Genomic DNA, 57,671 nt, shown 5'->3' with positions numbered 1-57,671 from the left:
GTGCAGATCACCCGCTTGCGTCGGAAGCTGGAGCAGGATCCGAAACAGCCTCGGTATCTGCAGACTGTGCGCGGTGCGGGCTATATGCTGGCACCGGACTGATGAGCCGCTGCACGGCGTTTTTAGGCCTTCGGCGAGGATATTTTTAGCCAGATGAAGATAGGATCCTGATGAAAACCGCTTTGCTGACCCACGCAGATTGTCTGAACCATGTGACGCCGGAGGGGCATCCAGAGCGGGTGGCGCGGTTGGAACATATCCTTCATGCGCTTGAGGATTTGGATTTGCAGCGTGTGACAGCGCCGTTGGCGGCGGATGATGATTTGCTACGAGTTCATCCGCAGAGCCATATCAGTGACATTCTTGACCATAAGCCCTCGGATGGGTTCAAGCAGATTGATGGGGATACATTCATGTCTCCAGGATCTGTTGATGCGGCCTATCGCGCGGCAGGTGCGGTGGTGCGAGCCGTCGATTTGGTACTGGGCGGTGAAGCACCGAATGCGTTTTGTGCGATACGACCGCCAGGCCACCATGCCGAGACGGAAACGGCCATGGGGTTCTGCCTGTTTGGCAATGCCGCGTTAGCTGCAAAGCATGCGCTGGATCATCACGGGTTGAACCGCGTGGCAGTGGTGGATTTTGATGTTCATCATGGCAATGGCACGCAATACCTGCTGTGGGACGAAAAGCGCGCGCTGGTGATTACCAGTCAGCAGATGCCGTTATGGCCCGGCTCTGGCCGTACTGACGAAACCGGTGCTTATGAGACCGTTTTGAACATACCGTTGGCCCCCGGCACCGGCGGGTCCGAGATGCGGGCTTCCTATGAAACACAGGCATTTCCGCGTCTACGGGCGTTCAAGCCGGAATTGATCATTATCTCCGCCGGGTTTGATGCCCATCAGGATGATCCGTTGGCAAATCTTAACTGGTCCACGGGTGATTTCGCCTGGATCACGGCGGAGCTGTGCAAGATTGCTGATGAAGTGTGTGATGGGCGTATCGTCTCGACTCTGGAAGGCGGGTATGATCTGAACGCATTGGCCGAGGCGACACGCGCCCATGTGGAAGAATTGATGAAGGCAGCACAATGACCGATACCCCAGTCGAACAGATGACCTTTGAACAGGCGATGAAAGAGCTTGAGGCCGTGGTGGGCCAGCTGGAACGCGGGGATGTGGCGCTGGATCAGTCGATCGCTTTGTATGAGCGGGGTGCGGCGTTGAAGAAACGCTGTGAGGATGAGCTGAAACGCGCCGAGGAAAAGGTGGCCGCGATCACTTTGGACGCAGATGGCCAGCCAACCGGGACGACGCCTGTCGAAGGTCAGTAAATGTTTCGTGAAAAGCTGGCACAGGATGCCGCGCTGATTCAAGACCATTTCGATCTGGTTCTGAGCGCGCTGGATGATCTGGATGTGACCCGCGCGATGACCTATGCCACGCAAGGCGGCAAGCGTCTGCGAGGGTTTCTGGTACTGGAAAGCGCGCGGTTACTTGGCGTCGATACAGCTCGGGCGATCTGGCCAGCGACGGGTATCGAAGCACTGCATGCCTACTCTCTGGTACATGACGACCTGCCCTGCATGGATGATGATGACCTGCGGCGAGGGCGCCCCACAGTCCATGTGAAATGGGATGACGGGACAGCCGTTCTGGCCGGGGATGCGCTGCAGACACTTGCGTTTGAGCTTTGCGTGCGGCCAGAGGTCGGAAATGCTGAAATACGCGCCAAACTGGCTCTAACACTGGCAAAAGCGAGCGGCGCGCAGGGTATGGTTCTGGGTCAGGCGCTGGATATTGCGGCGGAGACGGCAGCAGAGCCACTGACACTGGATGAGATTACGCAACTGCAAGCGGGCAAGACCGGCGCGTTGATCGAATGGTCCGCCTGTGCAGGCGCACGGCTGGCGCAGGCTGATCCCGCCCCCTTGCGCCAATATGCCCAAGCGCTTGGGCTTGCCTTTCAGATCGCGGATGACATCATGGATGTCGAAGGAGATGCCGAAAAGGCAGGAAAGCGCTTGCAGAAGGATGCAGAGGCGGGCAAGGCGACCTTTGTCTCACTTCTTGGTCTGGATGCGGCTAAATCCCGTGCCGCTGAGCTTGTGGATCAGGCTTGTGCTGCGTTAGATGAATATGGCCCCGCGGCAGAAACCTTGAAGCAGGCTGCCCGCTTCGTTATTGCCCGGGACAGCTAAGCCAGGAACGCCAAATGTCAGACCGTCCGAATACGCCTCTGCTGGATCTTGTGAACCGCCCTGCGGACCTCAAGCAATTCACGGATGCGCAGCTGCATCAAGTGGCGCATGAGTTGCGGTCAGAAACGGTCTCGGCTGTGTCTGTCACGGGCGGACATCTGGGGGCGGGTCTGGGCGTGGTCGAGCTGACCACAGCGCTGCACGCTGTGTTCGATACTCCGAGAGACAAGATCATTTGGGACGTCGGTCACCAGTGCTATCCGCACAAGATTCTGACCGAGCGCCGCGATCGGATTCGCACCCTGCGCATGAAAGATGGCCTGAGCGGATTTACCAAGCGCAGCGAAAGCCCATATGACCCGTTTGGCGCGGCGCATTCCAGCACATCGATCAGCGCGGCGCTGGGTTTTGCCGTTGCACGAGATCTGGGCGGCGTGACGCCCGAAGGCCTGGGCGATGCGATTGCTGTGATCGGCGATGGTTCGATGTCCGCCGGCATGGCGTTTGAGGCGATGAACAATGCAGGGCATCTGAAGAAACGCCTGATTGTGATCCTGAACGACAATGAGATGAGCATCGCGCCGCCCGTGGGCGCTCTGTCCAACTACCTGTCGCGGATCTATGCCGAAGAACCGTTCCACGATCTGAAAGCCGCTGCCAAGGGCGCGGTGTCTTTGCTGCCTGAACCTTTCCGAGAAGGGGCAAAGCGCGCCAAGGACATGCTGAAAGGTATGGCCATGGGCGGGACGCTGTTTGAAGAGCTGGGCTTTTCCTATCTCGGCCCCATCGACGGGCATGATCTGGACCAGTTGTTGCCGGTTTTGCGTGCGGTCAAGGCCAAAGTGACAGGTCCGATCCTGATCCACGTATTGACCAAAAAGGGCAAGGGTTATGCCCCTGCCGAACAGGCGCGCGACAAGGGTCATGCAACCGCGAAGTTCGACGTAGTGACGGGTGAGCAGAAGAAGGCCCCATCCAACGCGCCGTCCTACACCTCGGTCTTTGGCAAGACACTGGTCGAGGAAGCGGCGCGGGATGACAAGATCGTCGCGGTCACCGCCGCGATGCCGGACGGGACCGGGCTGAACCTGTTTGCTGAGCGCTACCCTTCGCGGTGTTTTGATGTAGCGATTGCCGAACAGCATGGTGTGACATTCTCGGCTGCGCTGGCCGCCGGCGGGATGAAGCCGTTCTGTGCAATGTATTCCACTTTCCTGCAGCGTGGTTACGATCAGGTAGTGCATGACGTGGCAATCCAGCGCCTGCCGGTGCGATTTGCCATCGACCGTGCGGGTCTGGTGGGGGCAGATGGTGCGACCCATGCGGGATCGTTTGATATTGCTTACTTGGCCAACCTTCCGGGCATGGTTGTCATGGCCGCCGCGGACGAGGCCGAGTTGATGCACATGGTTGCCACTGCCGTGGCTTATGATGATGGTCCGATCGCCTTCCGCTATCCTCGCGGCGAAGGGGTGGGCGTTGACTTGCCCGAGCGCGGTGAAGTGTTGGAGATCGGCAAAGGCCGCATGATCCAAAAAGGTGCGCGTGTAGCACTGCTGTCCTTCGGGACGCGGCTGGCCGAGGTGCAGAAGGCGGCCGAGGCGCTTTGCGCGCGCGGGATCGCCCCCACCATCGCCGATGCGCGCTTTGCCAAGCCTCTGGATCGGGATTTGATCCTTGATCTGGCCGCGAACCACGAGGCGCTGATCACGATCGAGGAAGGCGCAGTTGGCGGTTTCGGCAGTCATGTTGCGCAGCTTTTGGCCGATGAGGGCGTGTTCGACGAAGGGTTGAAGTATCGCTCGATGGTGTTGCCGGATATTTTCATCGATCAGGCAAACCCAGCGGATATGTACGCGGTCGCTGGTATGAATGCAGAGCAGATCGAGGCCAAAGTGCTGTCGATTCTGGGCGTCACGACGATTGGCGAAAAACGCGCCTGAATCGGCGAATTCATTTGGAGCAAACGCGTGGTCGTGATTTAAGTTTCATAGACACATCTGAAATTGTGCATTTTTTGCACATGTTTTTTGGCTCTGCGGGGAAATAACAGCTTTGAAAATGACATAGGTCAATATCCTGATGTTCGGGTTACACTAGAACCCGACTCGGGGTGAGGCTGCTCCTTGCCCTTTATGCATAAGGTCGCAAGCGAATGAACAAGCTAGCCAGCCGCCGTGCGTTTCTTAAGGGAAAAGTGCTGCGCAATGATCAAAACTCCATCCGCCCGCCTGGGGCAGATGCAGCCGAGTTTCTTGAGCTGTGCACGCAATGCGACGAATGCCGCGAGGCATGTCCCGAAGACATAATCAAGTTCGACACACAGGGCTTCCCCGTCGTCCAGCTGGATGCAGGCCCCTGCACATTCTGCGGTGATTGCGCCAATGCTTGCCCGACCGGAGCATTGAACCCCGAACATATCGCCGACTGGCCCTGGCGCGCCAGAGTTGCTGCCACGTGCCTGTCGATGAATGGTATCAGTTGTCGTGTCTGTCAGGATGTCTGCGACCACCGTGCAATCCGCTTTCAATTGCAGACCGGTGGCCGCGCCGAACCCGTACTCGACACCGATACCTGCACCGGCTGCGGCGCCTGCGCTAGCGCCTGCCCCGCCGGTTCCGTCAGCTTTGAACGCCACACCCCGCCCACGCAGGAGGTCGCCTAATGAACATCTGTGGATGCCTCGTCCATGTAACCCCCGAAACCACGCAGAGTGCACAGGCCACGATTGCGGGTACAAACGGGGCAGAGGTTCACGCGGCATCTGAGGATGGCCGCATTGTTGTTGTGGTCGAGGATACGCCTGAAAAATTGGCATCCGAGACGATCATGGATCTGCATCAGATCCCGGGTGTGATCTCTCTGACCTTGACTTATCACCATTTTGAAGACCTTGCGGAGACCCGTCCGCACCTTAACGCTTCTCGCCAGATATAAAGCCGGAGACCCATGTCATGACCATCTCTGAATCCCGCCGGACCTTTCTAAAATCAACCGCCGCCGCTGCGACAGCATCAGCCGCAGGTTTGCCGCTTGCTACCGGGCAGGCCAGCGCTCAAGTCGGCAACCCCGACATCCGTTGGGACAAAGCCGCCTGCCGGTTCTGCGGCACCGGATGCTCGGTTCTTGTCGGCACCAAAGACGGACGCGTGGTTGCCACGCAGGGCGACCCGGACGCGCCGGTGAACCGCGGCCTGAACTGCATCAAGGGCTATTTCCTGTCCAAGATCATGTACGGCAAAGACCGACTGACCACGCCGATGCTGCGTAAAACCAACGGCGAATACGACAAGAACGGTGAATTCGAGCCCGTCAGCTGGGACGAAGCCTTCGACGTCATGGCCGCCAAGTGGAAAGAGGCCCTTGCCAAGAAAGGGCCAACCAGCGTGGGCATGTTCGGCTCGGGCCAGTGGACCGTTTGGGAAGGTTATGCCGCTGCCAAGATGATGAAAGCTGGTTTCCGGTCCAACAACATCGACCCGAACGCGCGCCACTGCATGGCCTCAGCGGTTGTCGGCTTTATGCGGACATTTGGCATTGATGAGCCGATGGGCTGCTATGACGATTTTGAACATGCCGATACGTTCGTGCTCTGGGGCTCGAACATGGCCGAGATGCACCCGATCCTGTGGTCACGCCTGACCGACACGCGTCTGACCAAACCGGGATCCGAAGTGCATGTGCTGTCGACTTATGAACACCGCTCGTTCGAGCTGGCCGATAACGGCATGGTCTTCGCGCCGCAGACCGATCTGGCGATCCTAAACTACATCGCCAATTACATCATTCAGAACGGCGCGGTGAATGAAGAGTTCGTCAAGAACCACGTCAACATCACCAAGACCGCCACAGACATCGGTTATGGCCTGCGTGACAACAACCCGCTGCAGCAAGAGGCTGAAAACCCGAACTCGGGAAAATTGGAACCGATCAGCTTCGAAGAATATGCCGAGGCGGTTTCGGAATACACGCTGGAATACACATCGGAACTTTCCGGCGTTCCTGCATCTCAGCTCGAGCGTCTGGCCCAGCAATATGCAGATCCAAACCGCAAGGTGATGAGCCTGTGGACCATGGGCTTCAACCAGCACACCCGCGGATCGTGGGTGAACTCACTGATGTACAACGTGCACCTGCTGGTCGGTAAGATTTCAGAGCCCGGCAATTCGCCCTTCTCGCTGACCGGTCAGCCCTCGGCCTGTGGTACGGCACGTGAGGTTGGGACCTTCGCGCACCGTCTGCCCGCCGATATGGTTGTGGCAAACGACAAGCACCGCGAGATCTGCGAGACTGCGTGGAAAATCCCTGTGGGCACCATCCCGCCCAAACCCGGGTTCCACGCCGTACTGCAGCACCGCAAACTGAAAGACGGTGATCTGAACGCCTATTGGGTGCAGTGCACTAACAACATGCAGGCCGCGCCCAATATCAACGAAGAAGGCTATCCCGGTTATCGCAACCCGGAAAACTTCATTGCCGTATCAGACCCTTATCCGACCGTAACGGCTCTGTCCGCTGACCTGATCTTGCCCACTGCCATGTGGGTCGAGAAGGAAGGTGCCTATGGCAACGCCGAGCGTCGCACGCAATTCTGGCGACAACAGGTCAAGGCTCCGGGAGAGGCGAAATCGGACCTCTGGCAGCTGATGGAGTTCTCCAAACGCTTCACCGTTGAAGAAGTTTGGGGCGAGGAACTACTGGCCACCATGCCCGAACATCGCGGCAAAACCATGTATGACGTGCTGTTTGCCAATGGCACGATCGACCAGTTCCCGCTGTCTGAAACCGCGGAAGGGTTCGACAACGACGAATCTGAGCACTTTGGCTTCTACGTGCAGAAGGGCCTGTTCGAGGAATATGCCAATTTCGGTCGCGGCCATGCGCACGATCTGGCACCGTTCGAAACTTACCATCAGGCCCGCGGCTTGCGCTGGCCGGTCGTGGACGGCAAAGAGACGCTTTATCGCTTCCGTGAAGGCTATGATCCTTACGTGCCCGAAGGTGCGGATGTGAAGTTCTATGGCCATAAGGATGGCAAGGCCAAGATCATCTTTGCACCATACGAGCCCGCCCCCGAGGTACCTGATGAAGAGTTCAACCTGTGGCTCTGCACAGGCCGTGTGCTGGAACACTGGCATTCGGGTTCTATGACCCGCCGCGTGCCCGAACTGCACCGCGCCTATCCCGCCGCTGTTGTCTACATGCATCCGGACGATGCGCGCGATCGTGGTCTGCGGCGCGGGCAGGAGATCGTTCTGTCTACCCGCCGCGGCGAGGTCAACAGCCGGGTCGAAACCCGCGGCCGTAACAAAGTTCCGCGCGGTCTGGTCTTCATGCCTTGGTTCGACGAGGGTCAGCTGACCAACAAGCTGACCTTGGACGCGACTTGCCCACTGTCGAAAGAAACCGACTTCAAGAAATGCGCCTGTAAGATCGAGCGCGCGTAAAGGGCAGGCAAGGCAAAGGTAAGACCCATGTCTCGTGTTGGCTCTCCTCTCTCGCCGCAGCGGCGCCGGTTCCTGCAGGACTCGGCGCGCGTAGCGGGCGGCTGCGTGGCAGCCGGGTCCCTGTTGGCCTGGCTGGCGCGAGACGCACGGGCGTTGCCAGCCGAAGCATTGCGACCTCCCGGTGCCTTGCCGGAAAAAGACTTTCTATCAGCCTGTATCCGCTGCGGTTTGTGCGTGCGGGAATGTCCCTATGACACGCTGAAACTGGCCGAACTGGGTGTTGATGCGGTGGCCACCGGCACGCCGTATTTCACTGCCCGTGATGTGCCTTGTGAGATGTGTGACGACATCCCCTGTGTCGCGGCCTGCCCCACCGGGGCGCTGGACCCGGGATTGGACAACATAGACGACGCCAAGATGGGCGTGGCCGTTCTGGTCGATCAGGAGAACTGCCTGAACTTTCTCGGCCTGCGTTGCGACGTCTGTTACCGCGTCTGCCCCATCATCGACGACGCCATCACTCTGGAAACCGAACACAACGCCCGTTCAGGCAGCCATGCGATCTTCATTCCAACCGTTCATGCCGATCATTGCACCGGATGTGGCGTTTGCGAGAAAAGCTGCGTTCTGCCCGAAGCTGCGATCAAAGTTCTTCCCACCCGATTGGCCCGGGGCAGCAGCGCAGATCACTATCGCAAGGGCTGGGAAGAGAAAGAAGCCAAAGGCGCGCCCGTCGTCGAAGGCATTATCGACCTGCCAGACCGCTTGCCGGGACCGGGCACCGATAACCTTGTCGCACCGGGCGGGTTTGAGCCCAGCTTCAAGTTGCCGGAGGTCACCCCATGACCGCCCGCACAAATATGCCACTGGGGCAAGAGGCCATCGCTAGCAAAGGTTGGTTGAGTGCCCATAAATACCTGCTGCTGCGCCGCGCCAGTCAGCTGTTCTTTCTGGTGCTGTTTCTGCTGGGCCCATGGTTCGGAATCTGGATCGTGCAGGGCACTCTGGCCGGGTCGCTGACGCTGGGCGTGCTGCCCCTGACCGATCCGTTTGTTTTTCTGCAAAGCCTGATCGCCGGGCACTGGCCCGAGCTGACCGCCGCCATCGGTGCCGCCATCGTCCTGGTTGCTTACGCGTTGATCGGAGGTCGCCTCTATTGCTCGTGGGTCTGCCCGATCAATCCGGTCACCGACGGCGCGCATTGGCTGCACCGCAAGCTGGGCCTGCAAAAAGGCTGGCAACCCAAACGTGGCACTCGGCTGTGGATTATGGCCACTGTGCTTATCGTCTCAGGCCTGACCGGAGCCATCGCGTGGGAACTGGTCAACCCGATCACCATGCTGCATCGCGGGTTGGTCTTTGGCATGGGATTTGTCTGGGCGATGGTCACCGCGATCTTCCTGTTCGACTTGTTTGTCTCGCGCCACGGATGGTGCGGCCATGTCTGCCCGGTGGGCGCGTTCTATGGATTGATCGGCACCAAAGCAATGCTGCGGGTCAGCGCCTTCAACCGCTCCGCTTGCGACGACTGCATGGATTGCTACGCGGTCTGCCCGGAAAACCACGTGATCTCTCCGGCGCTGAAAGGCAAAGATACCCCGCTGATCCTGTCGCCCGACTGCACCAATTGCGGGCGCTGCATCGATATCTGTGCCGAAGACGTTTTCAAATTCACCCATCGGTTCGACGCCCTGACCGTCGCGCCACCGGAACCAACCGCCGCGCCCCAGCCGCGCGCCTCAAGACCTTTTTGAAGGAGTGAGAAGATGAAAAAGCCGATCCTAGTGGGCCTTGCCCTGATCCCGCCGCTGCTCCTCGGTGGCCTGGCCCTTGCGCAATCTGCAGGGGTCAACAGCCTGCGCGGTGCCGAGGTAGATGAACCTGCCGTTCTTGATCAGGTGCATCGCACGGTCGAAGGCCGCATGCAGCGCAACTATCGCCAGCAGCCGCCGCTGATCCCGCACTCGATCGAACAGTACCAGATCGACCTGCGCACCAACCAGTGCCTGTCGTGCCACGACTGGACCAAGGCCGGTGAGCGCAATGCGCCAACGCTGTCGATGACGCACTATCTGGACCGCGAAGGCCGCGAATTGGATCAGATCGCGGGCACACGGTATTTCTGCAACCAGTGCCACGTGCCGCAGGCCGATGCGCTGCCGCTGGTCGACAACACTTTTGAACCTTCCTCCGGAAACTAAACTCAGGTCGAAAAGGAGAGCGCGATATGTCCGACTCCCAAGAAAAACAAGGGCTCATCCGGCGCCTCTGGACCTGGTTCTGGAGCCCGATCGCCGTCCTCAGCGTTGGCTTCACCCTGCTTGCTGGATTTCTGGCAGGCATCCTGTTCTGGGGTGGGTTCCACTGGACGCTGGAACTGACGAATACAGAAGAGTTCTGCACCTCGTGTCACACGATGGAGGTCAATCTAGGCGAATACCGTGAGACGATCCACTACAACAACCATTCGGGCGTGCGGGCGATCTGTTCGGATTGCCACGTCCCGGACGAGTGGAACCATAAGATCAAAGCCAAGATCATGGCCGTGAAGGATGTCTACCACGAACTGGCAGGCACGATCAGCACGCCCGAGAAGTATGAGGATCATCGTCTCGCTATGGCGACGGCCGTTTGGAAGAAGATGAAAGCATCCGACAGCCGGGAATGCCGTAACTGTCACAACTTCGACTATATGGACTTCACGATTCAGGAAACCCGGGCCGCCAATGAACACCAGCGCGCGATCGATAACGGCATGACCTGTATCGACTGCCATCAGGGTATCGCGCACAGCCTCCCACCCAACTATCTGGAAACGTATGAAAAGATTGCGAAAGAGATAGACGGCGAGGTTCTGCAGGAACACGCAGCCGCTTCAGGAGACGACATCCGCGCGTTCCTGAACAAAAGCTCGGATTAAGGTGGGACAGAGATGTTAGAGATACTTGGAACCATCGGTGGCAACGTATTGGGTCTGCCCGGCATCCTGGGTCTGGCACTGGGCATGATGACCCGCCAATATTGGTTGGGAGCCCTATTGGGCGGCCTGGTAGGCCTGATCGCACCACTGCTTTTTGCCGGGTGGCAATTTTCCCATGTCGGAGCCATGGCGTTAATCATCGCGATCATCGTTGGCGTCTGTGCCGGTACCCTTGGCACCGCCATTCGCCGCAAGGGCGCGACAGTCTGAACAGGTCAACCCGGCAGCAATGCCGGGTTACCGACCCCAGTTTTCCGCCGGATCACTTTCGGCATAATCCCGCAGCAATGCTATATCCGATATCACAGCGTGGTTGCGGTTGATCTTTACCCCCACCGCCTTAAGCCTTGAAAACGCCCGGCTCAGGCTTTCGGGTTTCATACCCAGACGACCCGCGATCAGCATCTTGTCATAAGGCAGCGATACTTCGCACTCACCCGCATCAGTGTCACAGAGGTTCAGCAAAAACTCGGCCACGCGCTGTGCGCCGGTCTGCGCCTTGAGCTGTTCCAGCTGCGCCACTAGCGAGTGCAGATGGGTGAAGGTCGCGGCCAGGATCGAGATCCCGATCTCGGGGTCTTCCTTCATCAGCGAAATCAGGATTGGGCTGGGAATGTGCATGACATCACAGGCCGAAACGGCCTCGGCCGAGACCGGATAGGGCACGTTGCGCAACGCCACGGCTTCACCAAAACTGTCGCCACGGGTAAAGACGCTGACTACCGCTTCGGCACCGGTTGGGGTCATGCGGAACAGCTTGACCCAACCCTCCAATACGACGTGTATGGCCTGCGCCGTTTCCTCCTGCAGGAATATCGTCTCACCACGGTCATACTGACGCCAGATCGCGTGGCTCAACAATGTTTCCACATGCTGTTCCGGTAAACTGCGCAGCAGCAGCGACTGACGTGCGATCGCTTTTTGTGCTTCGTGAGACAAGAGAATACCCCTGTTACTTCCTGCCGGCGCGCGCGCCCGGTTGGTCCATCCTTGCCCCACGCTATGCCAGAGCCGGCAGTTGTGCACCATAGTTTTATGTTGTGTAAACTTGACTATTGTCATGTTGCGGGTTGGTTCGCTGCCCTATTCTCGGCCCAAAGCCAGTATTCCGGGGAGCACGTAACATGGACTACGAGCGTTATTTCAGTCAAAGCCTCAATGACCTTCGGGATGAAGGTAATTATCGTGTTTTCATAGACCTGCAGCGTCGTTGCGGTTCTTTTCCGAACGCACGCCAAACGGATGGCTCGGTCCAGCGGAATGTGCGGATCTGGTGCTCGAACGACTACCTTGGCATGGGCCAGCACCCTTCGGTGATCGGTGCGATGCATGACGCATTGGACCGATGCGGCGCAGGGGCTGGCGGTACGCGGAACATATCGGGCACCACGCATGATCACGTGCTGCTTGAGGCCGAACTGGCTGATCTGCACGGAAAGGAATCCGCGCTTCTGTTTACTTCCGGGTATGTTTCGAATTGGGCAGCTCTTGGCACCCTCGCCGCGAAGATTCCGGGCCTGATCGTATTCTCTGACGCGCTGAACCACGCCTCGATGATCGAAGGCATCCGCCACTCGCGGGCGCAGAAGGTGATCTGGAAACACAACGATCTGGAAGACCTTGAGGCAAAACTGGCTGCCGCTGATCCAGATGCGCCCAAGATGATCGCGTTCGAGTCGGTCTATTCGATGGACGGAGACATCGCCCCCATCAAAGAGATCTGCGATCTGGCCGATAAATACGGAGCGATGACCTATCTGGATGAGGTTCATGCAGTTGGTCTTTACGGCCCGCGCGGCGGCGGCATTGCTGAACGCGAAGGACTGATGGGTCGCCTGACGGTGATCGAAGGTACGCTGGGCAAAGCGTTCGGTGTGGTGGGCGGGTACATCGCTGCCTCAGCTGCGCTGTGCGATTTCGTGCGCAGCTTCGCCAGCGGCTTCATTTTTACCACCGCCCTGCCGCCTTCTATCGCAGCTGGAGCTGCAGCCTCGATCCGGCATCTGAAACAATCGAATGCTGAACGCGACTTGCAGAAAGCCCGCGTGGCACAGGTTCGGGCCCGTTTGGATGCGGAAGGTATCCCCCACATCCCCAACCCCAGCCATATCATCCCAGTGATGGTCGGCGATCCGGTGAAGTGCAAGTTCATCTCGGACACGCTGCTGGAAGAGTTCGGCATCTATATCCAGCCGATCAACTATCCCACCGTGCCGAAAGGGACCGAGCGGCTGCGGATCACGCCGTCGCCCGTCCATACCGATGAGGATATCGACCAACTTGTCGGCGCGCTGTCTGCCCTCTGGCAACGCTGTCAGATCGCGCGGATGCCGATGGCCGCCCAGTGATTAAGAAGCGCCCCCTTGCGTGACACTTCGCCGTCTCCTCGGAGGCGGCGTTTTTTTGGTCAGATCAGGTAGAGGACGAAGATGATGATGGCAAATCCTGTAGTCACCATGGTAAACCCCCGCAGCCAGGCCGGGCTGTTTGCGAGATCAAGATAACGAGCCAGGATGACGCGGCATTTCGCCAGTGCGAGGATCAGAATGCCGCCGGCCAGCGCGGCAGGCGGGATGGGCAGCACAGTCAGCAGTGCAGATGCGACGCTGAGCATCAGAAGGGTTAGCCATGCGCGTGTGAGCGCATTCGGGAGTCTCCGGCGGGCGTATTTAGGAAAAGATGAAGCTGCGGGCATCCGTATTATCCCAGCAGGTAAATCACGGGGAAAAGCAGGATCCAGACCAGATCGACCATGTGCCAGAACTGCGCACCTGCCTCGATATTGCGGGGATCATCGCGCCAAGCGACCAGCAGCAAGATGCCGACGCCTGCCAGCACATGAGCGGCGTGAAAGCCGGTCAGCAGGTAATAGAACAGGAAGAACGGGTGGGTCTCGTAGGTGATCCCTTGTGCGGCTTTGCCTGCGTATTCCGCGCCCTTGATGATCAGGAACACGACGCCCAGTGCGGCGGCGACGATCAGTGCCAGACGGGCTGCGAGCCGACGCGCGATCTGCCGCCAGTGCAGTGCTTGCGCCGCCAGATAGCCAGAGGTGACCAGCACCGCCGTATTGAGCGCCGCTCCGGTACGATAGAGATGCGATTGTGCTTCGGCGAACCCGGCCGGATCGGTCAACCGAACGCCCATGAAGGCGATCATCCCGGCGCCGAACACCAGCAGTTCCGAGATGATCAGAACCCACATCAACAACTCGCCCGGAAGCTCGTCGATCAAAGAGGTATCACTCATGCGCCGACCAGTTGGCGGTAGATTTGCGGCAGGGCCATAGTCAGGCGGTGCGGATCGGGGATGACCGCAAATCCGCCTTGGCCGAACATGCGCGGGAACCAGCTTTTACCGGTTTTGTCGATGGTAACACCAAAGACCGATTGCCCGGCGCGGCGTGCCTCGCGGATGGCTTGGCGTGTGTCTTCGATACCGTGACGGCCTTCGTAATGGTCCAGATCGTTGGGTTTGCCATCGGTGATCACCAGTAGCAACCTGCGTTTGCGCGATTGACTGGCCAGATCAGCCGAGCAATGGCGGATCGCCGCACCCAGCCTTGTATAGTGGCCCGGACGCAGGGACGCGATGCGCTGTTCTACCAATCTGCCCATCGGCTCATCGAACCGTTTGCAGCGCTGCACGTAGACGCGTTGGCGTTTCAGCGAGCTGAAAGCGTGAATGGCAAAATCGTCACCGCAGGCGTTCAGACCCCAGGCCAGCGCGGCCAGTGCCTCGCGTTCGATGTCGATCACGGCACGGCCAGTCACGGCGCTTTCGGTGGAGCGGCTGACATCCAGTAGAATCGAAACGGCCAGATCGCGGGCTTCGGGGCGGGATTGCATCCAGACGCGTTCATTGCCTTCACCGCTGGCGTGGCGATCGGTTTCGGCACGCACGGCGGCCTCGATATCCAGTTGATCGCCGTCCAGATGGCCGCGGGTCATGACGCGGCCCGGGCGCAGCGCCTCGAACTGGCGCTTTACGGCGCGGATGCGGCGGGCGGTGGCAGGGTCTTTGCCGATTTCAGCCGAGTCTTCGCGGATATCGGCATCCGACAGCAAGACGTTGACGTGATCCGGCAGGTAATGCCCCGTGCGCACGTCCCATTCAGGATAGAGGATGCGGCCTGAAAGACGCTCGCGATTCACGTCCTCGGGCGCCAGGTCCAGATGCAGTTTCAGCTTGGTTGGCGGGGCTTTGGAGATCTGCCCCAAACCGATTTCTTCCTGATCGTCGGCGGCTTTCTTGGCGTTATCGGGATCGTCATCATCGATGCGCCGATTGATGTTCAGGAATTCGGCCCAGCTGAGGATCGCCTCGAACTTGTGCAGGATGAAACTGTCACTGCGGTTGGCCTGATCCGATTTACGGCGGCGGGCGCGGTGGGTTTTCTCCCCTGATTCCTCAGGTGGACCTTCAGTATCGGGGTTTTCGACCTCGTTATGTTCGGAAAATCCGACGGCGCGCAGTTCGGGCCACAGGGGAACAGGGCGGAGATGCTGATATCCACGTGGGGCGGTCAGATCATCATCCAAGGTCAGAAGCTGCTCGGCCCGCGCTGACAGGGGCGCGGGATCGCCCAACATGTAACGAACCAGTTCCTCGACCGCTGCCTCCACGGGAGGCAGGCCAGGGATGACGCGGTGATGCAACACACCCTTGCAAAGCTCGTTATAAAGTGGGCGCAGGCCGGGGGCGTCGTCCAAAGTAGCCTCGACCATGCTCTGCGCGGCGATCAACGCGCGCAGGTCAGCGCGCAGAGGGTCATCTTCATCAATCCGGGTTCCGGCATGGGCGGCAGCAGCGGCCAGCCAGACAAAAAGCGCGCCATTGGCTTCGCGCGCGGGGAAAACGGCCAGCCGGTCCGGCAGGCGCAGAACTTCGCCATCGAAGGAGGCGCGCGGCATCAGCTCGGCCTCGGTTGCCAGCTTGCGGCGCCAGCTTAGACGGTGACGTGAAACCTCGGGTGAGACCGGGCGCAATTCAACGCCCGGACTACCCCCAAGCCCTCGGAAGAGGACAGCCAGCCGCCCTGCGACCTCAGAGAGGTCGACCGCGGCTCCATCATGCACCTCAGGTGCATCAAGGCGGCTGGCAAGGGTGTGCCACAGTTTCCCGATCGTTTCTTCGGGTTCCCATGGCTCAAAATCGATCCTGACCATCGGCCGGCCTCACCCAAAGACAGCCGTGACAAGATCGAGGAGCCCGCGTTTGATGTCCTCGTCATCAGTCAGAGGTTCAATCATAGCGGCAAGGATGGCGCGGTCGGTTGACATGCCCTGTGCGATTAGCGTCGCGGCATAGACAACCAGACGGGTGGAGACGCCTTCCTCAAGGTCCTGACCCTTGAGCCCACGCAGCTTGTTCGCCAGCCGGATCAGGGGCTTGCAGCGTTCCAGCGCCAGCCCGCTTTCCTGCGCCACAACTTCGGCTTCCATCTCAGGCGATGGGAAGTCGAATTCCAGCGAAATAAACCGCTGCCGGGTCGAGGGTTTCAGGGTTTTCAGGATATTCTGGTATCCGGGGTTATATGAGGCCACCAACATAAAGCCGGGCGCGGCCTCAAGTTCTTCGCCGGTGCGGTCGATCGGCAGAATGCGCCGGTCGTCGGTCAGCGGGTGCAGCACGACGGTCACGTCTTTGCGGGCCTCAACCACCTCATCGAGATAGCAGATCGCGCCTTCGCGCACCGCACGGGTCAGGGGGCCATCGACCCAGACGGTTTCTCCACCTTTCAAAAGGTAGCGGCCAATCAGGTCGGCAGCGGCAAGGTCATCGTGGCAGGCCACGGTGTAAAGCGGGCGGCCAAGTTTTGCGGCCATGTGAGCCACAAAGCGGGTCTTGCCGCAGCCTGTCGGGCCTTTCAGCAGAACCGGCAGGTCGTTGTTGTAAGCGGCGGTGAACACATCACATTCATCACCTTGGGCGAGGTAGAAGGGGGCGTTTGCCGCCCCCTCATTCAGTTTCATGGAGCCGTCCATATCCATCACTCCGCAGGGGTTTCAGCTGCGCCAGGTTCAATGACCTCTTTCCGGGGAACCCAGATCGAGTAGATGAACAGTAGCGCGCCAAGGACCACGACCACACCTGAGCCGAGACGCATCCAGTAGAAGATCGCAATCTGGTCCTGTACGTCCATGAAGTAGTCACCGACCACACGTTGCATGTGAGTCTGCACGGTACCACCGAAAGTCAGGACGAATGTCATGAAGACCATGCCGCTGGTCATCAGCCAGAACGAGCCCATGTTCAGAACCTGATTATAGGGATCACGGTTCTTGAGGATCGGCATCGCATAGCTGAAGATCGCCAGGTTGAGGCAGACATAGGCACCATAGAAGGCCAGGTGACCGTGCGCTGCGGTGATCTGCGTGCCGTGGGTATAGTAGTTCACCCCATGCAGTGTGTGCAGGAAGCCCCAGACACCGGCACCGAAGAAGGCCAATGTGGCACAACCCAGCGACCACAACAGCGCGGCCTTGTTGGGGTGGTCACGGCGGCCCTTCCAGACCATGACGAACGCAAAGGCCATCATTGCGAAGAACGGGATCACCTCGAGGCTTGAGAAGATCGACCCGATCCACTGCCAATACCCGGGGGTACCGATCCAGTAATAGTGGTGACCTGTACCGAGGATGCCCGAGAACAGGGCAGCGGCAACGATGACATATAGCCATTTCTCGACGATCTCACGGTCAACGCCGGTCAGCTTGAGCATCAGGTAGGCCAGGATCGAGGCCATGATCAGCTCCCACACACCTTCAACCCACAGGTGGACGACATACCACCAGTACTGTTTGTCGAGCGACAGGTTGCCCGGGTTGTAGAAGGCAAACAGGAACAGCAGCGCCAGACCCCACAGGCCCAACAACAGGATGTTGGTGATGGCAGTCTTCTTGCCCTTCAGAACGGTCATCGACACATTGTAGAGGAAGATCAACGCGGCCACGACAATACCCATCTTGACCCATTTGGGTTGCTCAAGGAACTCGCGCCCCTCTTTGCCCAGTAGCCAGTTGCCTTCGAACAGGTTGAAGACATAGGTCACAACCACGCCCAGCGTGCCGACCACAAGAATGATCAGCTGCAGATAAGCCAGCTTGGGTGAATGGATTTCACGTTCCGCCTCTTCTGGGATCAGGAAGTAGGCCGCTCCAAAGAAGCCAAGGATCAGCCAGACGATCAAAGAGTTGGTGTGAAGCATCCGCACGATGTTGAACGGCAGAAGCTCACTCAGGAAGTTCGGGAATACATAGATGAAACCGGCCAGAAGGCCGCCGATCACCTGTATCGCGAATAAGGCCATAGCTACCGCAAAGTAGGCATAGGCTATTTTTTGGGATTCGTATTTCATTGCTCCGTTCCCTTTCTCAGCCTGCCTCGTTGGGCGGCCAGCCCTGAGCGTCGATATTGTCGGTCCAGATCAGGAAGTTCGCCAGATCACGGATCTCTTCGTCGCTGAGGTTGAAATTGGGCATCTGTCGACGACCGGGAATGCCGGTCGGTTGTGCTTCCATCCAGCCCTTAAGTGCTTCAAAGGCTGATTCCGGGTCGTCCAGCACACCCCAACGGGTCATCACATTCGCGACTTCCGGCGCATAGTAGGCACCTTCACCCATGATAGTATGACAGTTGATGCAGGCGTGTTTTTCCCAGACATGCTTGCCCCGGACCACACTTTCATCAAGCTTTGCCGAATTCTCGGAGTTGACGATATACAAGTGCGAATGGGCCGACAGGGCCAGAAAGATGAGGATGAAGAACAGTGACCCGCCATAGAATATGTTGCGAGCCATGCTCTTTGTCATGACTTCTCGCATTGCGCTCTCCTTTGCGCAGATTAGCTAGTATGGAGACAATGCCGCGTGGGTAGTGGAGCTGCCTTAACGAAAGTCAAGACTGCAGAGGATGAGCGTTCCCCATTCCAAATCTTTGGTCATCAGAGGCCAACAACGATCTATCTTGACCAAACAACGGCAGAATCCCCTCATTAAACCGATATTTTTAATCGAATAATAACCTTGAAAACTGCATTTAGGGTGGTCAGTCTCTTGCAGAATTCTTTGTCGGTCGGGGTTTTCCCTTCGGCCTGCGGTCCACTCAAGCCAGGCGGATAATATCAATGCCAATTAATATCTACGGTGCCTTTCGTACTGACACGACGATGACAGACAACACAGCGACCTTTGCGACGCTTGGGGCCACGTTTCAGATATCCCAATATAGCCAGATCACGATTGACGATGGTGCGGATGGGTCGGTTATTGAAGGCGACAATATCGTCAATGAATCCCCGAACGACCCGACCCAGACCTATTTGGGAGAGGTGTTTATCTGGGACTACACGATCGAAGTAAATGATGGCGTCAACACCTATCAGATCGGTGTTATGGACTGGGATGAAAACGGCGATGGGGATTTCGATTTTCCAACGGCTGAACAAGGTTATTTCATTGGCTTTATCGGTGATATTCCCCCGCTCAACACCACCCTGACTGTTGGCTCGGTTGTCGACAACGGCGCGAATATTGACGTAGATACCGTTGTTCCCTGCTTCTGCGCTGGCACGCTGATAGATACTCCGACCGGACCTAGCGCGATCGAAACACTATCCACTGGTGACAAAGTCGTCACCTTGGATCACGGTCCCCAAGTTATTCGTTGGATTGGATCGCGAACGCTTGATGCGTCTGAACTGGCTCGCAAACCCAGATTACGCCCTATCCGGATCGCTGCCGGTAGTCTGGGCAGCGGCCTGCCACGTCGTGATCTTTTGGTCTCACCCCAGCACCGCATGCTGATCCGTTCGAACATCGCGATTCGCATGTTCGACAGCGAGGAAGTCCTGGTCCCAGCCCACAAGCTTGTTGGCATCCCGGGAATTACTGTCGAGGAGGACGCTCAGAATGTCGTCTACCATCACATGCTCTTCGACCGGCATGAGATCGTGTTGGCCGAAGGTGCGCCATCTGAAAGCCTATTCACCGGGCAACAGGCGCTAAAGGCTATACATCCGGAAGCACTGGCTGAAATTGTTGCGCTTTTCCCTGAACTGGCCTCGCAGGATCATCAACCTGTGGCTGCGCGCCAGATTCCCAGGCAGGGAAGAAAAATCCACTCATTGCTGCGACGTCACAAAAAAAACGACAGAGCCTTGATCCGACCGTCTTGATACGGATTCATCGGCGCGCCTACAGTCAGGAAGCAATACGTGGCCCCGTCAAAGCAGGCCACATCGTGATCAGGTAAAGAACGATAGCGCTGATCCACAGACCGTCAGAAACCAACATCATGACCAGATACCCCTGGTCGGTCACTGACCCGACCCAGCGCAAAATAGCGGACGAAGCCATAAGACCGTAGGCGACTGCCATAGGTGGCGGGGCAACAAGTGCGCGGCCACTATGGCCCAAAGCAGCCCGACTCATCACGGCTAGGGTCATGCCTCCGACACAACCGATTCCCAGAACGTGCAACGCGCCGATTTCGCTGCCGATACCCAGAACCGCCACCCCCCACAAAACCAGCCCCAGTGCCAGCATTCCCAGACCCAGATGCAGGGCAACCAAGATCGGTTGACGTATGGCCCAGCGCGCGCGCCACCGTGACATGCGCAGGATTTGGGTTATGCCAAGCGCTACGGCCATGCCACCCGCTATCTTACCCAATCCGAAGAGAAGAACGCTGAGCGGTAGTAGCAGCGCCAATCCCATGCTGGCTTTGTCTAATGCAGCTACCGATACCGGCCACGCGGCTTCCGGCTCGCCCGCGCGCTTCATCGCATTCCGGGTGAAAGCTGGCGTTATACGTCCACCAAGTATCGCGATCATACTGCACAGCGTCAGCAATCCTACACGCAATCCTATGTCCAGTGTACCGCCGGTAATGCCCATCCAATCAAGATGGGTCAGCAGATTGGCAATCCAGAAATAGCTGAGCAACAACAGAAAGATCATGTTCTGCGGCTTGGGGCGTCGGATCAGTTGGCTTGCGATCTTTGCCGCCAGAATCGGTACAAAGGCCAGATCGAAGACAGCGACCGGACCTGGCGGCAGAGCCCCGGAGAACCACATCGCGATCCGTCCGGCCAACCAGATACCCGCGGCAATAACAATAAACTGTACCCTTGCCTCCGGCGTACCCGTCCAGTTTGGCACCGCTGTCAGTAGAAATCCTCCAAGGGCAGCCGTGGCATATCCAAATATCATCTCATGCGCATGCCACATGGGTGGGTTCATGGCATAGGTCGGATTTTCGTAACCGACCAACCCGGTCTGAGTCGTGAGCCACACACCCCAAGCACCACCCGCGAATAGACCGAATAGCCCCGCTGACAGAAAAAAGACGCGAAATCCTTCACCCAGTACCCGCGCGATCATTGCCGGCATGCCTGCTCTCCTCGGCCTTAGTGGCTGTTGGATCCGGTCTAACAAACCCGACTCGTTCGGGACTTAACCGAAATCAAGCGCTCGGAGAAACATGACCCTGAAACATAGGTTTTCCTCATAATTTAAAGGTTAATCAGGACCTTCATTTTCAAGTTTGCGACCCTTCCGTTGACTTTCGTCAAGGAGTGATCGGCGCCAATGTTTCAGGCTGCAACCTGCCTCACCACGCAAATGGAGAGTGATCATGTCACTTGGAATCAGCTACGATAAGACCGGCCGCGCCTTTGGGGTCGGTTTGGCAATGCTGCTGGGCTCTGTCGCCGCGCCAGCATTTGCCGAAGAGCCAACGTTGAGCGACGAAGCATTTGAGTCGTCCAAGCAGCTCTATTTTGAACAATGCGCAGGTTGTCACGGCGTTCTGCGCAAAGGTGCGACCGGTAAGAACCTGGAACCACACTGGAAAAAAACTGCAGCAGACGGCACCGTCACAGAAGGCGGTACGCTTCAGCTGGGTCAGGAGCGCCTTGAAAAGATCATCGCCTGGGGAACCGAAGGCGGGATGAACAACTTCTCGGACATTATGACCGAGCAGGAAATCAAGGATATGGCGACATACATCATGATGGAGGCCCCCAAGCCGCCGGAAATGTCGCTGGAGCAGATGAAAGAGACCCGCAAGGTCTATGTGGAAGAGGCCGACTATCCAACCGAGCCGCTGCATGGCCGCAACTGGGAAAACTTCTTCGTCGTCATCGAACGTGACGTGGGCAAAGTGGCTGTTATCGACGGCGACACCAAAGAAGTGCTGACTCACATCCCGACTGGTTATGCCGTACACGTTCTGAAAGCGTCTGAGCACCACTCGATCACTGAGCCTGAGCATCCCGGCCGCTTCTGGTACACGATGGGCCGCGACGGCAAGATGACCAAGATCGACCTCTGGCAGAAGCCAGAGAACATGTTGGTTTCCGAAGTCAAAATCGCCTATGACGCACGCGACGTTGCCGTTTCCGGCGACGGTAAATACGTCATCGGTGGCGGCTACTGGCCGCCGCATTTCGCGATCGTTGACGCGCAGACCATGGAACCGGTCAAGGTCGTTTCTACACGCGGTACCAACGTAGACGGCGAGTATGTGGAAGAAGCCCGCGTAGCCGCGATCTACACCACGCCGAACGAACCCACCTGGATCGTTGCCGTGAAAGAGCTCGGCCAGCTGTGGCAGGTCGATTATACCGACCTGGACAACCTGCGGATCGACAAGATCAACTCGGCCAAGTTCCTGCATGACGGGTTCTTCGACCCGACAGGCCGGTACTTCCAGATCGCCGCGAACGCGTCGAACAAGATGGTCGTCGTCGACACCGAGACCCACAAGCTGGAAGCGATGATCGACACTGCAGCCCTGCCGCACCCGGGACCGGGCGCCAACTGGGTCGACCCGAACTGTGGTCCGGTGGCTGGTACAACCCACCTTGGTGTTGGTACCGTAACGGTCTGGGGTAACGACCCCGAAGGTCATCCGGATCAGGCCTGGAAAACCTGCTACGAAGTGGAAACAGACGGCCCCGGCCTGTTTGTCCGTACCCACCCGAACTCGGACTACATCTGGGCCGACCAGACCAAACACCCCGAGCCGGAAATTCAGCAGTCTGTTCAGGTCATCTCGAAAGAAACCGGTGAGATCGTGAAAACCATCCAGATCACCGAAGACGAAGGCAGCGCTGCTGTTCACTTCGAATTCAACGCGGATGGGACCGAGGTCTGGGTTTCCAAATGGAACCTGTCGGATTCGAAAGAACCCAATGGTCAGATCGTGATCTTCGACGCCAAGACACTGGAAGAAATCGGCCGCATCGAAGGGCTTTATGCTCCGACCGGTAAGTTCAACGTCTACAACCGTTCGAACCACGTCACCTGACGGTTTGAGAACCAACACCGGAAAGGGCGGGCCCCTCGCCCGCCCTTTCCTCGTTTGACCCATCAGCCAAACTCACCGGCCTGCCATCAAAGGCCAGACAAGAAAGCCAAAACGGAGCCCGGATATGACCTCCGAACCGGATAAGAAAAAACCGATCTGGCGCCGGTATTTCCTGTGGGGAATGCCCGTGGCCGGTATTGCCGCAGCTTTTGTCGGCGGCATCATCTTCTGGGGCGGATTCAACACCGCCATGGAAGCCACCAACACCAAGGATTTCTGTATCTCGTGCCACGAGATGCGCGATTTCGTCTATGAGGAATACACGGGCACGATCCACGACGTGAACCGTTCAGGCGTAGGCGCTGTCTGTTCCGACTGCCACGTGCCCAAGGACTGGACGCATAAGATCATCCGCAAGATCAAGGCGTCGAAAGAGCTGTACGGCAAGATGGTCGGCACCATCAACACACGCGAAAAGTTCGAAGCCAAGCGTGTACATCTGGCGATGAACGAATGGGAGCGGATGAAGTCCAGCGACTCGCGTGAGTGTCGCAACTGCCATGACTTCGAGTCGATGATGCCCGAGTTCCAAAAACCCCGTGCGCGTCAGCAGCACCTGAATGCGATGACCGTCGGGCAAACCTGTATCGACTGTCACAAAGGGATTGCACACTCGGACGCCCGGGATCGGGCTGACGAGGAGTATCTGGAAAAGCTTGAGGCCCCGAACCCGTCCTTTATCCGCGAGATACCGCCGGAATACCTGGCCAGCCTGGAACGGATCGAAGCCAAAGAAGCTGCCGAAGCTGAGGCCGAAAAAGCTGCCAAACAGGCACAGCATGAAGCCATGCAGGCTCAGATTGCCGCGGCGGTGGATGCGGCGGTGGCCGAGGAGCGCGCCAAAGCCGGCGGCGAGGAGGCCGCAGCGCCTTCGGGTGGTGGAGGTGGCAGCGATGTCGGGTCGGATATCGATTGGAACGCTGTGGCCGCCGCAGATCTCAAGCTGTTCTACCCCGGTCAAGCTTCGTTTGAATGGGTGCAGAATGGCAAATTCCACGGTGGCGCACGGCCGCTGACTAAAGGAGGTGATCAGTGCACGACCTGTCACGCCAAAGAGCTGGATACCATCGGCAACAAAATCGTCGCAGGTGGTGAGCTTGAGCCGACGCCGATCCCCGGCAAACGGGGCGTGATCGATGCGACCGTACAGGCCGCGCATGATGATCAGAACCTCTATGTCCGACTGCAGTGGCCGGATGCCGGGCACAATCCCGCACCTTTCGTTGATGGTGGCAAAATGGACCCTGACAACCAGATCAAGGTTGCCATGATGATCACCGGCACAGGGATCGAACTGGGCGAACAGGTGGGGTGTTGGGCGTCGTGCCACGCCGACAACAGCTATATGCCCTTTGATCCGGGTGCCGAGGCGATTGCCGCAAATGGCGATGTCTTGGGTCGGTTGAACACGCAGGACACGGTGACCAAGTACATCAGCGAAAGCCGGACCGAGGTCGAGATCAAGGGCCGTCGTGGCAAGGCGCTGGGTGGCTGGGACAAACTGCAAGCCGCTGAGCAGATCGAGCAGTATCTGGCCGACGGCACCTATCTGGACCTGATGCGCGTCTATGCAGACGGCAGCGCCACCAACGGTTATCTGCTGGAACAGCGCGTGGTTAATGACGGCGAAATCGCCGCCTCGGCCAGCCTCGACGCGGGCATGTGGACCGTGGTCTTCACCCGCCCACTGAACTCGGGCGCGCCCGGTGACGTGCCGCTGGAGGCCGGTCAGACCTACACGGTCGGCTTTGCCATCCACGATGACTTTGCCGCCGCGCGGTTCCACCACGTGACGCTGGATACCAGCCTGGCGCTGGACGATGACAGCGCCTTCATCAACGTGGTCAAACAATAAGGAACTGGGGCCGGGCAATCCGGCCCCTTCCGCTTAGAAGAGGAGACTTGGACGATGAAACCCCAACACCTTCTTCCCGCTTTGCTGTTTGTAGCCGCACCTGCCTGGGCGGATGAGACCGCCGAGCTATGTGCTGAAGCCGAAGAGCGTTATACCGAGCTGTTTGGTCAGCCCTCATCCTCCGTTGAGGATGCGGAAGTGGTGCTGATGTACAAATACACCTTCTGCCCCGTCGAGCTGACCGTGAAAGCAGGCACCACGGTGCGCTGGGTCAATGTGGACAAACGCACAAGCCACTCGGTCCTGCTGAAAGATGGCAGCGAACCCGAAAGCGACAGGCTGTTTCCTGAGGAAACGGTTGAACTGACCTTCCTCACCCCCGGCCCGCAGGAGTATTTGTGCGGACCCCATTGGGAGACGCAGAACATGATCGGCATGATCACCGTCGAACCCTGAGCCGAGGCACCATACAGGCATGAGAGAGAGGAGCGCGGGATCAATTCCTGCGCTCCTTAACTTTAGTCAAGGAGGTTCCTTTTCGATTGCGCCAGTCTGGCCGCATGACACGCCCGGCTCACCCAGCAACGTCCCCTGATCGCGCAGGAAATCCGGGCTCCGAAGACATTCAGACCAAGCGAGTTTGCACATGAGCGGTAAGGTTTTTCTGATTGGCGCAGGCCCTGGTGACCCTGAACTGATGACCCTGCGCGCATTGCGGATGCTGCAAGAGGCGGATGTGGTTGTTTATGACCGTCTGGTCTCGGCCGATATCCTCAACTTGCATGCCGAGAGCGCACGGCTGATCCCGGTGGGAAAGGCCCCCAAATGCCATACAGTGCCGCAGGATCGCATCAACGAAATCCTGGTCGAAGAAGCAAGCGCCGGTCACACCGTTGCGCGCCTCAAAGGCGGCGACCCGATGATCTTCGGGCGTGGCTCGGAAGAGGCGGCGCATCTGATGGCAAACGGCATCCCGGTCGAATATGCGCCGGGCATCACCGCCGCACAGGGGGCCTCCTGTTCCACCGGCGTGCCGCTGACCCATCGCGGGCTGGCGACCTCGGTGCAATATGTCACTGGGCATCGGCAGGCCGACAAGGTGCTGGATCTGGATTGGAAACGTCTGGCCGACCCGGATTCGACGCTGGTTGTCTATATGGGCGTCGCCAATATCGGCCAGATCGCCATGGGGCTGATGACCGAGAACCTGCCCGGCTCGACCCCGGTTCTGGCGGTTGGCAAAGCGACCACCCCGGATGAACACCGCATGGTATCCCGGCTGGATCGATTGGCTGCGGATGTGCGCGACGCTGATCTGAAAGCACCGACGCTGTTCATCATCGGCATGGTCGTATCGCTATACGCAGAACGGCCCGTGGCTGAACTTCTGGAGCAGGCGCATGGCTAAGTTTGGTTCCAGGCGATCAGGGGGCAGTCGGTCGCTGCCCGATGGTGCTGCCAAGGGCCCAGGTTGGACCGCGCGCGCTGTACTGACAACGGCTGTGCTTGTGGCCACATCTGCCTTTGCCGCCGACACTCTTGACCCCAACGCGCTAAAACGTCTTGTCCATCAGGACTGCGGCTCTTGCCATGGGCTGTCGTTGAAAGGCGGTCTCGGCCCTGATCTGAGGTCCGAGACGCTGGAGCACTACGACGCGGACGTTCTGACCGGCGTGATTCTCGATGGCATCCCCGACACCGCGATGCCCCCATGGCGGCCTTTGATCAGCGAAGAAGAGGCTGAATGGATCGCGCGTTATCTGCTGGCACAGGAGGCACAATGAAACAGCTCATCCTTACCCTCGCCGCGACCTTGTTGATGACCACCGCCCAAGCGGAACCCATCGCCACGGGCGATCTCGGCCTTGTCATTGAACGCGCCAAAGGCTCAGTCCTGCTGGTGGATCAATCCGACCGCGCCGCACTGGCCCGGATCGAAGGGTTGGGCGATCTGTCCCATGCCTCGCTGGTCTACTCACCCGATGAACGCTTTGCCTATGTTTTCGGGCGTGACGGTGGGCTGACCAAAGTAGACATCGTCACCCGCCAGATCGTGAACCGCGTCGTTCAGGCGGGCAATGCCATTGGCGGCGCCATTTCGGACGATGGCAAGCTGGTTGCCGTATCAAATTATGAACCCGGCGGCGTGCGTGTCTTCGACGCGGACACGCTGGAAATGGTGGCTGACATCCCAACTGACAGCAAAACCATCGGTCTGGTCGACGCACCGGGCCGCCGGTTTGTCTTCACCATGTGGGACACGGGCGAGACCTGGATCGCCGATTTCGCCAAGGGCGACCCCGCAATCACCAAGATCACCGATATGGGCAAAAACCCTTATGACGCGCTGATCACCGCAAATGGCCGCACCTATATCACGGGTCTGTTTGGCGAAGACGGCCTGACCGCGCTGGACCTGTGGTCCGATAATCCCGAACCCATCCGCGTGCTGCCTGACTATGGTCGCGGACAAGAAGAAATGCCGGTCTACAAGATGCCCCACCTCGAAGGATGGGCGCTGACCGGGCGCGAATTCGTGCTGCCGGCTGTCGGCCATCACGAGGTTCTCTGGATCGATTCCGACACCCTGACCGAGACCGGGCGCACGCAGACCCACGGCCAGCCGGTCTTTGCCATGGCCCGACCCGACGGTCGGCAGGTTTGGGTGAATTTCGCCCACCCGTTGAATGATACAATTCAGGTCATTGATTCAGTGAGCAAGGAAATCATCCACGAGTTCAAACCCGGCCCCGCCGTGCTGCATATGGAATTCACGCCTCGAGGGCATGAGGTTTGGATCAGCGTCCGCGATGCCAACAGAGTCATGGTCTACGACACCCAGACCTTTGAAAAGCTTCGCGAAATTGAGGCCGACAGCCCCTCGGGTATTTTCTTCACCGCACGTGCGCACAGAACGGGGCTTTGACATGCAGCATATCACCGACCCGATCGACCGCCGTCTTCTGGACGATTTCCAGCGTGATTTTCCCATCACCGAACGCCCGTTTCAGGTTCTGGCCAACGCGCTTGGGCTGGAAGAGGCAGAAGTGCTCGACCGTCTGGCCCGGATGCGCAAAACCGGGCGCATAACGCGGGTCGGCGCGACGATTGCACCCGGCGCGGTGTCGGCCAGTACGCTGGCGGCTTTAGCGGCTCCGGAAGAACGGCTGGAAGAGGTCGCGGCGCTGATCGATGCGGAACCTGGTGTGAACCACAATTACCAGCGCGAGGATGACTGGAACCTTTGGTTCGTGGCCACCGGTCCGGACCGGGCGCATGTGAACGACACCCTCGCCCGGATTTCGCAGCGCTCGGGGCTGCGGGTTCTGGATTTGCGGCTGGTGCGGCCGTTCAACATTGATCTGGGCTTTCGTATGTCGGGCGAGACCCGCAATGCTCCTGGCCCGCGGAAAGTGGATCGTTCGGCCATGCGAGAAGGCGACCGACCCCTGTTGCAGGCCCTCAGTTCCGGCCTGTCGCTGGTCTCTGATCCTTATGCGGCGCTGGCCCGGACCCTGAACCGCGACCCAGAAGATGTGATGGATCGCGTAGCCGCCTTGCACCGGGCCGGGATCATCTCTCGCCTGGGCGTCATCGTGCGCCACCGCGCTTTGGGCTGGTCCGCCAATGCAATGGTGGTCTGGGAAATGCCGGCCGAGCAGGTCAGCAGCGCTGGCCCGGCACTGGCAGCGCATCCCGGTGTGACACTGTGCTATGAGCGCAACCCGGTCGAGGATGTCTGGCCCTATCGCCTCTATTCCATGATCCATGCGCGTTCGCGCCCGGAGGCAATGGAGGTTTTGGCCGGGGCCGCCGCCCTGCCCGAACTATTTGGCGCGCAGCGCAAAGTACTGTTCTCGACCCGCTGTTTCAAACAGACCGGTGCATTGATCCAACCGAAGGAGGCCGCCGCATGAGGCTCGACGACACAGACCGCGCGATCCTCAACCGGATGCAGGATGACCTGCCGCTGACCTCGCACCCTTACACCGAAATTGCTCAGGAAATGGGGATCGCAGAGTCCGACCTGCTGGCCCGCCTGACCCGCATGAAAGACGAGCGTGTGATCACCCGCTTTGGTCCCTTCTTTGACGCTGCTGCGATGGGTGGAGCCTTCTGTCTGTGCGCCATGGCCGTGCCCCGACAGGATTTCGAAAACGTCCTGACCAAAGTCAATGCGCATCCCGAGGTCGCGCATAATTATGAACGCACGCATCGGCTGAACATGTGGTTCGTTCTGGCGACCGAAACACCCGAAGGGATCGCAGCCACAGCCGAGGCTATCGCACGGGAAACCGGGATCGCGGTCCTGCAATTCCCCAAACTTCAGGAATTCTTCATCGGTTTCCGGGTGGCGGCATGATCGACGCAAAAGACAGAGAGATTATTGAGGCGCTGCAAGGCGGCCTGCCCCTTGTGCCCGCCCCCTTCGCCCAGGTGGCCGACGGCTTGGGCCTGGATGAAAAGACTCTGATGTCCCGTCTGGCCGATATGAAATCGCGCGGTGTCATCCGGCGCATCGCTGCAGCCCCCAACCACTATAAACTGGGCATGACCTCGAACGGCATGACTGTGTGGGATGTCGAAGATGGCCGCGTTGCCGAATTGGGGTCGCAGATCGGTGCCCTGCCCTTCGTCACCCATTGCTATGAACGCCCGCGCGCCTTGCCCGACTGGCCTTACAATCTGTTCGCCATGGTTCATGGCGCTGACCGAGATGAGGTCGAGGAGAAGCGTGCCGAGATTGCCGTCATCCTCGGCGATGCCTGCCGGGCCAAAGATATCCTTTATTCCACGCGCATCCTGAAAAAGACCGGGCTGCGCCTGAAAAAGAAAGGCTGAGATATGTTCCGCCTGACCGAATACATGCACCAGCTCGTGAAACCGACCCCAGTGCGCAAACGCCGCCCCGGCCCGGTGAAACCGGTGGTGATCTGGAACTTGACGCGGCGTTGCAATCTGAAATGCCGCCATTGCTATACCGTCTCGGCGGATGTTGCGTTCCCGGGTGAGCTCAGCCACGAGCAAGCCATGGTAACCCTTGAGGATCTGGGCCAGTTTCGCGTCCCGGCCCTGATCCTCTCGGGTGGGGAACCACTGGACCGGTTCGATTTCTTCGACATCGCCACACGCGCGCGTGATCTGGTGCCGATGCTGGCACTGTCGACCAACGGCACGCGGATTTACGACGAAACCGCCGACATGATTGCCGACGTGGGCTTCAACTATGTTGGCATCTCGCTGGACGGAATCGGGGCCACGAATGACTGGTTCCGAGGTGTCGAGGGCGCCTTTGCCGACGCCCTGCGCGGTGTGCGCGAATGCAAGAAGCGCGGCATCAAAGTGGGTCTGCGGTTCTGCCTAACCGAGGGCACTCAGCACCACCTGCCTGATCTGTTACAGCTTTGCGATGATGAGGGGGTCGACAAGTTCTACCTGTCTCACCTCGTCTACGCCGGGCGCGGCGACAAAAACCGAGGTGAGGATGCCGAGCATCTGCGTACCCGTAAGGGTCTAGATTTGTTGTTGGAACGCGCGTGGGAGGCTGCGTCTGGCGGTCGCCCTCTGGATATCGTGACCGGCAACAACGACGCCGATGCGGGGTATTTCCTGAACTGGGTCCGGGCGCATTTCGACGATGACAAAGCCGCCCATGTGCGCGAGCATCTGGCCGCGTGGGGCGGGAACTCCAGCGGGCTGGGCGTGGCCAATATCGACAATCTGGGCCGCGTGCATCCCGACACTTATTGGTCCGATTACACAGTCGGCAATGTGAAGACCAAATCGTTCTCAGAGCTTTGGACCGGTGACGACCCGATGCTGGCCATGCTGCGCACCCGTCCGCGTCCTTTGAAAGGGCGTTGCGGGGTGTGCCGGTTGAAGGATGTCTGCGGCGGAAACACCCGCATCCGGGCGCTGCAACTTACTGGTGATCCGTGGGCCGAAGACCCGGCCTGCTATCTGTCGAACGAAGAAATCGGCGTGGATGGCGCGAGCGAGCGCCTGCAGGTCACGCCGTTCCGGGGGAAAAGCCATGATCCGGCGCATCAGTTCTTTTGACACTCTGAAAATCGGCGCTTTCTGCTCGCTACTGCTAGCGGGCACCGCATGGGCCGATGCTCCATCTGATTACGCCGAGCATTGCGCCTCATGCCATGGCGAGAACCGCTTGGGTGGGGTGGGGCCGGCGCTGATCCCCGAAACGCTGAAACGGATGCGAGGGCCGCGCGTGGCTGCCGTGATCGCCGAGGGGCGTATCGCGACACAGATGCCGGCGTTTTCGCATGAGCTGGACGCGCTGCAGATCGAGGAACTTGCAGGTTGGTTGAAATCGCCGCTGGAAACTGATCCCGAATGGGGCGAAGCCGATATCATGGCCAGCCGTACTCTGGACGAGGATTATGCGCCGGTGGACGCGCCTGTTTGGGACAGCGATCCTATGAACATCACTTTGGCCGTTGAGACCGGCGATCACCATGTCAGCGTTCTGGATGGCGACACGTTCGAGGTTCTGGACCGGTTCGAGACGCCGTTTGCCGTGCATGGCGGGCCGAAGTTCAGCCCGGATGGGCGATACGTCTTCATTATGTCCCGCGATGGCTGGGTGCAGAAATATGACATCTGGGCGCTGAAACAGGTGTGCCGCGTGCGTGCGGGCTTGAACAGCCGCAACATCGCCATGTCAGGAGACGGCAAGTGGGTGGCCGTGGCGAACTATTTGCCGAACTCTCTGACACTGCTATCCACCGAAGACCTGTCTGTAGCGAAAGTCATTGATGTAAAAAGCAAAAAAGGAAAACCCAGCCGCGTCTCGGCGGTCTATCAGGCACCGCCGCGCGAAAGCTTCGTTCTCGCGCTGAAAGACGTGCCCGAGATTTGGGAAGTATTCTACGGGGCGAACCCACCGCAATCCGGTTTGGGGCATGATTTCCGCATTGAGGGTCAGTTCAAGAACCCCGATCCCTTCCCGGTGCGCAAGATTACCACGCCCGATTATCTGGACGATTTCTTCTTTGATCAGAGCTATGAATACGTCATGGGCGCCTCGCGCGATGGCAAGGGCGGGCAGGTGATCGATCTGGTGATTGGCCACAAAGTGGCTGATCTGGACCTGCCTGGGATGCCTCACTTAGGTTCGGGGATTACCTGGAAACATGGCGACTCCACCGTGATGGCGACGCCGCATCTGACCGATGGCACGGTCTCGGTGATCGACATGGAGACATGGGAAACCGTCAAGCGGATCAAGACCGAAGGGCCCGGCTTTTTCATGCGCAGCCATGAGAATTCGCCTTACGTCTGGGCCGATGTGTTTTTTGGGCCGAACAAGGACGCCATGCATGTAATCGACAAGCAAAGCCTTGAAATCGTAAAAACTTTACGCCCTGCGCCAGGCAAGACCGTGGCGCATGTGGAGTTCACCAAGGATGGCAGCCACGCGCTGGTTTCGATCTGGGAAGATGACGGCGCGGTGATCGTCTATGACGCGCAGACGCTGGAAGAGGTCCGCCGCCTGCCGATGCGTAAACCGTCTGGGAAGTACAATGTCTGGAACAAAATCACCTTCTCGGAAGGCACCAGCCACTGAGGATAAATGGCCGGTCTGGAAACTGGCCATCCTGCTTTATCCGGCCACGGCTCTGACCGTGGCCATCAACCTGTTTCTGGCCGGGCTGATCCTGCACAGCGCTGGATTTGGTGCCATCGGACCGGTGCCCGCGATCCTGTGGTCGATCCCATTGGGCATACCTGCCGCGTGGTTGGCGGGGCGTTGGGTGCGCGGGTTGATGGATGAGGCAGATAGTTGATTTCAAATGTTAAAATCGAAAGTTTCCAGAACCTGACCTAAGTCAAGTATCGCGCCGAGAGAATCCCCTAGAACACGCAGCATAGCTTCCCGAGTCGGAGTCTCCATGCCTGCCCTCGTCCCTTTGCACAATCTCCCTGCCCGTGCGGTTCGCGCGGCAGCTGGGTTGGCGGGCATGCTCCTTCTTTTGTTGCAGACCTTTGGACCGGCGCTGGCGAGTCCCGGTGAAAGTGTCTGGGTGGAGATCTGCTCGGAAGGCGGCGCGGTCTGGGTTGAAGTTGACCTTGAGGAGGGCACCGAAGACCCGACCGCGTACTGCCCGAAATGCGCCGATTGCGCGCTATGCGCTGTTACCAGTGCGGCACCAGTGCCCGAGCTGGCGCAAGTGCCGCAAATCGGAATCTTCCGTGTTGTACAGGTTCAAAGCAGCAAATCTTCCGTGTTGTACAACTCGGATCGGCTGTGGCCCGAAACCCGGGGACCCCCGTGCGCGACCCAAAAAACAACTGAACGCGCCCCGCGCGCGTCCATGGCGTCTACCCTAAGTATCGGAGGTGCGCCGTGGTCGTAAGTCGCGCAATCCATTTCCTGCTGGCCCTTGCCCTGTCCTGCCTAATGGCGATCAGTGCCCATGCCGACAGCCTTGCCAGCTTCCTGCCCGAGATTGAACCCGCCGATCTGGCCCCCGGTGCTGATGCCTTCGGGCCGGTACGTGATGACGTTCCGGTTGCCCCTGTCCTGAAGGGCGGCGAGACCGTTGCCTGGGCCTTCCTGACTTCTGACTTCGTGGGCACCACCGGATATTCCGGTAAACCGATCCATGTGGTTGCCGCCATCGATGACGACGCGGTGCTGACCGGTGTGCAGCTGGTCAAACACTCGGAACCCATCGTTCTGATCGGCATCCCGAACTCGAGGATGGTTGAGCTGACCGAAGGCTATACCGGTCTGGACCTGAAGGTTGAGGCCGAAACCGGTGGCGAGGGGCATGACCTCGACATTATCTCGGGCGCGACAGTGACGATCATGGTGATCGATGACAGCCTCGTGCGTGGTGGGATCAAGGTGGCGCGTGCGCTGGGGCTGGGCGGGTTATCTCCGCTACAGGCAGACGGGCCGAAACGCGAAGTCGATATGGCACAGGATGCTGTTTACGACTGGACCACTTTGTCAGGTGACGGTTCGATACGGCGGCTGACACTGGATGTCGGTCAGGTCAACGCAGCTTTTGAAGCCACTGGCGATCAGCGCGCCATCAAACGCCCTGAACCGGGCGAGCCGGATGACACGTTCATCGACATGCACGTGGCGCTGGTCTCAGTTCCATCGATCGGCAAATCACTGTTAGGCGAGGCCGAATATCAGAACCTTGTCGAATGGCTGGACGAAGGCGAACAGGCCATTCTGGTGCTGGGGCGCGGTGCCTACAGCTTCAAGGGATCAGGGTATGTCCGCGGCGGAATCTTCGACCGGATTCAGCTTATTCAGGGCGACAATTCGGTGCGGTTCTTCGACAAGCAGCAAGAGCGCCTTGGCCGGGTTGCCGCCCCGGATGCGCCCAGTTTCACCGAGCTGGATATCTTCAAGATCCCCGCCGAAGCCGAGTTCAACCCCGCCGAGCCGTTCCGCCTGCAATTGCTGGTGCAACGGGCCGTGGGTGCGGTCGAAAAAACCTTCCTGACCTTCGATCTGGGCTACAAGCTGCCCGAGCAGTATCTGTTGCCAGTCGCAGCCCCCACTGTTGTGGATGACGCCACTGGCGAAGCCGCAGCAAAAGCCGCCTTGTGGAAACGCATCTGGAAGGATCGCACGGTCGAGATTGCCGGTCTGGGCGTCATGTTGTTGGTGCTGACCGCAACCTTCTTCTTCCAGTTCCACGCCACGATGAACGCCCGGGTCTTTTACTGGTTCCGCATCGGATATCTGACCCTGACGCTGTTCTTTATCGGCTGGTACGCCAATGCGCAGCTGAGCGTGGTGAACCTGATGGCTCTGGCGGGCAGCTTGCGCACCGGGTTCTCATGGGACGCCTTCCTGCTGGATCCGCTGGTCTTCATCCAGTGGTTTGCGGTGGCTGCCGCCCTGCTGTTCTGGGGACGCGGGGCTTATTGCGGCTGGCTGTGTCCGTTTGGTGCGCTGCAGGAACTGACTAACAAGATCGCGCGCGCGCTGAAAGTGCCACAATGGACGCTGCCATGGGGGCTGAACGAACGCCTATGGCCCGCGAAATACATGATCTTCCTCGGTCTCTTCGGGCTCAGCTTTGTCTCGATCCCGCTGGCTGAGACCTATGCCGAGATCGAGCCGTTCAAGACCGCCATCATTCTGAAGTTCATGCGCGACTGGCCCTTCGTGGTCTTTGCGCTGACCCTGCTGGGGATCGGGCTGTTCATCGAACGGTTCTATTGCCGCTACCTCTGCCCGCTGGGCGGAGCGCTGGCGATCCCCGCCCGAATTCGCATGTTCGACTGGCTGCGCCGCTACAAGGAATGCGGCAGCCCTTGCCAGACCTGCGCCAACGAATGCCCCGTTCAGGCCATCCACCCAACTGGTGAAATCAACCCGAACGAGTGCGTCACCTGCCTGCATTGTCAGGTGCTCTACCAGTCCGAGGACAAATGTCCCGTCGTTATCCGCCAGCTTAAACGGCGGGCCAAGACAGGGTCGGTCAACCTCAAGACCCCCCTCGGGCAACCACCGGCGAACCATCCGAACGCCAAACCGCAATCCGTTTCCTAAAAAGGAGGAACGATCATGTCGGAACAAGACAACAAACTGAATATCACCCGCCGCGGGATGCTGGGGGCAACCGCCACCGGCGCGGTGCTGGCCGGGACCGGTCTGGGTTCGACCCTGATGACCGCGAAACAGGCCAGCGCTGCGGCCAATGCCAACCTGGAGCCCGGAGAGCTGGACGAATATTACGGCTTCTGGTCCTCGGGTCAGACCGGTGAATTGCGCATCCTGGGCTTCCCGTCCATGCGCGAGCTGATGCGGGTACCGGTTTTCAACCGCTGCTCGGCCACCGGCTGGGGCCAGACCAACGAGTCGCTGAAGATCATGACCGATGGCCTGCTGCCGGAAACCAAGGAATTCCTCGCCAAGCGCGGCATGAAAACCTATGACAACGGCGACCTGCACCACCCGCACATGTCGTTCACCGACGGGACCTATGACGGCCGTTACCTGTTCATGAACGACAAGGCCAACACCCGCGTTGCCCGTGTGCGTTGCGATGTGATGAAATGCGACAAGATCACCGAGATCCCGAATGCCAAGGCGATCCACGGTCTTCGTCCGCAGAAATTCCCGCGCACCGGCTACGTCTTTGCCAATGGTGAAGATGAAACTCCGCTGGTCAACGATGGCACCGTGCTGGACGATCCGTCGCAATACGTGAACATCTTCACCGCGCTGGACGGCGATACCATGGAAGTGGCATGGCAGGTGATCGTTTCGGGGAACCTCGACAACACCGACTGCGACTATCAGGGCAAATACGCCTATTCGACCTCGTACAACTCGGAAATGGGTATGAACCTGGCCGAGATGACCGAGAACGAACTCGACCACGTTGTTGTTTTCAACCTCGCGGAAATCGAAAAAGGCATCGAAGCCGGCGACTATCAGGAACTGAAAGGCGTCAAGGTTCTGGACGGACGTAAGGGTCAGAACAAGAAATACACCCGCTACATTCCGATCCCGAACTCGCCGCACGGCATCAACACCGCGCCCGACGGCAAGCACGTCTGCATCAACGGTAAGCTGTCGCCCACCGTGTCGATCATGGACGTGACCAAGCTGGACGCCCTGTTCGAAAGCGATGCCGATCCGCGGTCCTGCATCGTGGGTGAGCCGCAGCTGGGTCTTGGCCCGCTTCACACCGCGTATGACGGTCAGGGCAACGCGTTCACCACGCTGTTCCTCGACAGCCAGATCGTGAAGTGGAACATGGACAAGGCGATCCGCGCCTATGCGGGTGAGGATGTCGATCCGATCATCTCGAAGGTCGATGTGCATTATCAGCCGGGTCACAACTCGACATCGATGGGTGAGACCAAGGATGCCGACGGCAAGTGGCTGATTTCGATGAACAAGTTCTCGAAAGACCGCTTCCTGAATGTGGGTCCGCTGAAGCCTGAAAACGAACAGCTGATCGACATCTCTTCCGACGAGATGAAGGTGGTTCACGACGGCCCGACCTTTGCCGAGCCGCATGATTCGATCATCGTTCGCAGCGACATCGTCAACCCGGTAAACGTATGGGACCGCAACGACGTCACATGGGAAGACGCCCGCAAACAGGCCGAAGCCGATGGCATCGATCTGGAAGAAGGCGCCGAGGAACCGATCCGGGACGGTAACAAGGTGCGCGTCTACATGACCTCACAGGCGCCGACATTCAGCCTTGAGAAGTTCACCGTCAAACAGGGCGACGAGGTAACAATCTTTGTCACCAACCTGGATGACGTGGACGACGTGACCCACGGCTTCTGCCTGGGCAACTACGGCATCGCCTTCGAGATCGGGCCAATGGCAACCGCGTCGATCACCTTCACTGCGGACCGTCCGGGCGTACACTGGTTCTATTGCCAGTGGTTCTGCCACGCGCTGCACATGGAAATGCGCGGTCGGATGCTGGTCGAGCCGCAGGGAGCGTAACCCATGCGTTGGCCCCTGCTCATACCGCTCCTGCTCGGCTCGCCCCTCTGGGCGGCGGACTGGGATGTGCCCAACCGGGCGGGGGCCATCAATGAAACACTGGCTCAGGCGGCGGATGGGGACACCCTCCGCCTGAGCCCCGGTGTCTACACCGAAACACTGGTTCTGGACCGGCCCGTAACCCTCGACGGGCTGGGACAGGCCACAATAGACGGGCAAGGAAACGGCAGCGTCATCACCGTGACCGGGCCGGGCGTGACTGTGCGTGGTCTGACAGTTATCGGTTCCGGTTCAAGCCATGAGGGTATCGACAGTGGTATCCAGCTGACCAAAACGGCTAAGGCGCCCGTGGTCGAGGATAACGTGCTGTTAGGCAACCTCTACGGCGTCGACATTCACGGGGCCAAAGGCAGCATCGTGCGTGGCAACCGGATCGAAGGACGTTTGGATCAACGGATGAACGACCGCGGCAATGGCGTCTATGTCTGGAATGCCCCCGGCGCAGTGGTTGATGGCAATGACATCCGGTACGGGCGCGACGGAATCTTTGTGAACTCGTCCAAGAAGAACACCTTCACCAACAACCTGTTCCGCGACCTGCGCTTTGCGGTGCATTACATGTATGCTGATAATTCTATTGTCAGCGACAATGTCTCGATCGGCAATGATCTGGGCTATGCGGTGATGTTCACGACCAATGTGACGGTTGCCAACAACGTCTCGATCGGCGACCGCGAACACGGAGTGATGCTGAACTACGCCAACAAGAGCACCATCACCGGAAACGTGGTGAAAGGTGCCAAGGAAAAATGCACCTTCCTCTATAACTCCAACAAGAACGAATTCACCGACAACTGGTTCCAGGGATGCGGCATCGGCATCCACTTTACCGCCGGGTCCGAGCGCAACCGCATCGTTGGCAACTCATTCATCGGAAACCGGACTCAGGTGAAATACGTCTCGACCAAATGGGTCGAATGGTCAGAAGATGGGCGCGGCAATTACTGGTCCGATTTCGCCGCTTATGATGTGGATGGCAACGGCATTGCCGATGCCCCCTATCGCCCCAATGACAGTATGGACCATGTGCTGTGGACCCAACCCTCAGCCAAGTTGCTGCTCGGCTCGCCTGCCGTGCAGTTGGTGCGCTGGTCACAATCGGCCTTTCCGGCACTGCTGCCGGGGGGCGTGATGGACAGCAACCCATTGATGCAAGCCCCTGAACCCCCAGCTATGAAAAAGGTGCCTCATGACGGATAAGGCCCTGTCAATCGACCATGTTCTCAAGGACCGTGGAAAAACCCGCGTTCTTGACGATATCACCCTGTCTCTTGCCCCTGGCCAGCGCGTTGCGCTACTGGGCCATAACGGCGCGGGCAAGTCGACCCTGATCAAATCTATCCTCGGCCTGACGCCGATCCATGGCGGAGCCATTCGGATCGGGGATGCCACTCCCGGTAGTGCTCAGGCACGGCGCGAGACGGCCTATCTGCCCGAGGCGGTGTCATTTCATCCCGCGCTAACCGGGCGTGAGCAGTTGACCCTGTTTGCGCAGCTTTCAGGCGCAAAAGCCGATGTGTCCGGTTTGCTGGATCGTGTCGGCCTGAGCGACGCTCTGGACCGTCGGATCGGCACCTATTCCAAAGGCATGCGGCAACGTTTGGGCCTGGCGCAGGTGCTGTTGGGCCAACCGAAAGTGGCCTTGCTGGATGAGCCGACAAGCGGGCTGGACCCGATTTCTCGACAGGACCTGTACGCCATCATCGACGAACTGGCTGCCCAAGGCACCGCCGTTCTGATTGCCTCACACGCGCTGACCGAGGTCGAGGCGCGCACCGACCGGATCGCCATCATGCGCAAGGGTCAGATGGTCGCCGACGACACCCTGAACAATCTGTCGGCTCTGGCCGGTCTACCGATCCGCTTGAAGGTACGCGCCAGCGCCAATCCGGATGTGCTGGCCGCTGAGCTGGGCGGCAGCCGGATCAATGGGGCATCTGTTGAATTGCTCTGCACACCCGAAGACAAGATGGAGGCCCTGCGCCGGATCGCTGGACTGGGCGATGCGGTTGCGGATGTGGAAATGACCCCGCCCAAGCTGGAAGATCTCTATCGCCACTACGCACAGGAGGATTTGCAATGACTCGCTTCCTCGCCATCACTCGGACTGAGATGCTGATCCTGCGCCGCAACCGCTGGCTGCTGGTCGCAACTCTGATCATGGTTTTGTTCGCTTTGGCGCTGACCTTTGCGGGCAGCGCGCCTACTGGCACTTTGGGCGTCGACATGCTGACCGTCTCGGTCGCGTCGATGACCACGCTGTCGGTTTATCTTGCGCCGCTGCTGGCGCTGATGATTGCCTTTGACGCCATCGCCGGCGACGTGGATCGCGGCAGCTTGTCACTGCTGCTGTCTTACCCGGCTGGGCGCGGAGAAATCCTGTTGGGCAAGTTCACCGCCCATCTGGCCGCGCTGGCCTTTGCGATGACCGTCGGTTTCGGTACCGCAGGCGCAGTGGCCGCCTTCTTTGGCGGCGCCGGGCCAGAGAGCCTAATGGCTCTGGTCCGCCTTATCCTCACATCCATCCTGCTGGGCGCTGTCTTTCTGGCGCTTGGATACCTGTTGTCCGCCCTGGCAAAGGGGGCCACGGCGGCAGCGGGTCTGTCGGCCGGGCTCTGGCTGGTTTTTGTCGTCCTCTATGATCTTGGGCTGTTGGGAGCCGTCGTCATGGACAAGGGCGGCGCCTTCACCCAATCCGTCTTTCCTTGGGTGATGGTGGCCAACCCGGCCGACGCATTCCGTTTGTGGAACATCGCCGCTACCGAAGGTGTGGCGATGGCCTCCGGCATGACCGGGGCGGCGCAGGCCCTGCCGGTCTGGGCCGCGCCCGCGTCGTTGCTGATCTGGCCGGTGCTGGCTTTTGCCTTTGCGCGACTAGCGTTCCGGAGGGTTGAGCCATGAAGCGTCTCGCCCTGATCGCATTGGTCGCGCTGGCGGCCTGCAAGGAAGAGGTGGCCGAGGCCCCCGACCCGGTTGATCTGACCCCCGATGCGCTAAGCTATTTCTGCCAGATGAACATCGCCGAACACGGCGGGCCGAAAGGTCAGATTCATCTGGAAGGCTATCCTGCGCCTTTGTTCTTTGCGCAGGTGCGCGACATGCTGGCCTATCTAAAAAGCCCCGAACGCGATGCCAAGATCACCGCTGTTTACGTCAGCGACATGGGGGTCGCCCCCAGCTGGGGGCAGCCGGGAATCTCCAACTGGATCGCAGCCGATGGCGCGACCTTTGTCGTTGGCGCAGATGTCGCCGGAGGCATGGGCGCGCGCGAGGTCGTCCCATTTGCGGAACTCGACGAGGCCGAAGCGTTTATCCTGCGCTATGGCGGGTCCGCTTTGCCCCTGCCCGAGATCCCCGATGCCGAAGTCCTTGGACCCGTCGATCTGGACTTGATTCTGGAGACCCCCGCATGACCGTTTTGACCCGCCGTCGCTTCCTGACCATCTCAGCCGCCTGCGCCGCCATGCCCGCAGCCGCCAGCAGTTCGGCCCAATGGCGCGGCATCGCGCTGGGCGCACCTGCAAGCCTGCGGCTTGAAGGACTGACGGGTGTACAGGCCGCGCCGATCTTTGCTGCGGTCGAGGCCGAATTGAACCGGCTTGAGGATATCTTCAGCCTCTACCGACCACATTCGCAGATCAGCCAGTTGAACCGCACCGGTCACTTGAATGCACCTGCGCCTGAGCTGCTGGAGGTGCTGAGCCTGTGTTCCGCGCTTCACGAAGCCTCGGGCGGGGCGTTTGATCCGACGATCCAGCCGCTCTGGCTGGCGCTGGCCAGCGGAGCGGAGCAGCCAAGTGTGGAACGCGCGCATGCAACGATCGGATGGAACAACGTGCATGTCGGTACGGATGAAATCCGCCTGCCATATCCCAGACATTCGGCGATCACGTTGAACGGGATTGCGCAAGGTGCGATCACCGACCGGATTGTTGCTTTGCTGCGGTCCTTCGATCTGCGCAATGTATTGGTGGATATGGGTGAGGTCGCCGCTCTTGGCCAGCGATACACTAGCGAGCCATGGCGCGTGGGGCTGGCCGCCCCCGATGGCACGGTGGCCAAACGAATCAGGCTTCAGGATCGAGCTGTCGCAACCTCAGCGCCCGGCGGTGCGATGTTACAGGGCAAACATGGCCATATCCTAAACCCGAAAGGGCACAAAGTTACGCAACACGCAGTATCAGTATCCGCGGCGCGGGCCGCTGTTGCCGATGGGCTATCAACCGCCCTCTGCCTGACTCCGGATAGCGGAGCAAACGCGCTGGCGTCGCGGTTTCCAGGGGCGAAAATCGAGATGCTACTCTGAGCCACAAGAGCGGCGGGCACCTCAAAAATATCTAGCGCTCGCTTTGGGGTGCCCCGTTATGGTCGGGATATTCAGTGAATGGTTTTGTTGGAGAATTATGTTCGCCAATGTGAATTGATTTTGGCGGCTGGCCAATGAGATGGAGGGGTTTGCGCCGATCAACGAACCGCATTGTATTGATGCTTTAGCCAAGTTCCCCGAGGAGGCACGCCAACATCGAGCTATGATTTCCTCGAGTGAATATTGCAAGCACAGTGACTGATGGAGAGTTCCTCTAACCGTCCTTAAGCGTCTAATAGGGTTAAGTTTTTTCATACACTTTTTACTCATTGAAATGCGTCGAGTAGCAGATTGTTGGCGCATTTCCTCAAATATTTGCATCGATCCGAACGAAGGCGCTGTCCGCTTGAGGCGGACGAAGATCAGTAGATCTGCACGATTACAACCTACAAAGCTCCGAAATCGCGCGAATTGTTAACGCAATGTTAACGATGCGTTTTCGATCCATTCAAAGACATTCCGGCATACTAACAGTATGTTATGTCGCCGACTATTATACGGCACCTGCCAAACTTTCTAGATTGGAAGACCCGATGTTAAACTTCTCTCTAAACTTCACGGTTGCCTCAATTGGGATTTTTTCCGGCTTTCTAACAATATATGCTTTTTTGTGATCGGCTCAGGAACTGATGTTCGAACCATCAACCCCAAACAGTGCAGCCGTAAATGCATACCGGCTGAAACGTTCCAATTCGGAATATGACGTAGCGATGTGGGCAGCTTGCGCTTTAATGGCGCTGCACAAAGACGAGCCAGCCGTGTTGCAAGAATATGCATGTCTCTGGGCGAGCAGAGCGAAATTAGACGGATCAAAAAGAAGTCACTCAGAGCAGTCATCAAGTGGACAGCCCAGCGATTAAAAGGCAACAACCTAAATGGACTAAAATTCCGCCTCAAAGCTAAATATCTGAGGCTAAGTTGTGACCCTGCTCCTTGATCCCGATTGTTTGGATGTAAAAGCCGTTTCTGCCTCTTCGTATTGATTGAATTGTGGTCCATGTCTGCTAATCGGTACCACTGAATAACTCAAACGAAGCAAGCATGAGTTACACTGAGATTCGCCTAATAATCTGAAACTAGCCCGCCAACAAATGAGCGCGCTCGCTTTGTGTTATGGTCGGTCCTGCAGTTTTTGATGATCTTTCGCGCTTTGGCGAGATTGCAACTGTCGGCAATACTGCAAGCTCCTTTCCTGACGCAGCATTTGAGGATGCGCTAGTTACTTTTTTCTCAGCGCCCTAGCCTTGTCAAACGCCAGAACGGGGCAACCCCATCATGAGGAAAAAAACTGACAGGCCCATCACTTTCCGCGCGCCCGAGGATATCCTCACCTGTTTGGTTCTTCAGTGTCTCATTCAAAGGTAGCAATCTATTGCCGTCGAATGGCTTGATCTGTGGGTGCTCCCAGTTTTGCTTTGACAGCATCAACATGCGGCGTAGTCCAACCCGCACCCTCTCGCCAGCTTCACTCTGCCAAGGGCGCAGCCCTGCAGCTGAAAGAAGGTCGAACAGGTTAACCCAACTCTGTAAATTGAAAGCCCAATAGTGCTGCGTCAGTGTGCGCTGCAGTTCGTGCGGTTGATCTCCATCAGGGGTGATCGTAGAAATGGCTCGAGCTTGCGCTCGTAAGTCGAGGGCTTGCAGATAATCATCTTTTTCCAGAAATGCGGCAAGGCTGGCGGCCTGCAAGTCATAGCATGTCCCGTGGTTGTTGGCTGCTCTGCATTCTTGGCGACCTTGCACACTATCAGTGAACCAATCAAAGAACTCCGCGCTCCACTCTTTCATGCGGTCGGTTATGTGCGAATCTCTAAGAAGCCGAACCGCATCAAGAAGAAAATAAAAATCTTTGGTTTCTATAACCCCATGGGCAGCCCCCATGTTACCCTGGTGACCCAGCCGAACCTGCGCATAAGAAAGGTTGGGCTTCATGCCAGTTTCAGCGTCCAGGAACCACGTCCTCAGAATTGAGCAGGCGTGTGCGTGGAAGCTCGGATCGGCGTCTTGTAATGTACTCGCTAATGCAAGGGCTGTGGTGTCGTCGAAGACGCGTTGTAAACGAGTTCGATCGAAGCGGCCGCTCTCTGGTTCGTAAAGTTCAGTGCCCGGTAGTCGTTCACCGTCGCGCCTGACATAGGGCAAACCATCTTTCGAATTTGGGTTCGGCCACCAATATGGCGCTGGATGAAAATAGTCGCGAAGATCGCCAGAGGGGCCGGGCTCGGGTTTTTGCGTAACCGAAAATGGACCTCGTTCTAAAGCCTGCTGTGCAGCTTCCCGAACAGCTACCCAATCTTCTGACTGTGCCGGATCAGCCGTAGTCAGGTCATAAGATAGGGCTTGGTCTTGCGCGAACGACGCACGGACTGGGCGCGCCGACAACATGTCCAAAGTCGAACGGATCGCAGAAGCGCGTGCGAGACCACGGTTAACAAATGCCTTCCGATCAGCCTGTTCAAGGTGGGCTTTTCCTGACGCCAGCCGCGCGACCCAACCGGCTTGCCCAACCCGATGACCATCAGGGTGAACTCGGCGTGGCGGAATGTCGAAATCTTCCACAGGCCATCGCGTCCACGGACCCTCGATACCAAGATGCATGAAAAGCTCAACCTTTGGACGACGACCATATGGAAGGTCCTCGTTGAACCTCAATGGTGCATCGCATCGAAAAACCAATTGGGGCTCTTCTTCCGCAGAAAAGGTATTGTTAGGTTCCAGCAAATCTTGATTGTTGGTGATCCTTGCCATTGGAACAACAAAATATCGCTTGTCCCGGGCCTCTAAGATGTTCGAATGCAGCTGTGCCCATCCTGAGGACGTAAGGAAGCAATTCCCATCAAAAGGCAGCGCCCACTTGCCGTATTCCAGACAAAACTCGAGAGCTGCATTTCGTGCACCGTTGTTGTGCATCACATAGTTATTGCGGGCGTGGTAAGCCTGCATAATTGCCTGCGTCGTGCGCGTACTGGTTGAGTCTATTTCAAGATGTCCGTCGTAGAACATATCAGGCTGTTTGAACGTATCGAAGCTGTAACCGATAGACTGATATTCTTCTGGATCGAAGGCGATACGTCGATAGGTCTGCCCTCGTTCCTCAAGCAAGCTGATAATCTTTGCTTCAGTCTCCGCGTTAAATATCCTATTGAGCAACCATAACTTTTTTACGCCATCGAATTCTGGTTCATTGTCTAAAACAAAGCGCACATTTGAGAGGCTTTGGCCCACCTTGTGCCTTGGCTCGAGATCGTTGCCGACAATCCGACAGAGCGCGAATGTATCCGCCAAATCGTTGATCTCAGATTCCAGTCTTGGATCAATGGGCTCTTGTTTCACATCACCCAGAGTACCGCTAATGTCACCCATCCGCTGCACGCTGAAAGAAGTGTTGATGCGGTTGCGTCTAATGTCTCGCCGATATCGGTGCAGCCTGTACAGCAGGTAGAGAGGGAACAAAGCTATGATCGATATTCGAATTAGCGGGGAGCTTCGCTTGAAGTCATGTATAAGTTGTTCGAGCAAAGCTTGCCTCCTGTTAGATCACTTTGACACGCATATTGACTTTGTTTGATCTCAACAACCAATTCAAAGACGGGCGTTCGCTCATGATTGGCTCGGCTCTTCTGAGCCTTTGTTCGCAGGAGTGCCCCACTTGATGTGTTTGTGTGTTTGAATGCACGCTTGTTTTTGATGTAGCAAGCGGCGTTGCTGAATTGTTGGTTTCTTAATTTTGTACCTTTCTCTGATGGGGACTTTATCGCGCCCGAAGTAGATATCGTCGGGTATATATTAATAAGGCTCTCATGGTTGTGCTCGAAATTATGGGAATTGACAAAAGAGTCGAACTGACTCTCTTAGTCACCAGGCAAACTGTTGTGTTCTGGCGAGGCTCGTTTTTTATTGGTCCGGTACCATCGCTAGATTTTGCTCCGGTGTGCGTTGTCAGGATGAGTGAGTGACTTCGCCCTCTCGCATGGTTATGCGGAGCTTGCAGAAAATGATCTAATAGATGCGATCATCCGGGATCGAGCTCAGCCAATACCACCCTCACCGATGATCTTGAAGCAGGTGAACTCGGCCTGTCACATCTGGTTTACGGCCGTGGTCCTATCCGTGAGCCCGTCAGCAACTTCGATCACCATATATCTCGCCGCAGTGAACAGGTCAGCTTTTTTCGGAAATAGGTTGGCTGATAATCCAGATTTGAAACACCGCTATTCAGTGGTGTATTTCTTCGTCATTTCCTGATTCGGCTGCACCCCGTGTTGCAACCCAAACTCGATAAATTCGCCTTGGCTCTGCTATGGGAGGCAGCTCGAGAAAGATATTGGGCTCAGGAAACGATTCGCCAGGGCAAATAAGCCCCTGCGAGCCTGCGATCTTACCACCAATCCCGTTATTCACTTTTGTGCAGGCGGGTTTCCAAGGTCAAGTCGGCCTTACATGCGACGGTTTGGTTTTTTGCTTTGTCTGGGCAGCGCGGATCCCTGTTGCACCACCTACGCAATGTGACGCCGTGGTATGACTTCGTTGAGACGGGCGACTTTGTGACAGACTATTTAGGCAGGGCCCCAGTCAGCTAGGCTTGGGTATCAACACCATTAAGCTTGGTGGTCTCAACCAGAGGATAGGCGATTGCGGTAGCCGCGCGACCGGCATCGGAGTCGACAAAAAAGGAATTTCTACTGCCCAAGAACACACAGCGGATTGAACCTTTGGCTGAGCATTGTTCAGTTCCAGAAACCCATTTGTCAGGTATCTTCGCATTTTCTTCTTTCAACCATGGCTTAGTGGATCGAATTGGCGTGATCAATTTGACTGGAAATTCGGTCCAAATGGGTGCCAGCATTCTTTGGTCGGACGGCAGTTAATGTGACAACTCCAACAGCCCCTCACCGCGACGACTAAGTCGCGATCAAAAGTCTAAACCCAACTTAACCTTGAACTTTCAAGATGTCATTTTGCGGGATAACCATCCCCTCAGGTGCCTCGAACTCCCGTGTTTGATTGCTGAAAGAGCGATAGAGTACTTCGTTCCTGTGCTCTTGATGCCATTTCTTCCAGCTGACGCGATATTCGACCCGAATCTGAGAGGGGCCGCCTCGGTTGCTAATCCCGGATGCCGGATTGTTGGTAAGACTGCCTTTTTCATTGAGGCAAAGCATTGTGCAAGCACGGTCTTCCACCACCGAGTTTGGGAATGCACGCTCGACGCGTGCCAAGAATTCCATATCCGCACCAAAGCGAACGCTGTCCCAGTATCCAACAAGCGAGAAAACCTCTCGCCTTAACATCAGCGAAATCATGGCGCGGCGCAAAATGCCATCAAAGCTGTGATTTGCAATGCGCGATAGATAGTTCGGGCGGCCAGTTTCGTCCAAACGGACCATGTGCCCGTAGGTTCCAACCAACGAATGGTCATGCAGCAAAGGCCGCACTTGGCGCTCTAAACGGTCCGGTAGCGCCAGATCGTCTGCATCATGGCCAGTAATGAAATCGCCCGACGCAACAGTTAAGGCACGATTTTTCGACACATAGGGTCCCACATTTACCAGGTTGTTGAGAACTATGAGGCGTGGTTCTTGTTGTGCCAGACCAGCCAGTATTTCAGCCGTGTTGTCTGTGCTGTTGTCATCGACGACAATCAGTTCGAGGTTTCTCCAAGTCTGCTGGAGTATGGATTGCACCGCCAATCTGATCGTGGTCTCAGCATTGTGTGCCGGCATCACGACCGATATCTTTGGCTGCGAGCCAACCACAGGTGGCAAATCCTCAAAGCTGATACGTAAAAACCTGGCATCTGTTCCAGGTTTCAACCTGATGACAGAACGACTGTGTCGTTTCAGCCAGGCATTCATGTTCTCAGTCCACGCCACATCATCTGTCGCTGCAATTGCTTTGAAAAGATCCGTAGTTCCGGGCGAATGGTAGAAGTCATTTCGCCTGAGATAAGAAAGCGTCTTCTCGAGTCCATCAGATAGAAGCATGTCGTAGGCTGTGATGATGCTGCTATTTAGGTCTGCTTTCCTTTTCTTGGTAAGAAACAGAATTCCGGGTTTTCGAAGGACCCTTAGGAATCGGGCCCAGCGCGATAGTTTTCGGCTAGCTCTTACCCTTTTTCTGCCAAGAAAACTCACCTGTACTCTCCCAGGGTTATGAACACATAGGTACAAAAATGGAACTCTATCTCCGCGCGGCGCCGCGACCGCCAGAATTGCGGGACGTAAGCCTGGCGAAACTAATACGGCAGGTCGGGAAACTCAACAAAGGTTGCTGTTGCGCAGCAGGTTGCCTACCCGAAACTTCCTACGGTTGAATCTCTTGGATATCGAACTATAAGCACCTGTGCTTGGAAACTCTGTCATTTGAACAGCACATCAATAGTTATAACATCTGCGGGCAAAAAAGTAGGGCAAAACATGAGGAAACGTGCTTTAAGCTTATACGCTGTAAGCGAAAACTCATCCTCAAATCGATTGCGCCCACCGGGTTTTATTCGGAAGGTGTTTCGCCGAAAGCTCAAGCGAGAGATTCGGAGTAAGCGCGCACAAATGACAGAACTGAATCGCGAACGCAGATACTCGGAGGCATTAGTGCTTTGTCGCCAAATCTGCCAATCGAGCTTCGCGCGCCCTCAGGATCATTTCCAACGAACCAAAATTCTTCATGCGTTGGGTAAGGGCGCTGTAGTCAGGCGATATGTCGACTGGCTCTACACCCTCTATGATCGCCAACAGATTTCACGGGCGGATTTGGCTTTCCGTCTGTGGAAATCATGGCGGCCGAAATCGGCGATGAACGTTCTGGGGGAACGTCAGAACTGGCAAACCAACGCAACCGCCGAGCGTAGCGCCCTGTTGTCGCTGATTGACCTGCGCCGCTATGTCGAGGCGCGTGAGCTGAATTCAGATCTTAAACACGTGAAGCAAAACAGCCGCCTCAGTAAGAGAATCAATACTGCGCTTAACTCGTTGTCCGCTGAAGGCATATCCGCTGAGGAAGAGGAAGACATCGCCTTTTCGGTACTTAGGCATTGGGTCAAATGCCAAAAAGAGCAACCGACGCAAACCTACAAGGCGCACGCCGGTCGAGTTCTGTTGTACAATCATTCGCTGGGAATTGGCGGAGCCGAGAGGCAGGTTACACATCTAATCGCAAACCTTGCTCAGGACCCCTCGGTTTCGTCTTTGCATATGCTCACAAAAGAGCAACCCAGGAACGTCTACAAGCTTCCAAGCGGGTATAGCAAACTGTCAAATCATCAACTTGATGACATGCCGGTCTCGCTGCCCGACCCGTGGAAAGACGAGCCTACTCTACAGAGTGTTGCGTCACTATCTGAAGCGATAGGAATGCGGTGGCTTCGCTCGGCTTTGGGCACCCTTTACGAGTTGCGTCCGGAGGTTGTGCACATAAGAGGCGGCCTACACGCCGAACTTGCGCTGGCAGCGGTTATCTCAGGTACGCCGCGTGTTGTAGTGCATTTCGGATCGATGACACGCGGCCAGCAATCGTCGGGGTCCGAGATCGAAAGCCTGCGCGAGAGGCTTTCCGAATACACCATCAAACTATGCGCGCAGTTCCCGCAGGTTGTTCTGGCCGCAAACAGCAGGGCCGCTGCTGATGATTGGGCCCAAGCAACAGGTTTGCCCGATACGCGCTTTACAACCATTTACAACGCCATTGAGCCCAAAGAACTTGGCTTTAAGGAACTGAGCCCGCCAAAACCAGATTCCGGCCAACAATTGACTGTTGGCGGTGTCTTTCGGTTTTCTCCGGTGAAGGATCCGCTGCTATGGGTCTCGGTCGCCAAAAGAGTGAACACCGCGATCCCGGGCACCCGCTTTCTAATGGTCGGTGATGGACCCCTGCGGAAAGACATCGAAAAAGCCATTGCTTCTGCCGGGCTGACAGATCAGTTCGTACTGCCCGGCCTAGTGTCCGAGGGCTTGTTCGACTATCTGCGGCAAATGGACTTGTTTCTGATGACCACGTGTACAGAAAGCCTGCCAAACGCAGTAATCGAGGCTCAACTCGCAGGATTGCCCGTTGTCGCCCCGGATGTTGGTGGCATAAACGAAGCAATTGCCGACCATGACACCGCAAGGCTGACAATGCGAAGCGCTGATGCATTGGCTCAGGCCGTTATTGACGGGTTGCAAAATGAAGATTGGCGCGCATCTGTGCATGCGCGTAGTCCGGGTTTGATCATGAACAAATTCTCGCGCGCCGCGCAGCTGAATGCTGTTAAAACAGCTTACGGGTGGTGCTAAGATATGAAATACAGGCCAGAAATTGACGGCCTCCGCGCGCTTGCAGTGATCCCGGTTATCCTTTTTCATGCGGGATTCCCTTATTTCACAGGAGGTTATGTCGGCGTAGATGTGTTCTTTGTAATCTCCGGTTATCTCATCACAACAATACTCGTTGGCGATCTTGAACAGGGTCGCTATTCAATCCTTAAGTTCTACGAGCGCCGCGTAAGGCGCATCATTCCTGCCCTTTTCTGCGTCGTTGCGGTAAGCTTTGTCGCGGGTTGGTTCATATTGCTTCCGGCAGATTTCAAAAGCTTTTCACTCAGCGTTGTTGCGGTCACAACGTTCTGGTCTAACTTTTTTTTCTGGATGGAAAGCGGATATTTTGACACCGCGACCGAACTAAAACCACTTTTGCATACCTGGTCATTGGCTGTGGAAGAGCAATTCTATATCTTCTTCCCGATTGCGCTCGCGCTGCTCTGGCGATTTGGCCTCAAGATTGTCTTTGTCGTGCTAAGTCTGATTTTTGCAGTCAGTTTTGCATTTGCCACCTGGGATCTCGGCGCGTTAAGCGAACCCGAAGCGGCATTCTATCTGCTTCCTACGCGCGCTTGGGAATTGATGGCTGGCGCGCTTACCGCACTTTATTTGGGACGCCCAAACCCGTGGAGACCGGGTTCGGCCCTGTCCGGAGTTCTATCGGTTCTGGGTATTGCGCTGATCCTGTATGCTATCCATGTCTATGACAAACACACGCCATTCCCTAGCCCTTATGCATTAGCACCCGTGCTGGGAACCGTTCTGATCATCTTGTTCGAGCGTCGAGGCACGTGGTCTTTCCCTATTTTGGCCAATCCGGTTTGCATAGGTGTCGGATTGATCAGCTATTCTGCATATCTTTGGCATCAACCCGTCTTGGCCTATGCCCGATATCTGAGTTGGCACGAGCCGCCGCTTTGGTTCATGGCAGTGTTGTGTGGCTTCACGCTCTTGCTTGCCTTCCTCAGCTACAAGTTTGTTGAAACGCCATTTAGAAAAGGTCCAGTATTTCCTGGTATGGCAATAATGCTGCCGGCAGGGGCAGCCGGGGCCGCGCTGATCGTGGCTGGCCTCGCTATCACCTGGACGCAGGGCGTACCGGGCCGTTATACCGAAAATCATCAAGCGGTTTTTGAGCAATATGATGATCCAGCAAACTATGTACGCGGGCAGTTCTCAGAATTCCAAAAAGCAGAGTTTGATGGGACTGATCAACGGAACAAGCTGCTGATTATCGGTGACAGCTACGCGCAGGACATGCTTAACGCTGTGCTGGAATCTCCATTGGCAGACAAGTTCCAACTTTCGACCTTCTACATATCTGGGCGCTGCGGTAACCTGTTCCTGAAACGTGATTTCACGGATCTTATCGCTCCTAAAGATCGTGAGTTGTGTGCAAAAAGGCCGGGCTACGAGGACGAAACGCTGCAGGCCCGGATAGAGCATGCGGATGAAATCTGGCTGGTATCCAGCTGGAAAGATTGGCACGTCGAGAATCTGCCTGAAAGTCTTGAAAACCTTGGCGACGTGACACTGGCAAGAATTCGGGTTATGGGACGCAAGAACTTCGGTTCCGGTATGTCTCTAAAGCGTTACATGACGGAATTCGAAACGGGCAACGAGGACATATTGGTTGAAATGAGCCAAGGCCATTTGGCTACTAATCAATCCATGAACGAAACTCTATCACAGGCACAATTCGTGGACATTTCAAACTTGATGTGCGGCAATGGTAAAACGTGTCGCAATACGAACGAGGACGGGCTTTTGATTTCATATGACGGAGGCCACCTGACCCGCGCGGGCGCAATTATGCTGGGTCATCGCTTGACCGAATGGCTGGAACAATGATTTGAGAAGGCTCTCAACTCGCATCCAGAGCCCTAAGGTGTTCTTAACTAAACAACAAAACAAGGAAACAGACGGGTGCAAAAAGTTCTGATTACCGGCACGGCCGGGTTTATTGGTTTTCATCTTGCCAAACTGCTGCTCGCGAATGGAGACAGAGTGCATGGCTTTGACGGGATGACAGATTACTATGACGTCCGTTTGAAACAACGCCGCCATGCCGCACTGTTGCAGAACCCCAATTTTTCCTGTGATGAAGGAATGCTGGAAGACGCGGAGAAATTCGATGTCGTCGCCGACCGTTTCGAGCCCGATGTCATCGTTCACCTCGCCGCACAAGCCGGTGTCCGTTATAGCCTTGAAAATCCCCGGGCATATATCGACAGCAATGTCGTTGGAACATTCAATGTCATGGAAGCCGCACGTCGCCACAAAGTTCAGCATTTGCTCATGGCGTCAACGTCCTCGGTTTATGGTGCCAACACAGAAATGCCGTTCGATGAATGCGAAAAGGCAGATACGCAGTTGACGATCTATGCGGCGACCAAAAAAGCAAATGAGAGCATGGGCCATTCCTATGCCCATCTCTGGGATCTGCCCACAACCATGTTCCGGTTCTTTACGGTTTACGGCACATGGGGTCGACCTGACCTTGCGCTTTATAAATTTGTCGATGCGATACTGGATGACCGGCCGATCGATATCTACAACCACGGCGATATGTACCGCGATTTCACATATGTTGACGATCTGGTACGCGCGATCTCTCTTTTAATCAAAGCCGTGCCGGTGCGTCCGGAGAATCCGGAAGACATCGAAGAAGGTGACAGCCTAAGCCCGGTTGCACCTTACCGCGTCGTCAATATAGGTAACTCGGACAAAGTGCGGTTGCTGGACTTTGTCGACGCAATCGAAGATTGTCTGGGTAAGAAAGCTATCAGAAACTACATGGACATCCAAATGGGTGATGTCCCGGCAACCTGGGCAAACGCGGACCTGCTGCAGCGTCTGACCGGATATCGCCCTCAGACCGATTTCAAAGATGGAATTCAGAAATTTGTCGACTGGTTTCGCGACTATTATGACAAATAGAGGACAAAGCGCACCTTTCGTAGACATTGCCCAAACGTCAGGGCGCAGGTGCCTGCGCTTAGACAGGACGCTGTGAAAATGACAATGCCCCGCTTATTCCGCCTGACATACACTGGCACATTCAATCTAAGACGCCTATTAATCCTGTCGTGATAAACGGGGCAATTCAAAACATTCGTCAGGCATTGGGCCAAGTCAGTGACCCGGCAACTTTGTTCGCCAACATCGGCTCTGTGGCTGCTCTGGCGGTTTCAGGTGTTGCGCTAAACCTGTTGATCGGTAGGTACTACGGCTTTGAGGGGCTCGGCGTATTCAGCCAATCCCTGTTGTTTTTCCTTATTCTGGGTCAGGTATCGGCGGGTGGCTTTGCCTTTGCGGCACTATACTATTTTTCCCGCCATGGCGCATCGGACCCCAGCGCACGTACCTATTTGATAGCAGCTTTTTTGCCCGTTCTCGCGGTTGGCATGCTGATGGCATTGCTGCTGTGGCACGGGGCACCGGTCATCGGTTCAGTTCTCGACAGCCCGGAGCTGGCAGAAACCATGCCTGCGGTCGGGTTAGGGGTAATGTTGTTTGGCCTCAACAAGGTTGGCGTTCACTCGCTCAATGGGATGGAACATCTCAAAACCTATGCGGTCCTGCAGGGTATTCGTATGCCAACTATGCTGTTGGCATTTCTGGCTTTGCTAATCCTGCACGCCCCGACAGGGTGGTTTGGATGGCTGTTTGTGGCATCCGAGGCACTGATATTTTCGCTCATGCTGGTGATGCTTTGGCTCTATACTAGGGGAACACGTCTGGAGTTTAGTAGACTATTTGCGGTCATGATCAGCGAGAACGGACGTGGTTGGCGGGGTGCATTAATCGGATTGCTGTCGGATGTGAACAGCAGGATAGATGTTTTGGTTCTGGGTCTTCTGGCATCCGACAGGGTTGTGGGCATGTACGCTCTTGGCGCGATGTTTGCAGACGGATTGCGTATGCTTCTCGCTGCGGTCCAAAGCGTCATTAATCCGCGGGTTGCCGATTATTTGTTCCATCAAGACAGGGCTGCATTTGACGAGTTGTATTCGTCCTTGGCGTTAGTTGGCAGGGCAATCAGTATCGTCACGCTGATATGCGCTTCGGGGTTGCTGATTTTTGCCGCCCCAGTGCTGCTGGGTGCCGAAGATAGTCGAACCTCCACCGAAGTATTTTTAATCATGGGCCTCGCGACGACAGTTGCAGCTCCTGCGATAGTTCTCAATCAATCGTTCACCCAGGGAGGGCAACCAGTCTTACAAACAGCGTTCTTTGCGATCCTCGCAATGCTAAACTTGGTGTTCAACCTCGTGCTGATCCCGTATTTCGGCCCACAAGGCGCAGCGGTAGCAACGGGAATCGCAGAGATCGCGCAGCTTTATCTGCTGCGGGTGTGGAAACCCAGATTGTTCGGCACGACTTGATATTCCGGCTTCAAAGAATGGTCGCACGTCTGATATGCCCCGTGAATCAATACCGTCTGGGGATTGACAGAATCCTCGTCATGGCTTTGTCGAAATTCACTCCAACGGTCGCCAGGTATTCGCGAAGATCGTCCATCCTGGGCTCATTTTCGATTTGAATACGTTCGGCACCGAATTCTCGTGTGATCTTACCGTCGCGAATTTGATTTGAGCGGAAGGTATCAAATTCGGTAAACCCAGCAACCGTGCGGTAGATAAAGTTGTAGAACGGTGCCGTTCCGTCGCCAATTCTCCACGTAGTCGGACAACCCTCTGGGACTTCAAAACCATATTCGTCGATCAAAACGCGTTCGACGGTTTCTTCTTCCCACGGGATATAGTCAAAAAGCTGAATGTAGTCATGCTTGAGGAAATAGCTCGAGATGAACGCTTCTATGCTGTCCAGTAGCGAGCGGTTCAGATAAGCGGGGTTCCGCAGAAACTGACCTGCATAATACGACATGTAACGGAACTTTTCGATCATCGACAGGTTCCAAAGCCGCCGATTCCCCTCATTGATGCCGGCAAAGCCCGCTTTGAACCAAGTCTTCTCGTAGCGCCCGTTCTCGCAAAAGATAATCGCGGGCACGTCCAGTTCTTTCTGCAAGCGGTTCGCGTGCTGATAAAACTGTTTATCACCCGCTGTGAATATCGGAACCATCCCTAGTTCCGGCCGTTTGAGCCATGCTTCGATATTCTTGCGGATGTTCTCTTGCTTACGAGGAATGTCCGCCGAAACGATGATATGCTCGATGCCCAGTTTGGCGCAGACGCGCGATGTGTTGCGTCGGGCCAAGTCTGTCACCATGCCCCAATCGTAAGTGAAGGCAATCGGGTTCAGCCCAAGTTCTGTCTTTGCAACGTGAAGACCATAGCAGCTGTCTCGTCCGCCACTGACCGCCATAAGGCAATTTGGGCGATCTATGATGTTGCGTAATTTTTCGAGCTGCGCATCCAGTTCGTCGCGCTCTTTCAGCGGCGTCAGAAGGCTGTTGCGGCACCAGTTGCATACACCAGCATCATCAAACTCGATAAAGGGCATCGTGTGGGGCAGCAGACAGTTTGTGCAGCGGCGTAGCTCGGCGTTTCTTGGGTCCGTAAGCGCGCTTAGATCTACTGGTTTCGTAGGCGCTGCTGGTTTGATCGCCTTTTGGTCGTCGGTCACGCACCAGCTGTCTACAGTGCCCGGATCATAGCGGCGGTCATCACCTTTCTGGATTCCAACGCTCGCAAGATGCGCTTCCATCAACCGAAGCATTTCCCGCTCGGACATAAGAAGCCTGCCGACCGGAGCACCATCACGCATCAACCGCGCCTCATAGAGCGAGCCATTGTTAGATGCCGCATGTATTTGACCGAACACTGTGTCAACCATCAGGTATGAAACGACCCCCTGAAGATCGTTCAGCGTGGCCACATTGGCGTCCTCGGCGGAGTTGCCAGCATCAAGATGGTGGCGCAACCGGGTTGGGATTGCCAAACTGTCCAGCTCGGGCACGGGAAGGTCAGGGGCAAAGAATTCGCTGTGATTGACAATCACCCCGTTATGCACCCCCACAAATCCTTTGTCATCAAAGGGTTGGTTATTGTCATGAAAGGCTCTGAGACCATTTGTAACCAGCCTTGCGTGACCAATAATTGCAACACCGCCGTTGTCGGGATTCACAAAGGCTTTTTGGGAAAACTCGGCGAATTCCGGACCTCGAACGATTGCAGACGCAGAACTTGGGCGCTTGATGTAAAAAGTCCGCCCGTTTTGATAGGTGCAGACTCCCGCCGCTTCCCGGCCCCGCCGTTCGGCAATCAGGAGCATTTCGCGCGTCAATCGGGTCAGGATTACCGCGTCGAGATTGTGATTGGCATCAAGCGAAAGACAGAAAATCCCGCACATAGGCGTTCAACCCTTCAGTTCGTTGTTCGGCATTCGGACCCTGACTTCGCTATCCCAAAAAATGCTGCAACGCCATTGCTGTTTGCAAGATGCGTTCGTTATTTGCACGCCCAGTTCGCTGCGCACTCAAAATGCGCTCGATGTAATCAGAATTGAAAAAGCCAACGCGCTCGACGGCCTCACGGCTGAGATAATGATCGATCACGGGTCCAAATTGTGGACCATTTATCCAAACAGTAGTCGGAACCTCGAATCCCATCTTCTTATACGAACCAAGCGCGGCTACGGCATCGGGTGCACTCTGCTGCAAATAGTGGTTCAAGGCTTTCTTCAAAAGCCGCTTGGGATCTGTCGCGTGAAACCGGACCCCTAGTGGCAGAGTTTTAACCAGCTCCGCCATTTCAACATCCAAAAGCGGAATCCGCGTCTCGACGCTTTGAGACATATAGGCGTTGTCGTTCGGAACCAGACTGCAAGATGCCAGAAAGCTCTTGATATCAATGTATGAAAGCTGGTCTATCAGGGGCCAGTCCGCGATCCGCTCGCGGTATTGGGTGAACGCAATCGCTGGATCAATTTCACCAACTATCGCATAGGCTTCCGGCGTCAATGCCTCTTTCCAATCACGATAGCGAATGACTTCTTTGAAACCGTAGAAGCTGCGTAACAGATCACCTGTCACGGATTTTGCAAAACTCTGCGCCATAAAACTAAGCGGCAGTCGGCTAGATCCAGCTGGCAGCAGATCGGTGGCATTGGCGATCAGAGATCTGACGGGCGCGGGAAGGTATCGGTAGTAGCGTGCAATATTCGCAGCATGAAGTGTCGGGTAGCCGCAGAACAACTCGTCACCGCCTTCTCCGGTCAGCACCGCCTTATAGCCCTGCGCGCGAATTTCTCCGGCAAGAGCTTCGGACGCCGAATTGACCCAGACTCCATAAGGCTGACCATGTCCAGCATAGCGATTTGGGACAATGCTGGCGAATTGTGCTTCGCCGAGACGTAAAACATGATGCTCACGATCCAGCGCCTTGGTCCAGGCAGCAGCCAATGGGCTTTCGTCAAAAGCGGCCTCGTCATATCCGACCGTATAAGCTTGGCCGGTCCCCCCTTGCGCCCAGGCAGCCGCAGAGACTGCCCGGCTATCAAGACCTCCAGACAACAGTGTCCCGACAGGTCGATCCGCCATCAGGTGTCTGCCTACCGCCCGTGGAAGCACATCGGCAACTGCCGCTATCGCATCGGCTTCACTGCGACGGCTATTGTCGGGATTGAAAGTCATATCCCAATAGCGGTGTTTTTCC

Annotated in this window: 51 protein-coding genes (2 of these 51 cut by a window edge); 39 read left to right on the top strand and 12 right to left on the bottom strand. The window is 57.0% G+C overall.

What is annotated here, in order from left to right:
* The 13 genes from ACR0KN_RS15965 to ACR0KN_RS15905 all read left to right on the top strand — a co-directional run.
* A protein-coding gene (locus ACR0KN_RS15965; RefSeq protein ID WP_480654929.1) for a response regulator crosses the window boundary here: on the top strand, positions 1-102 show its 3' end. It extends 600 nt beyond the left edge of the window; 102 of the gene's 702 nt are visible here — the last part of the coding sequence; its start codon lies off the left edge, out of view; its stop codon occupies positions 100-102.
* A gap of 68 nt (positions 103-170) precedes the next feature.
* A complete protein-coding gene (locus ACR0KN_RS15960; RefSeq protein ID WP_480654927.1) occupies positions 171-1,097 on the top strand; it encodes a histone deacetylase family protein in 927 nt (308 codons plus the stop codon).
* Positions 1,094-1,336 (top strand): exodeoxyribonuclease VII small subunit, encoded by a 243-nt coding sequence (locus ACR0KN_RS15955; protein ID WP_010443127.1) that lies wholly within the window; start codon positions 1,094-1,096, stop codon positions 1,334-1,336. Before ACR0KN_RS15960 ends, ACR0KN_RS15955 begins: the two co-directional genes overlap by 4 nt.
* On the top strand, positions 1,337-2,203 hold the full coding sequence (locus tag ACR0KN_RS15950) for a polyprenyl synthetase family protein (RefSeq protein WP_480654925.1): 867 nt from the start codon (positions 1,337-1,339) through the stop codon (positions 2,201-2,203). It abuts the gene before it with no gap.
* 14 nt (positions 2,204-2,217) lie between these two features.
* Complete coding sequence (gene dxs, locus ACR0KN_RS15945) at positions 2,218-4,146, top strand: 1-deoxy-D-xylulose-5-phosphate synthase (RefSeq protein ID WP_480654923.1); 1,929 nt, start codon at positions 2,218-2,220, stop codon at positions 4,144-4,146.
* A 212-nt stretch (positions 4,147-4,358) separates the two neighbouring features.
* Positions 4,359-4,868 (top strand): ferredoxin-type protein NapF, encoded by a 510-nt coding sequence (gene napF, locus ACR0KN_RS15940; protein WP_480654921.1) that lies wholly within the window; start codon positions 4,359-4,361, stop codon positions 4,866-4,868.
* On the top strand, positions 4,868-5,140 hold the full coding sequence (locus ACR0KN_RS15935; protein ID WP_170471362.1) for a chaperone NapD: 273 nt from the start codon (positions 4,868-4,870) through the stop codon (positions 5,138-5,140). Before napF ends, ACR0KN_RS15935 begins: the two co-directional genes overlap by 1 nt.
* A gap of 17 nt (positions 5,141-5,157) precedes the next feature.
* Positions 5,158-7,650 (top strand): nitrate reductase catalytic subunit NapA, encoded by a 2,493-nt coding sequence (gene napA / locus ACR0KN_RS15930; RefSeq protein ID WP_480654919.1) that lies wholly within the window; start codon positions 5,158-5,160, stop codon positions 7,648-7,650.
* Positions 7,651-7,677: 27 nt separating this feature from the next.
* Positions 7,678-8,496, top strand: a complete 819-nt coding sequence (napG, locus tag ACR0KN_RS15925; RefSeq protein ID WP_480654917.1) for a ferredoxin-type protein NapG — start codon at positions 7,678-7,680, stop codon at positions 8,494-8,496.
* Positions 8,493-9,404, top strand: a complete 912-nt coding sequence (gene napH, locus ACR0KN_RS15920; protein ID WP_480654915.1) for a quinol dehydrogenase ferredoxin subunit NapH — start codon at positions 8,493-8,495, stop codon at positions 9,402-9,404. Before napG ends, napH begins: the two co-directional genes overlap by 4 nt.
* Before the next feature lie 12 nt (positions 9,405-9,416).
* Entirely contained in the window at positions 9,417-9,851 is a 435-nt protein-coding gene (locus tag ACR0KN_RS15915) for a nitrate reductase cytochrome c-type subunit (protein WP_170398181.1), read from the top strand.
* A 26-nt stretch (positions 9,852-9,877) separates the two neighbouring features.
* The gene (locus tag ACR0KN_RS15910) at positions 9,878-10,570 is read left to right on the top strand and encodes a NapC/NirT family cytochrome c (RefSeq protein ID WP_170471354.1); all 693 of its coding nucleotides are present in this window, start codon (positions 9,878-9,880) and stop codon (positions 10,568-10,570) included.
* A gap of 12 nt (positions 10,571-10,582) precedes the next feature.
* A complete protein-coding gene (locus ACR0KN_RS15905; protein WP_010443117.1) occupies positions 10,583-10,840 on the top strand; it encodes a hypothetical protein in 258 nt (85 codons plus the stop codon).
* Positions 10,841-10,867: 27 nt separating this feature from the next.
* On the opposite strand, the gene ACR0KN_RS15900 is transcribed toward ACR0KN_RS15905, so the two are convergent.
* Entirely contained in the window at positions 10,868-11,569 is a 702-nt protein-coding gene (locus ACR0KN_RS15900; RefSeq protein ID WP_170471352.1) for a Crp/Fnr family transcriptional regulator, read from the bottom strand.
* A gap of 185 nt (positions 11,570-11,754) precedes the next feature.
* Between ACR0KN_RS15900 and hemA the strand changes: the two genes are divergently transcribed.
* A complete protein-coding gene (hemA, locus tag ACR0KN_RS15895; protein WP_480654912.1) occupies positions 11,755-12,978 on the top strand; it encodes a 5-aminolevulinate synthase in 1,224 nt (407 codons plus the stop codon).
* Positions 12,979-13,037: 59 nt separating this feature from the next.
* Here the strand turns inward: hemA and ACR0KN_RS15890 are convergent, their stop codons facing one another.
* Genes ACR0KN_RS15890 through ACR0KN_RS15865 form a run of 6 tightly spaced genes read right to left on the bottom strand, consistent with a single transcriptional unit; the run spans position 13,038 to position 18,456 of the window.
* Positions 13,038-13,325, bottom strand: a complete 288-nt coding sequence (locus ACR0KN_RS15890; RefSeq protein ID WP_170471348.1) for a cytochrome C oxidase subunit IV family protein — start codon at positions 13,323-13,325, stop codon at positions 13,038-13,040.
* Between the two features lie 5 nt (positions 13,326-13,330).
* Positions 13,331-13,879: a cytochrome c oxidase subunit 3 gene (locus ACR0KN_RS15885; protein ID WP_480654910.1), complete on the bottom strand. Its 549-nt coding sequence runs from the start codon at positions 13,877-13,879 to the stop codon at positions 13,331-13,333.
* Positions 13,876-15,798, bottom strand: coding sequence for a nitric oxide reductase activation protein NorD (locus tag ACR0KN_RS15880; protein WP_480654908.1), 1,923 nt, complete (start codon positions 15,796-15,798; stop codon positions 13,876-13,878). Before ACR0KN_RS15880 ends, ACR0KN_RS15885 begins: the two co-directional genes overlap by 4 nt.
* 9 nt (positions 15,799-15,807) lie before the next feature.
* Positions 15,808-16,617: a CbbQ/NirQ/NorQ/GpvN family protein gene (locus ACR0KN_RS15875; protein WP_170587458.1), complete on the bottom strand. Its 810-nt coding sequence runs from the start codon at positions 16,615-16,617 to the stop codon at positions 15,808-15,810.
* A gap of 5 nt (positions 16,618-16,622) precedes the next feature.
* Complete coding sequence (locus tag ACR0KN_RS15870; RefSeq protein WP_170471339.1) at positions 16,623-17,990, bottom strand: cbb3-type cytochrome c oxidase subunit I; 1,368 nt, start codon at positions 17,988-17,990, stop codon at positions 16,623-16,625.
* 16 nt (positions 17,991-18,006) lie between these two features.
* The gene (locus ACR0KN_RS15865) at positions 18,007-18,456 is read right to left on the bottom strand and encodes a c-type cytochrome (protein ID WP_010443109.1); all 450 of its coding nucleotides are present in this window, start codon (positions 18,454-18,456) and stop codon (positions 18,007-18,009) included.
* A 302-nt stretch (positions 18,457-18,758) separates the two neighbouring features.
* On the opposite strand from ACR0KN_RS15865, the gene ACR0KN_RS15860 reads away from it, so the two are divergent.
* A complete protein-coding gene (locus ACR0KN_RS15860; protein WP_480654905.1) occupies positions 18,759-19,808 on the top strand; it encodes a Hint domain-containing protein in 1,050 nt (349 codons plus the stop codon).
* A 25-nt stretch (positions 19,809-19,833) separates the two neighbouring features.
* Here ACR0KN_RS15860 and ACR0KN_RS15855 read toward each other — a convergent pair whose 3' ends face one another.
* Positions 19,834-21,024 (bottom strand): NnrS family protein, encoded by a 1,191-nt coding sequence (locus ACR0KN_RS15855; protein ID WP_480654903.1) that lies wholly within the window; start codon positions 21,022-21,024, stop codon positions 19,834-19,836.
* A gap of 244 nt (positions 21,025-21,268) precedes the next feature.
* Between ACR0KN_RS15855 and ACR0KN_RS15850 the strand changes: the two genes are divergently transcribed.
* The 20 genes from ACR0KN_RS15850 (at position 21,269) to ACR0KN_RS15755 (ending at position 41,695) form a co-directional block, all read left to right on the top strand.
* Positions 21,269-22,945 carry a cytochrome D1 domain-containing protein gene (locus tag ACR0KN_RS15850; RefSeq protein WP_010443106.1) on the top strand — a complete coding sequence of 559 codons (1,677 nt, stop codon included), beginning with the start codon at positions 21,269-21,271 and terminating at the stop codon, positions 22,943-22,945.
* Positions 22,946-23,069: 124 nt separating this feature from the next.
* Positions 23,070-24,860, top strand: a complete 1,791-nt coding sequence (locus ACR0KN_RS15845; RefSeq protein WP_480654901.1) for a NapC/NirT family cytochrome c — start codon at positions 23,070-23,072, stop codon at positions 24,858-24,860.
* A gap of 54 nt (positions 24,861-24,914) precedes the next feature.
* On the top strand, positions 24,915-25,316 hold the full coding sequence (locus tag ACR0KN_RS15840; RefSeq protein WP_170471328.1) for a plastocyanin/azurin family copper-binding protein: 402 nt from the start codon (positions 24,915-24,917) through the stop codon (positions 25,314-25,316).
* 190 nt (positions 25,317-25,506) lie between these two features.
* On the top strand, positions 25,507-26,268 hold the full coding sequence (cobA, locus tag ACR0KN_RS15835; RefSeq protein WP_480654899.1) for a uroporphyrinogen-III C-methyltransferase: 762 nt from the start codon (positions 25,507-25,509) through the stop codon (positions 26,266-26,268).
* Positions 26,261-26,644: a c-type cytochrome gene (locus tag ACR0KN_RS15830; RefSeq protein WP_319545883.1), complete on the top strand. Its 384-nt coding sequence runs from the start codon at positions 26,261-26,263 to the stop codon at positions 26,642-26,644. The genes cobA and ACR0KN_RS15830 overlap by 8 nt, the downstream gene beginning before the upstream one ends.
* Complete coding sequence (locus ACR0KN_RS15825; RefSeq protein ID WP_480654897.1) at positions 26,641-27,786, top strand: cytochrome D1 domain-containing protein; 1,146 nt, start codon at positions 26,641-26,643, stop codon at positions 27,784-27,786. Before ACR0KN_RS15830 ends, ACR0KN_RS15825 begins: the two co-directional genes overlap by 4 nt.
* Before the next feature lies 1 nt (position 27,787).
* On the top strand, positions 27,788-28,777 hold the full coding sequence (gene ahbB / locus ACR0KN_RS15820) for a siroheme decarboxylase subunit beta (protein WP_480654895.1): 990 nt from the start codon (positions 27,788-27,790) through the stop codon (positions 28,775-28,777).
* Positions 28,774-29,223 carry an Lrp/AsnC family transcriptional regulator gene (locus ACR0KN_RS15815; protein WP_480654893.1) on the top strand — a complete coding sequence of 150 codons (450 nt, stop codon included), beginning with the start codon at positions 28,774-28,776 and terminating at the stop codon, positions 29,221-29,223. The genes ahbB (ACR0KN_RS15820) and ACR0KN_RS15815 overlap by 4 nt, the downstream gene beginning before the upstream one ends.
* Positions 29,220-29,702 (top strand): siroheme decarboxylase subunit beta, encoded by a 483-nt coding sequence (gene ahbB / locus ACR0KN_RS15810; protein ID WP_480654891.1) that lies wholly within the window; start codon positions 29,220-29,222, stop codon positions 29,700-29,702. Before ACR0KN_RS15815 ends, ahbB (ACR0KN_RS15810) begins: the two co-directional genes overlap by 4 nt.
* Positions 29,703-29,705: 3 nt before the next feature.
* The gene (gene nirJ, locus ACR0KN_RS15805) at positions 29,706-30,920 is read left to right on the top strand and encodes a heme d1 biosynthesis radical SAM protein NirJ (protein WP_480654889.1); all 1,215 of its coding nucleotides are present in this window, start codon (positions 29,706-29,708) and stop codon (positions 30,918-30,920) included.
* Positions 30,895-32,448, top strand: coding sequence for a cytochrome D1 domain-containing protein (locus ACR0KN_RS15800; protein ID WP_480654887.1), 1,554 nt, complete (start codon positions 30,895-30,897; stop codon positions 32,446-32,448). Before nirJ ends, ACR0KN_RS15800 begins: the two co-directional genes overlap by 26 nt.
* Positions 32,405-32,668, top strand: a complete 264-nt coding sequence (locus ACR0KN_RS15795) for a hypothetical protein (RefSeq protein ID WP_010443095.1) — start codon at positions 32,405-32,407, stop codon at positions 32,666-32,668. The genes ACR0KN_RS15800 and ACR0KN_RS15795 overlap by 44 nt, the downstream gene beginning before the upstream one ends.
* Before the next feature lie 105 nt (positions 32,669-32,773).
* Entirely contained in the window at positions 32,774-33,238 is a 465-nt protein-coding gene (locus tag ACR0KN_RS15790) for a DUF2946 family protein (RefSeq protein WP_480654885.1), read from the top strand.
* A 44-nt stretch (positions 33,239-33,282) separates the two neighbouring features.
* Positions 33,283-35,406 (top strand): 4Fe-4S binding protein, encoded by a 2,124-nt coding sequence (locus ACR0KN_RS15785; RefSeq protein WP_480655010.1) that lies wholly within the window; start codon positions 33,283-33,285, stop codon positions 35,404-35,406.
* 15 nt (positions 35,407-35,421) lie between these two features.
* Complete coding sequence (gene nosZ / locus ACR0KN_RS15780) at positions 35,422-37,329, top strand: TAT-dependent nitrous-oxide reductase (protein WP_170542341.1); 1,908 nt, start codon at positions 35,422-35,424, stop codon at positions 37,327-37,329.
* A gap of 3 nt (positions 37,330-37,332) precedes the next feature.
* A complete protein-coding gene (locus ACR0KN_RS15775; RefSeq protein WP_480654883.1) occupies positions 37,333-38,589 on the top strand; it encodes a nitrous oxide reductase family maturation protein NosD in 1,257 nt (418 codons plus the stop codon).
* Positions 38,579-39,472 (top strand): ABC transporter ATP-binding protein, encoded by an 894-nt coding sequence (locus tag ACR0KN_RS15770; RefSeq protein WP_170542345.1) that lies wholly within the window; start codon positions 38,579-38,581, stop codon positions 39,470-39,472. The genes ACR0KN_RS15775 and ACR0KN_RS15770 overlap by 11 nt, the downstream gene beginning before the upstream one ends.
* A complete protein-coding gene (locus ACR0KN_RS15765; RefSeq protein WP_480654881.1) occupies positions 39,469-40,290 on the top strand; it encodes an ABC transporter permease in 822 nt (273 codons plus the stop codon). The genes ACR0KN_RS15770 and ACR0KN_RS15765 overlap by 4 nt, the downstream gene beginning before the upstream one ends.
* Positions 40,287-40,802: a nitrous oxide reductase accessory protein NosL gene (locus ACR0KN_RS15760; RefSeq protein ID WP_170542348.1), complete on the top strand. Its 516-nt coding sequence runs from the start codon at positions 40,287-40,289 to the stop codon at positions 40,800-40,802. Before ACR0KN_RS15765 ends, ACR0KN_RS15760 begins: the two co-directional genes overlap by 4 nt.
* Complete coding sequence (locus ACR0KN_RS15755) at positions 40,799-41,695, top strand: FAD:protein FMN transferase (protein WP_480654879.1); 897 nt, start codon at positions 40,799-40,801, stop codon at positions 41,693-41,695. Before ACR0KN_RS15760 ends, ACR0KN_RS15755 begins: the two co-directional genes overlap by 4 nt.
* 1,290 nt (positions 41,696-42,985) lie before the next feature.
* On the opposite strand, the gene ACR0KN_RS15750 is transcribed toward ACR0KN_RS15755, so the two are convergent.
* Entirely contained in the window at positions 42,986-45,118 is a 2,133-nt protein-coding gene (locus ACR0KN_RS15750) for an alginate lyase family protein (protein ID WP_480654877.1), read from the bottom strand.
* A gap of 1,568 nt (positions 45,119-46,686) precedes the next feature.
* Positions 46,687-47,889, bottom strand: coding sequence for a glycosyltransferase family 2 protein (locus ACR0KN_RS15745; protein ID WP_480654875.1), 1,203 nt, complete (start codon positions 47,887-47,889; stop codon positions 46,687-46,689).
* A gap of 414 nt (positions 47,890-48,303) precedes the next feature.
* On the opposite strand from ACR0KN_RS15745, the gene ACR0KN_RS15740 reads away from it, so the two are divergent.
* From ACR0KN_RS15740 to ACR0KN_RS15725, 4 genes are all read left to right on the top strand, one after another.
* Entirely contained in the window at positions 48,304-50,025 is a 1,722-nt protein-coding gene (locus tag ACR0KN_RS15740) for a glycosyltransferase (RefSeq protein WP_480654873.1), read from the top strand.
* Between the two features lie 3 nt (positions 50,026-50,028).
* On the top strand, positions 50,029-51,900 hold the full coding sequence (locus ACR0KN_RS15735; protein ID WP_480654871.1) for an acyltransferase family protein: 1,872 nt from the start codon (positions 50,029-50,031) through the stop codon (positions 51,898-51,900).
* 75 nt (positions 51,901-51,975) lie between these two features.
* Positions 51,976-52,989, top strand: a complete 1,014-nt coding sequence (locus ACR0KN_RS15730) for an NAD-dependent epimerase/dehydratase family protein (RefSeq protein ID WP_480456017.1) — start codon at positions 51,976-51,978, stop codon at positions 52,987-52,989.
* Between the two features lie 149 nt (positions 52,990-53,138).
* Entirely contained in the window at positions 53,139-54,437 is a 1,299-nt protein-coding gene (locus ACR0KN_RS15725) for an oligosaccharide flippase family protein (protein WP_480654869.1), read from the top strand.
* A gap of 46 nt (positions 54,438-54,483) precedes the next feature.
* On the opposite strand, the gene ACR0KN_RS15720 is transcribed toward ACR0KN_RS15725, so the two are convergent.
* Complete coding sequence (locus tag ACR0KN_RS15720; protein WP_480654867.1) at positions 54,484-56,289, bottom strand: hypothetical protein; 1,806 nt, start codon at positions 56,287-56,289, stop codon at positions 54,484-54,486.
* Positions 56,290-56,416: 127 nt separating this feature from the next.
* Positions 56,417-57,671 carry the 3' portion of an asparagine synthase (glutamine-hydrolyzing) gene (asnB, locus tag ACR0KN_RS15715; RefSeq protein ID WP_480654865.1) on the bottom strand. The gene runs 659 nt beyond the window's last position, so only the last 1,255 of its 1,914 coding nucleotides appear in the window; its start codon lies beyond the right edge, outside the window; its stop codon occupies positions 56,417-56,419.

The organism is Ruegeria sp. AP7, from assembly GCF_056539905.1.
The sequence above is the reverse complement of the archived record's forward strand: the minus strand, read 5'-3'. Positions and strand labels throughout refer to the sequence as shown.

Bases quoted from the DNA above. Each gene is read 5' to 3' on its own strand.
- ACR0KN_RS15775 (WP_480654883.1), top strand. From the start codon at position 37,333: ATGCGTTGGCCCCTGCTCATACCGCTCCTGCTCGGCTCGCCCCTCTGG.
- ACR0KN_RS15840 (WP_170471328.1), top strand. From the start codon at position 24,915: ATGAAACCCCAACACCTTCTTCCCGCTTTGCTGTTTGTAGCCGCACCT.
- ACR0KN_RS15755 (WP_480654879.1), top strand. From the start codon at position 40,799: ATGACCGTTTTGACCCGCCGTCGCTTCCTGACCATCTCAGCCGCCTGC.
- ACR0KN_RS15870 (WP_170471339.1), bottom strand. From the start codon at position 17,990: ATGAAATACGAATCCCAAAAAATAGCCTATGCCTACTTTGCGGTAGCT.
- ACR0KN_RS15830 (WP_319545883.1), top strand. From the start codon at position 26,261: ATGGCTAAGTTTGGTTCCAGGCGATCAGGGGGCAGTCGGTCGCTGCCC.
- ACR0KN_RS15860 (WP_480654905.1), top strand. From the start codon at position 18,759: ATGCCAATTAATATCTACGGTGCCTTTCGTACTGACACGACGATGACA.
- ACR0KN_RS15875 (WP_170587458.1), bottom strand. From the start codon at position 16,617: ATGGACGGCTCCATGAAACTGAATGAGGGGGCGGCAAACGCCCCCTTC.
- ACR0KN_RS15865 (WP_010443109.1), bottom strand. From the start codon at position 18,456: ATGCGAGAAGTCATGACAAAGAGCATGGCTCGCAACATATTCTATGGC.
- ahbB (WP_480654895.1), top strand. From the start codon at position 27,788: ATGCAGCATATCACCGACCCGATCGACCGCCGTCTTCTGGACGATTTC.
- napH (WP_480654915.1), top strand. From the start codon at position 8,493: ATGACCGCCCGCACAAATATGCCACTGGGGCAAGAGGCCATCGCTAGC.
- ACR0KN_RS15890 (WP_170471348.1), bottom strand. From the start codon at position 13,325: ATGCCCGCAGCTTCATCTTTTCCTAAATACGCCCGCCGGAGACTCCCG.
- ACR0KN_RS15770 (WP_170542345.1), top strand. From the start codon at position 38,579: ATGACGGATAAGGCCCTGTCAATCGACCATGTTCTCAAGGACCGTGGA.
- ahbB (WP_480654891.1), top strand. From the start codon at position 29,220: ATGATCGACGCAAAAGACAGAGAGATTATTGAGGCGCTGCAAGGCGGC.
- ACR0KN_RS15785 (WP_480655010.1), top strand. From the start codon at position 33,283: ATGGCGATCAGTGCCCATGCCGACAGCCTTGCCAGCTTCCTGCCCGAG.
- napA (WP_480654919.1), top strand. From the start codon at position 5,158: ATGACCATCTCTGAATCCCGCCGGACCTTTCTAAAATCAACCGCCGCC.
- ACR0KN_RS15740 (WP_480654873.1), top strand. From the start codon at position 48,304: ATGACAGAACTGAATCGCGAACGCAGATACTCGGAGGCATTAGTGCTT.
- ACR0KN_RS15800 (WP_480654887.1), top strand. From the start codon at position 30,895: ATGATCCGGCGCATCAGTTCTTTTGACACTCTGAAAATCGGCGCTTTC.
- ACR0KN_RS15910 (WP_170471354.1), top strand. From the start codon at position 9,878: ATGTCCGACTCCCAAGAAAAACAAGGGCTCATCCGGCGCCTCTGGACC.
- napG (WP_480654917.1), top strand. From the start codon at position 7,678: ATGTCTCGTGTTGGCTCTCCTCTCTCGCCGCAGCGGCGCCGGTTCCTG.
- ACR0KN_RS15935 (WP_170471362.1), top strand. From the start codon at position 4,868: ATGAACATCTGTGGATGCCTCGTCCATGTAACCCCCGAAACCACGCAG.
- ACR0KN_RS15765 (WP_480654881.1), top strand. From the start codon at position 39,469: ATGACTCGCTTCCTCGCCATCACTCGGACTGAGATGCTGATCCTGCGC.
- nosZ (WP_170542341.1), top strand. From the start codon at position 35,422: ATGTCGGAACAAGACAACAAACTGAATATCACCCGCCGCGGGATGCTG.
- ACR0KN_RS15735 (WP_480654871.1), top strand. From the start codon at position 50,029: ATGAAATACAGGCCAGAAATTGACGGCCTCCGCGCGCTTGCAGTGATC.
- nirJ (WP_480654889.1), top strand. From the start codon at position 29,706: ATGTTCCGCCTGACCGAATACATGCACCAGCTCGTGAAACCGACCCCA.
- ACR0KN_RS15815 (WP_480654893.1), top strand. From the start codon at position 28,774: ATGAGGCTCGACGACACAGACCGCGCGATCCTCAACCGGATGCAGGAT.
- ACR0KN_RS15845 (WP_480654901.1), top strand. From the start codon at position 23,070: ATGACCTCCGAACCGGATAAGAAAAAACCGATCTGGCGCCGGTATTTC.
- ACR0KN_RS15790 (WP_480654885.1), top strand. From the start codon at position 32,774: ATGCCTGCCCTCGTCCCTTTGCACAATCTCCCTGCCCGTGCGGTTCGC.
- hemA (WP_480654912.1), top strand. From the start codon at position 11,755: ATGGACTACGAGCGTTATTTCAGTCAAAGCCTCAATGACCTTCGGGAT.
- cobA (WP_480654899.1), top strand. From the start codon at position 25,507: ATGAGCGGTAAGGTTTTTCTGATTGGCGCAGGCCCTGGTGACCCTGAA.
- ACR0KN_RS15760 (WP_170542348.1), top strand. From the start codon at position 40,287: ATGAAGCGTCTCGCCCTGATCGCATTGGTCGCGCTGGCGGCCTGCAAG.
- ACR0KN_RS15880 (WP_480654908.1), bottom strand. From the start codon at position 15,798: ATGGTCAGGATCGATTTTGAGCCATGGGAACCCGAAGAAACGATCGGG.
- ACR0KN_RS15850 (WP_010443106.1), top strand. From the start codon at position 21,269: ATGTCACTTGGAATCAGCTACGATAAGACCGGCCGCGCCTTTGGGGTC.
- ACR0KN_RS15960 (WP_480654927.1), top strand. From the start codon at position 171: ATGAAAACCGCTTTGCTGACCCACGCAGATTGTCTGAACCATGTGACG.
- ACR0KN_RS15855 (WP_480654903.1), bottom strand. From the start codon at position 21,024: ATGCCGGCAATGATCGCGCGGGTACTGGGTGAAGGATTTCGCGTCTTT.
- ACR0KN_RS15915 (WP_170398181.1), top strand. From the start codon at position 9,417: ATGAAAAAGCCGATCCTAGTGGGCCTTGCCCTGATCCCGCCGCTGCTC.
- ACR0KN_RS15750 (WP_480654877.1), bottom strand. From the start codon at position 45,118: ATGGGTGACATTAGCGGTACTCTGGGTGATGTGAAACAAGAGCCCATT.
- ACR0KN_RS15795 (WP_010443095.1), top strand. From the start codon at position 32,405: ATGTCTGGAACAAAATCACCTTCTCGGAAGGCACCAGCCACTGAGGAT.
- ACR0KN_RS15905 (WP_010443117.1), top strand. From the start codon at position 10,583: ATGTTAGAGATACTTGGAACCATCGGTGGCAACGTATTGGGTCTGCCC.
- dxs (WP_480654923.1), top strand. From the start codon at position 2,218: ATGTCAGACCGTCCGAATACGCCTCTGCTGGATCTTGTGAACCGCCCT.
- ACR0KN_RS15825 (WP_480654897.1), top strand. From the start codon at position 26,641: ATGAAACAGCTCATCCTTACCCTCGCCGCGACCTTGTTGATGACCACC.
- napF (WP_480654921.1), top strand. From the start codon at position 4,359: ATGAACAAGCTAGCCAGCCGCCGTGCGTTTCTTAAGGGAAAAGTGCTG.
- ACR0KN_RS15950 (WP_480654925.1), top strand. From the start codon at position 1,337: ATGTTTCGTGAAAAGCTGGCACAGGATGCCGCGCTGATTCAAGACCAT.
- ACR0KN_RS15885 (WP_480654910.1), bottom strand. From the start codon at position 13,879: ATGAGTGATACCTCTTTGATCGACGAGCTTCCGGGCGAGTTGTTGATG.
- ACR0KN_RS15720 (WP_480654867.1), bottom strand. From the start codon at position 56,289: ATGCTCCTGATTGCCGAACGGCGGGGCCGGGAAGCGGCGGGAGTCTGC.
- ACR0KN_RS15955 (WP_010443127.1), top strand. From the start codon at position 1,094: ATGACCGATACCCCAGTCGAACAGATGACCTTTGAACAGGCGATGAAA.